The 55,014-nt window shown below is 67.0% G+C and carries 53 protein-coding genes and 1 tRNA gene (2 of these 54 running past the window's edge); 24 read left to right on the forward strand and 30 right to left on the reverse strand.

The genetic code is table 11. The features are described from left to right. Positions 1 to 191, reverse strand: the beginning of a protein-coding gene (locus AC3A4T_RS14610) for a hypothetical protein (RefSeq protein ID WP_487676043.1). 664 nt of this gene lie to the left of the window's left edge; 191 of the gene's 855 nt are visible here — the first part of the coding sequence; its start codon is at positions 189 to 191; the stop codon falls past the left edge of the window. A 172-nt stretch (positions 192 to 363) separates the two neighbouring features. Here AC3A4T_RS14610 and AC3A4T_RS14615 point away from each other — a divergent pair, with 172 nt between their 5' ends. Beyond that, positions 364 to 777: a hypothetical protein gene (locus tag AC3A4T_RS14615; RefSeq protein WP_487676044.1), complete on the forward strand. Its 414-nt coding sequence runs from the start codon at positions 364 to 366 to the stop codon at positions 775 to 777. Positions 778 to 919: 142 nt separating this feature from the next. Here AC3A4T_RS14615 and AC3A4T_RS14620 read toward each other — a convergent pair whose 3' ends face one another. From AC3A4T_RS14620 to AC3A4T_RS14635, 4 genes are all read right to left on the reverse strand, one after another. Continuing rightward, positions 920 to 1,111: a hypothetical protein gene (locus AC3A4T_RS14620; protein ID WP_487676045.1), complete on the reverse strand. Its 192-nt coding sequence runs from the start codon at positions 1,109 to 1,111 to the stop codon at positions 920 to 922. A 134-nt stretch (positions 1,112 to 1,245) separates the two neighbouring features. Then, positions 1,246 to 1,446, reverse strand: a complete 201-nt coding sequence (locus AC3A4T_RS14625) for a hypothetical protein (RefSeq protein ID WP_487676046.1) — start codon at positions 1,444 to 1,446, stop codon at positions 1,246 to 1,248. A 230-nt stretch (positions 1,447 to 1,676) separates the two neighbouring features. Then, positions 1,677 to 2,303, reverse strand: a complete 627-nt coding sequence (locus tag AC3A4T_RS14630; protein WP_036109716.1) for a TetR/AcrR family transcriptional regulator — start codon at positions 2,301 to 2,303, stop codon at positions 1,677 to 1,679. Positions 2,304 to 2,333: 30 nt separating this feature from the next. Beyond that, positions 2,334 to 2,591, reverse strand: coding sequence for an acyl-CoA-binding protein (locus tag AC3A4T_RS14635; protein ID WP_036109721.1), 258 nt, complete (start codon positions 2,589 to 2,591; stop codon positions 2,334 to 2,336). Positions 2,592 to 2,742: 151 nt separating this feature from the next. Here AC3A4T_RS14635 and AC3A4T_RS14640 point away from each other — a divergent pair, with 151 nt between their 5' ends. Then, on the forward strand, positions 2,743 to 4,731 hold the full coding sequence (locus tag AC3A4T_RS14640; protein WP_487676047.1) for an SDR family oxidoreductase: 1,989 nt from the start codon (positions 2,743 to 2,745) through the stop codon (positions 4,729 to 4,731). Between the two features lie 578 nt (positions 4,732 to 5,309). Here the strand turns inward: AC3A4T_RS14640 and AC3A4T_RS14645 are convergent. The 3 genes from AC3A4T_RS14645 to AC3A4T_RS14655 all read right to left on the reverse strand — a co-directional run bounded on the left by AC3A4T_RS14645 (position 5,310) and on the right by AC3A4T_RS14655 (position 9,114). Further along, complete coding sequence (locus AC3A4T_RS14645; protein ID WP_487676048.1) at positions 5,310 to 6,425, reverse strand: restriction endonuclease; 1,116 nt, start codon at positions 6,423 to 6,425, stop codon at positions 5,310 to 5,312. A gap of 466 nt (positions 6,426 to 6,891) precedes the next feature. After that, positions 6,892 to 7,494: a phasin family protein gene (locus AC3A4T_RS14650; protein WP_487676049.1), complete on the reverse strand. Its 603-nt coding sequence runs from the start codon at positions 7,492 to 7,494 to the stop codon at positions 6,892 to 6,894. 261 nt (positions 7,495 to 7,755) lie between these two features. After that, positions 7,756 to 9,114, reverse strand: coding sequence for a patatin-like phospholipase family protein (locus AC3A4T_RS14655; RefSeq protein ID WP_487676050.1), 1,359 nt, complete (start codon positions 9,112 to 9,114; stop codon positions 7,756 to 7,758). 207 nt (positions 9,115 to 9,321) lie between these two features. Between AC3A4T_RS14655 and AC3A4T_RS14660 the strand changes: the two genes are divergently transcribed. Continuing rightward, positions 9,322 to 10,044, forward strand: coding sequence for a DUF8198 family protein (locus AC3A4T_RS14660; protein ID WP_487676051.1), 723 nt, complete (start codon positions 9,322 to 9,324; stop codon positions 10,042 to 10,044). A 261-nt stretch (positions 10,045 to 10,305) separates the two neighbouring features. Here the strand turns inward: AC3A4T_RS14660 and AC3A4T_RS14665 are convergent, their stop codons facing one another. Further along, positions 10,306 to 10,581 carry a polyhydroxyalkanoic acid system family protein gene (locus AC3A4T_RS14665; RefSeq protein WP_036109733.1) on the reverse strand — a complete coding sequence of 92 codons (276 nt, stop codon included), beginning with the start codon at positions 10,579 to 10,581 and terminating at the stop codon, positions 10,306 to 10,308. Between the two features lie 238 nt (positions 10,582 to 10,819). Here AC3A4T_RS14665 and AC3A4T_RS14670 point away from each other — a divergent pair, with 238 nt between their 5' ends. Further along, complete coding sequence (locus tag AC3A4T_RS14670; protein WP_487676052.1) at positions 10,820 to 11,623, forward strand: FHA domain-containing protein; 804 nt, start codon at positions 10,820 to 10,822, stop codon at positions 11,621 to 11,623. Positions 11,624 to 11,990: 367 nt separating this feature from the next. On the opposite strand, the gene msrQ is transcribed toward AC3A4T_RS14670, so the two are convergent. Together msrQ and msrP are read right to left on the reverse strand one after the other, a co-directional pair. Continuing rightward, positions 11,991 to 12,626, reverse strand: a complete 636-nt coding sequence (msrQ, locus tag AC3A4T_RS14675; protein ID WP_487676269.1) for a protein-methionine-sulfoxide reductase heme-binding subunit MsrQ — start codon at positions 12,624 to 12,626, stop codon at positions 11,991 to 11,993. Between the two features lie 94 nt (positions 12,627 to 12,720). Beyond that, positions 12,721 to 13,692, reverse strand: a complete 972-nt coding sequence (gene msrP, locus AC3A4T_RS14680; RefSeq protein WP_487676053.1) for a protein-methionine-sulfoxide reductase catalytic subunit MsrP — start codon at positions 13,690 to 13,692, stop codon at positions 12,721 to 12,723. A 207-nt stretch (positions 13,693 to 13,899) separates the two neighbouring features. Between msrP and serC the strand changes: the two genes are divergently transcribed. From serC to aroA, 4 genes are read left to right on the forward strand one after another with little or no spacing between them, the layout of a single operon-like run. After that, positions 13,900 to 14,985, forward strand: a complete 1,086-nt coding sequence (serC, locus tag AC3A4T_RS14685) for a 3-phosphoserine/phosphohydroxythreonine transaminase (RefSeq protein WP_487676054.1) — start codon at positions 13,900 to 13,902, stop codon at positions 14,983 to 14,985. A gap of 1 nt (position 14,986) precedes the next feature. After that, complete coding sequence (gene pheA / locus AC3A4T_RS14690; protein WP_487676055.1) at positions 14,987 to 16,201, forward strand: prephenate dehydratase; 1,215 nt, start codon at positions 14,987 to 14,989, stop codon at positions 16,199 to 16,201. Beyond that, a complete protein-coding gene (gene hisC, locus AC3A4T_RS14695) occupies positions 16,198 to 17,373 on the forward strand; it encodes a histidinol-phosphate transaminase (RefSeq protein WP_487676056.1) in 1,176 nt (391 codons plus the stop codon). The genes pheA and hisC overlap by 4 nt, the downstream gene beginning before the upstream one ends. Next, positions 17,370 to 18,716, forward strand: a complete 1,347-nt coding sequence (gene aroA / locus AC3A4T_RS14700; protein ID WP_487676057.1) for a 3-phosphoshikimate 1-carboxyvinyltransferase — start codon at positions 17,370 to 17,372, stop codon at positions 18,714 to 18,716. Before hisC ends, aroA begins: the two co-directional genes overlap by 4 nt. Positions 18,717 to 18,988: 272 nt before the next feature. Here aroA and AC3A4T_RS14705 read toward each other — a convergent pair whose 3' ends face one another. The 3 genes from AC3A4T_RS14705 to AC3A4T_RS14715 all read right to left on the reverse strand — a co-directional run bounded on the left by AC3A4T_RS14705 (position 18,989) and on the right by AC3A4T_RS14715 (position 21,397). Continuing rightward, a complete protein-coding gene (locus AC3A4T_RS14705; protein WP_487676058.1) occupies positions 18,989 to 19,408 on the reverse strand; it encodes a hypothetical protein in 420 nt (139 codons plus the stop codon). A 469-nt stretch (positions 19,409 to 19,877) separates the two neighbouring features. Next, positions 19,878 to 20,486 carry an energy transducer TonB gene (locus AC3A4T_RS14710; RefSeq protein WP_487676059.1) on the reverse strand — a complete coding sequence of 203 codons (609 nt, stop codon included), beginning with the start codon at positions 20,484 to 20,486 and terminating at the stop codon, positions 19,878 to 19,880. A 236-nt stretch (positions 20,487 to 20,722) separates the two neighbouring features. Continuing rightward, a complete protein-coding gene (locus tag AC3A4T_RS14715) occupies positions 20,723 to 21,397 on the reverse strand; it encodes an energy transducer TonB (RefSeq protein ID WP_487676060.1) in 675 nt (224 codons plus the stop codon). 171 nt (positions 21,398 to 21,568) lie between these two features. Between AC3A4T_RS14715 and serS the strand changes: the two genes are divergently transcribed. Then, positions 21,569 to 22,861, forward strand: a complete 1,293-nt coding sequence (gene serS, locus AC3A4T_RS14720; protein ID WP_487676061.1) for a serine--tRNA ligase — start codon at positions 21,569 to 21,571, stop codon at positions 22,859 to 22,861. Between the two features lie 73 nt (positions 22,862 to 22,934). Here serS and AC3A4T_RS14725 read toward each other — a convergent pair whose 3' ends face one another. Both AC3A4T_RS14725 and AC3A4T_RS14730 read right to left on the reverse strand, forming a co-directional pair. Then, a complete protein-coding gene (locus AC3A4T_RS14725) occupies positions 22,935 to 23,594 on the reverse strand; it encodes a hypothetical protein (protein WP_487676062.1) in 660 nt (219 codons plus the stop codon). A 254-nt stretch (positions 23,595 to 23,848) separates the two neighbouring features. Next, positions 23,849 to 24,427 (reverse strand): FMN-dependent NADH-azoreductase, encoded by a 579-nt coding sequence (locus AC3A4T_RS14730; RefSeq protein WP_487676063.1) that lies wholly within the window; start codon positions 24,425 to 24,427, stop codon positions 23,849 to 23,851. A 109-nt stretch (positions 24,428 to 24,536) separates the two neighbouring features. Here AC3A4T_RS14730 and AC3A4T_RS14735 point away from each other — a divergent pair, with 109 nt between their 5' ends. Together AC3A4T_RS14735 and AC3A4T_RS14740 are read left to right on the forward strand one after the other, a co-directional pair. Beyond that, positions 24,537 to 25,562 (forward strand): LysR family transcriptional regulator, encoded by a 1,026-nt coding sequence (locus AC3A4T_RS14735; RefSeq protein WP_148650328.1) that lies wholly within the window; start codon positions 24,537 to 24,539, stop codon positions 25,560 to 25,562. Between the two features lie 153 nt (positions 25,563 to 25,715). Then, positions 25,716 to 25,805 (forward strand) — tRNA-Ser (locus tag AC3A4T_RS14740). A gap of 210 nt (positions 25,806 to 26,015) precedes the next feature. Here AC3A4T_RS14740 and AC3A4T_RS14745 read toward each other — a convergent pair. Both AC3A4T_RS14745 and AC3A4T_RS14750 read right to left on the reverse strand, forming a co-directional pair. Further along, on the reverse strand, positions 26,016 to 26,396 hold the full coding sequence (locus AC3A4T_RS14745; RefSeq protein ID WP_487676064.1) for a DUF6180 family protein: 381 nt from the start codon (positions 26,394 to 26,396) through the stop codon (positions 26,016 to 26,018). Between the two features lie 178 nt (positions 26,397 to 26,574). After that, positions 26,575 to 27,357 (reverse strand): hypothetical protein, encoded by a 783-nt coding sequence (locus AC3A4T_RS14750; protein WP_487676065.1) that lies wholly within the window; start codon positions 27,355 to 27,357, stop codon positions 26,575 to 26,577. Positions 27,358 to 27,610: 253 nt separating this feature from the next. Here AC3A4T_RS14750 and AC3A4T_RS14755 point away from each other — a divergent pair, with 253 nt between their 5' ends. Further along, positions 27,611 to 28,180 carry a hypothetical protein gene (locus tag AC3A4T_RS14755; protein ID WP_487676066.1) on the forward strand — a complete coding sequence of 190 codons (570 nt, stop codon included), beginning with the start codon at positions 27,611 to 27,613 and terminating at the stop codon, positions 28,178 to 28,180. Between the two features lie 247 nt (positions 28,181 to 28,427). After that, positions 28,428 to 28,808, forward strand: coding sequence for a VOC family protein (locus AC3A4T_RS14760; protein WP_487676067.1), 381 nt, complete (start codon positions 28,428 to 28,430; stop codon positions 28,806 to 28,808). A 144-nt stretch (positions 28,809 to 28,952) separates the two neighbouring features. Here AC3A4T_RS14760 and fabV read toward each other — a convergent pair whose 3' ends face one another. Both fabV and AC3A4T_RS14770 read right to left on the reverse strand, forming a co-directional pair. Continuing rightward, positions 28,953 to 30,161, reverse strand: coding sequence for an enoyl-ACP reductase FabV (gene fabV, locus AC3A4T_RS14765; protein WP_487676068.1), 1,209 nt, complete (start codon positions 30,159 to 30,161; stop codon positions 28,953 to 28,955). 104 nt (positions 30,162 to 30,265) lie between these two features. Beyond that, entirely contained in the window at positions 30,266 to 30,976 is a 711-nt protein-coding gene (locus tag AC3A4T_RS14770; RefSeq protein ID WP_487676069.1) for an rRNA pseudouridine synthase, read from the reverse strand. 96 nt (positions 30,977 to 31,072) lie between these two features. On the opposite strand from AC3A4T_RS14770, the gene AC3A4T_RS14775 reads away from it, so the two are divergent. Continuing rightward, positions 31,073 to 31,930: a PA4780 family RIO1-like protein kinase gene (locus AC3A4T_RS14775; RefSeq protein ID WP_036103231.1), complete on the forward strand. Its 858-nt coding sequence runs from the start codon at positions 31,073 to 31,075 to the stop codon at positions 31,928 to 31,930. Between the two features lie 136 nt (positions 31,931 to 32,066). Here the strand turns inward: AC3A4T_RS14775 and AC3A4T_RS14780 are convergent, their stop codons facing one another. Next, the gene (locus tag AC3A4T_RS14780; RefSeq protein ID WP_487676070.1) at positions 32,067 to 32,687 is read right to left on the reverse strand and encodes a LysE family translocator; all 621 of its coding nucleotides are present in this window, start codon (positions 32,685 to 32,687) and stop codon (positions 32,067 to 32,069) included. Positions 32,688 to 32,752: 65 nt separating this feature from the next. Between AC3A4T_RS14780 and AC3A4T_RS14785 the strand changes: the two genes are divergently transcribed. From AC3A4T_RS14785 to AC3A4T_RS14800, 4 genes are all read left to right on the forward strand, one after another. Continuing rightward, on the forward strand, positions 32,753 to 33,670 hold the full coding sequence (locus tag AC3A4T_RS14785; RefSeq protein ID WP_487676071.1) for a LysR family transcriptional regulator: 918 nt from the start codon (positions 32,753 to 32,755) through the stop codon (positions 33,668 to 33,670). 759 nt (positions 33,671 to 34,429) lie between these two features. Next, positions 34,430 to 34,585, forward strand: coding sequence for a hypothetical protein (locus AC3A4T_RS14790; protein ID WP_487676072.1), 156 nt, complete (start codon positions 34,430 to 34,432; stop codon positions 34,583 to 34,585). Positions 34,586 to 34,640: 55 nt separating this feature from the next. Beyond that, positions 34,641 to 34,775, forward strand: a complete 135-nt coding sequence (locus tag AC3A4T_RS14795) for a hypothetical protein (RefSeq protein ID WP_487676073.1) — start codon at positions 34,641 to 34,643, stop codon at positions 34,773 to 34,775. A gap of 12 nt (positions 34,776 to 34,787) precedes the next feature. After that, positions 34,788 to 36,080: a class III lanthionine synthetase LanKC N-terminal domain-containing protein gene (locus tag AC3A4T_RS14800; protein WP_487676270.1), complete on the forward strand. Its 1,293-nt coding sequence runs from the start codon at positions 34,788 to 34,790 to the stop codon at positions 36,078 to 36,080. 40 nt (positions 36,081 to 36,120) lie between these two features. On the opposite strand, the gene AC3A4T_RS14805 is transcribed toward AC3A4T_RS14800, so the two are convergent. Continuing rightward, on the reverse strand, positions 36,121 to 37,023 hold the full coding sequence (locus AC3A4T_RS14805) for an AraC family transcriptional regulator (RefSeq protein ID WP_487676074.1): 903 nt from the start codon (positions 37,021 to 37,023) through the stop codon (positions 36,121 to 36,123). A gap of 234 nt (positions 37,024 to 37,257) precedes the next feature. Here AC3A4T_RS14805 and AC3A4T_RS14810 point away from each other — a divergent pair, with 234 nt between their 5' ends. Then, positions 37,258 to 38,001 carry an SDR family oxidoreductase gene (locus tag AC3A4T_RS14810; RefSeq protein WP_487676075.1) on the forward strand — a complete coding sequence of 248 codons (744 nt, stop codon included), beginning with the start codon at positions 37,258 to 37,260 and terminating at the stop codon, positions 37,999 to 38,001. 236 nt (positions 38,002 to 38,237) lie between these two features. Here AC3A4T_RS14810 and AC3A4T_RS14815 read toward each other — a convergent pair whose 3' ends face one another. Both AC3A4T_RS14815 and AC3A4T_RS14820 read right to left on the reverse strand, forming a co-directional pair. Further along, entirely contained in the window at positions 38,238 to 39,701 is a 1,464-nt protein-coding gene (locus tag AC3A4T_RS14815; protein ID WP_487676076.1) for a TIGR04222 domain-containing membrane protein, read from the reverse strand. Positions 39,702 to 39,993: 292 nt separating this feature from the next. Beyond that, positions 39,994 to 40,809, reverse strand: a complete 816-nt coding sequence (locus AC3A4T_RS14820; protein WP_487676077.1) for an isocitrate lyase/PEP mutase family protein — start codon at positions 40,807 to 40,809, stop codon at positions 39,994 to 39,996. A 486-nt stretch (positions 40,810 to 41,295) separates the two neighbouring features. On the opposite strand from AC3A4T_RS14820, the gene AC3A4T_RS14825 reads away from it, so the two are divergent. Then, positions 41,296 to 41,943, forward strand: a complete 648-nt coding sequence (locus tag AC3A4T_RS14825) for a response regulator (RefSeq protein WP_056107951.1) — start codon at positions 41,296 to 41,298, stop codon at positions 41,941 to 41,943. A gap of 672 nt (positions 41,944 to 42,615) precedes the next feature. Here AC3A4T_RS14825 and AC3A4T_RS14830 read toward each other — a convergent pair. Further along, a complete protein-coding gene (locus AC3A4T_RS14830; RefSeq protein WP_487676271.1) occupies positions 42,616 to 46,167 on the reverse strand; it encodes an Rne/Rng family ribonuclease in 3,552 nt (1,183 codons plus the stop codon). Between the two features lie 506 nt (positions 46,168 to 46,673). Here AC3A4T_RS14830 and AC3A4T_RS14835 point away from each other — a divergent pair. Next, the gene (locus AC3A4T_RS14835) at positions 46,674 to 47,630 is read left to right on the forward strand and encodes an RluA family pseudouridine synthase (RefSeq protein ID WP_056107944.1); all 957 of its coding nucleotides are present in this window, start codon (positions 46,674 to 46,676) and stop codon (positions 47,628 to 47,630) included. 18 nt (positions 47,631 to 47,648) lie between these two features. Here the strand turns inward: AC3A4T_RS14835 and AC3A4T_RS14840 are convergent, their stop codons facing one another. From AC3A4T_RS14840 to AC3A4T_RS14850, 3 genes are read right to left on the reverse strand one after another with little or no spacing between them, the layout of a single operon-like run. Then, the gene (locus AC3A4T_RS14840) at positions 47,649 to 48,650 is read right to left on the reverse strand and encodes an energy transducer TonB (protein WP_487676078.1); all 1,002 of its coding nucleotides are present in this window, start codon (positions 48,648 to 48,650) and stop codon (positions 47,649 to 47,651) included. Beyond that, the gene (locus AC3A4T_RS14845) at positions 48,635 to 49,060 is read right to left on the reverse strand and encodes an energy transducer TonB (RefSeq protein ID WP_487676079.1); all 426 of its coding nucleotides are present in this window, start codon (positions 49,058 to 49,060) and stop codon (positions 48,635 to 48,637) included. Before AC3A4T_RS14845 ends, AC3A4T_RS14840 begins: the two co-directional genes overlap by 16 nt. 5 nt (positions 49,061 to 49,065) lie before the next feature. Continuing rightward, positions 49,066 to 49,407 carry a 4a-hydroxytetrahydrobiopterin dehydratase gene (locus tag AC3A4T_RS14850; RefSeq protein WP_487676080.1) on the reverse strand — a complete coding sequence of 114 codons (342 nt, stop codon included), beginning with the start codon at positions 49,405 to 49,407 and terminating at the stop codon, positions 49,066 to 49,068. 142 nt (positions 49,408 to 49,549) lie between these two features. Here AC3A4T_RS14850 and AC3A4T_RS14855 point away from each other — a divergent pair, with 142 nt between their 5' ends. Both AC3A4T_RS14855 and AC3A4T_RS14860 read left to right on the forward strand, forming a co-directional pair. Then, positions 49,550 to 50,146 carry an NfuA family Fe-S biogenesis protein gene (locus tag AC3A4T_RS14855; protein ID WP_056107935.1) on the forward strand — a complete coding sequence of 199 codons (597 nt, stop codon included), beginning with the start codon at positions 49,550 to 49,552 and terminating at the stop codon, positions 50,144 to 50,146. A 21-nt stretch (positions 50,147 to 50,167) separates the two neighbouring features. Continuing rightward, a complete protein-coding gene (locus tag AC3A4T_RS14860; RefSeq protein WP_487676081.1) occupies positions 50,168 to 51,901 on the forward strand; it encodes a hypothetical protein in 1,734 nt (577 codons plus the stop codon). A gap of 897 nt (positions 51,902 to 52,798) precedes the next feature. Here the strand turns inward: AC3A4T_RS14860 and AC3A4T_RS14865 are convergent. Together AC3A4T_RS14865 and AC3A4T_RS14870 are read right to left on the reverse strand one after the other, a co-directional pair. Next, the gene (locus AC3A4T_RS14865; RefSeq protein ID WP_487676082.1) at positions 52,799 to 53,254 is read right to left on the reverse strand and encodes a c-type cytochrome; all 456 of its coding nucleotides are present in this window, start codon (positions 53,252 to 53,254) and stop codon (positions 52,799 to 52,801) included. Between the two features lie 8 nt (positions 53,255 to 53,262). Beyond that, positions 53,263 to 53,670 carry a c-type cytochrome gene (locus tag AC3A4T_RS14870; RefSeq protein WP_046658989.1) on the reverse strand — a complete coding sequence of 136 codons (408 nt, stop codon included), beginning with the start codon at positions 53,668 to 53,670 and terminating at the stop codon, positions 53,263 to 53,265. A 365-nt stretch (positions 53,671 to 54,035) separates the two neighbouring features. Here AC3A4T_RS14870 and AC3A4T_RS14875 point away from each other — a divergent pair, with 365 nt between their 5' ends. Beyond that, positions 54,036 to 55,014, forward strand: partial view of an efflux RND transporter periplasmic adaptor subunit gene (locus AC3A4T_RS14875; protein WP_487676083.1) — the 5' portion only. It continues 173 nt past the right edge of the window; 979 of the gene's 1,152 nt are visible here — the first part of the coding sequence; the start codon lies at positions 54,036 to 54,038; the stop codon falls past the right edge of the window.

The following is a 55,014-nucleotide window of genomic DNA, read 5'->3' on the forward strand; positions in this document are numbered from 1 at the left end:
GCGTCGGCGTCCAGGCCCTTGGGCGCGGACTTGCCGGCGGCCTTGATCAAGGCGGCGGCGCGCTTGGCGTCGGGGTAGGGCTCGGCGTCGCCCGCGTGCAGCTTGGGCCAGGCTTTCTTGAGGGCGTCGCCGGCGTAGGCGTAGCCCTTGGCATCGTGGGGAAAGGCGGCCCAAGCGGTTTTGGCGGCCATCTGCGGTCCTTGTCGACAGGTCGGGAAGGCAGCATCCCGCCGTGGCCGCGCGATGGCAAGGGGCAGCGCGAAGCTGTTCGCTGGCTGAAGCGCTTAGTGTGATTGCTCGATGGGGCGCGGCCACAGTGGCCTGGTGAAACCGCCCAGTCCCGGGCGGTCAGCGGAGCAAACGATGGCAGCTGTGAAACGCAAGAAGCAGGCGGCGGCGAGCGAAACCACGCTGCGTCATTTTTGGCTGGCCGGTCTGGGCCTGGCCGTGATCGCGCGTCGCGAGGCGATCGCCTCGGCCGGTCGCGCCGCCGGCAGCGTGCAGTCGCTGCAGCAGCGCGTGCGCGATCTGGCCGTGGATGCGCGCAGCAATGTGCGCGGCGGGATCGAGACCGTGCGCGATCAGGTCGAGCCCAAGGTGGTGAAGTTCAGCGCCGACGTCGAAGCGCGCCTGGCGCCGGTGCTCGACAAGCTGGGTCTGAAGAAGGACGGCAAGGGCCGCGGCCAGCGCAAGTCGCGCAAGCCGGCGGCGAAGGCCAAGCCGCAGTCGCGCCGCACGGTGCGCAAGCCGGCCGCGCGTCGCGCGCGCAAGGCCTGATTGGTTCGGTCCTCGCGGCCGAGTTGCAGATCGAAACAAGGGGCGCCGATGGCGCCCCTTGTCGTTTACCTGCCTATGGCGATGAGGATCGCCGCCGGTCATTCGCGCCGATGGCGATCTCGACCCTGAGCGACCCGACCCGTCACGGGATCTCGCAGCCGTAGCCGTACAGGCACTCGTAGTACGCGAGCTCGCAATGGCTGCCGCCGCTGGCGCGGCACTCGTCGCGCAGGTTGATGCAATTATTGGGGCGACATTGCGCGTACACGACGCTGGAACAGGCCAGCAGGGCGAGCGCGATGAGCATGGCGGCACGGGTACGGGCGATTTTCATGCGGAACTCCTTTTCGTTGGATGTCGGGATGACGTTGCCGGCGATATCGACACCATGTCGCGGCCGGTTACCACGGTTCGCCCGCCACGATCGCCGCGGCGATCATCGCGCCGCCCATCGCAGCGGGCCATGGACTACTTGCTGAAGCCGCAGATGTCCTCGCAACGCTGCCGGCGTACCTCGCAGACCGGCACGTTGCCCAGCGTGCTGACGCAATAGTCGTAGGCCCGCTGGCATTGGTTGACGTCGCAGCCGGCCGCGTCGGCGATCGAGGCGTAGGACAGGCAGGCGGCGAGAACGGCGAACAACGGCAGTTTGTCGGCGATGGCGCGCATGGGTCGCTTCCTTGTGGCGGATGGCCCGCCGCGGCGCGGCGGGTGCGTCCAGGCTAGCGCGAGCGGGGGCTGTCGAAACGGCCGCGGGTCGGGGCGGTGATGGCCGTTCGTGATCCAGGTCGCGCAACCGCGCGAAGCCCGCGGGGTAGGGCGATGGCTTTCGATGGGACCGAAGTGGGCGTTGCGCGCACAGCCGGCGCGCGCGTCACGCGCGCGCCATGCCTCGGGCTTCAATCCAGATAAGCCCGGATCAGCGTATTGAGATGCATCCGTTCGGCGTCGCGCAGGAACGGCGCCAGCAGCATCATCACCTGGACGATGCCGTCGCGGATCGCGGCGTGCTCGTCCTTGTCGCCGCGCGCGGCGGCGTAGTTGAGCCAGAAGGTCGCGATCACCAGGACGTTGGTCGCGGTCGCGGCCAGTTCGTCGCCCGACGCGCGCATGACCCCGGCCTGCGACAACCCGCGCATGACCATGTGCGCCTGTTCATCGGCGCGCTTGAGGATGCGCGCGAAGCGCAGGCGCAGGCGGCGGTTGCGGCTGAGGATCTCGACCAGATCGCGGTACAGGAAGCGGTAGTCCCAGATGCACTCGAACACCAGGTGCAGCTGCAGCCAGATGTCCTCGAGCCCCGGCAGGCGGCCCTGCGGCGCGGCGAGCGCGATGTCCATGCGCTCTTCGTAGCGCGCGAACAGCTGCTCGATGATGTCGTCCTTGTTGCGGAAGTGGTAGTACAGATTGCCCGGGCTGATCTCCAGCTCGTCGGCGATATGGTTGGTGGTTACATTGGGCTCGCCTTGCGCGTTGAACATGGTCAACGCGGCATCGAGGATGCGCTGGCGGGTCTGTTTCGCCATTGAGCGGGCCGGGTCCGGAGCTGGCGCGGCTTAGCCGCGCAGCTTCTTGACCATGTCGACGTACTTCTTCTTCGCCTCGTCCTGGCCGGTGCCCTTGAGCTTTTCCCAGGCCTCGTACTTGGCGGTGCCGACGAAATCGAAGAACCCCGGCTTGGGGCCGCTGACGTCGCCGTCGGCGCCCTGCTTGTACAGCGCATACAGGCGCAGCAGGGTGTCGTTGTCCGGACGCTCGGGCAGGGCCTGGACGTCTTTCGCGGCTTGTTCGAATGCGGATTGAATATCGGACACGGGCTTCTCCTGGCGCCGGGCTGAGGCGGCATCACAGCATGCGCCCTGACGACCGGTCAATACGGAAAGGAATTGTTACTCGGCGTGGGCTCTGGCACCGTAGAGGCTCGCCGCCGCACGTGGCGGCCGATCGGCCATCCAGGAGAGGGGTATGAGCTATTTCGTCACCGGCGCGACAGGTTTCATCGGTCGCTTCCTTGTCAGTAATCTCCTGAAACGCAAGGGCACGATCCACGTGCTGGTGCGCAAGGATTCGCAAAAGAAGTTCGACGCCACGGCCAAGAAGATGGGCTGGGATCTCAAGCGCGTGATTCCGGTCGCGGGCGACATGACCCAGCCCAAGTGCGGGCTGACCGCCGCGCAGCTCCGCGCGCTGAGCGGAAAAATCAAGCATTTCTTCCATCTCGCCGCGATCTACGACCTCACCGCCAGCGCCGCCGCGCAGCGCGAGGTCAATATCGACGGCACCCAGCACGCGCTGGACCTGGCCGCCGCGCTCAACGCCGGGTGCTTCCATCACACCAGCTCGATCGCCGCCGCCGGCCTGTACTCGGGTGTGTTCCGCGAGGACATGTTCGACGAGGCCGAGGGCCTGGACGATCCCTACCTGCGCACCAAGCACGACTCCGAGGGCCTGGTCCGCAACGAGAAGCGGATCAAGTGGCGGATCTACCGTCCGGGCATGGTGGTCGGCCACTCGCAGACCGGCGAGATGGACAAGATCGACGGCCCGTACTACTTCTTCACCTTCCTCAAGAAGCTGCGCGAGATGCTGCCGCCGTGGATGCCGATGCTCGGCCTGGAAGGCGGCCGCATCAACATCATCCCGGTCGACTACGTGGTCGACGCGATGGATCACATCGCGCACAAGCCCAAGCTCGACGGCCACTGCTTCCATCTGACCGATCCGGAACCGCAGCGCGTCGGCGAGGTGCTCAACACCTTCGCCCGCGCCGGCCACACGCCGGAGATGACCATGCGCATCGATGCGCGCATGTTCGCCTTCGTGCCGGCCGGCATCCGCGGCGCGGTGACCAACCTGCCGCCGGTCAAGCGTTTCATCGGCATGCTGTTGCGCGACTTCAAGATCCCCAAGGAGGTCATGAAGTTCATCACCTATCCCACGCGCTTCGACAACCGCGAAACCGAACGCGCGCTGCGCGGCAGCGGGATCAAGGTGCCGAACCTGGACAGCTACGCCTGGCGTTTGTGGGATTACTGGGAACGCCATCTGGATCCGGACCTGTTCATCGACCGCACCCTCAAGGGCAAGGTCCGCAACAAGGTCGTGGTGATCACCGGCGGCTCCTCGGGCATCGGCCTGGCGACCGCGGAGAAGGTCGCCGCGGCCGGCGCGGTCACCATCATCGTCGCGCGTGGCGAGGACGAGTTGTTCAAGGCGCGCGACGCGATGAAGGCGCAGGGCGGCAAGGTCTTCGCCTACACCGCCGACCTGGCCGACATGGCCGACTGCGACCGTCTGGTCAAGCAGATCCTGGCCGAACACGGCCACGTCGACATCCTGGTCAACAACGCCGGCCGCTCGATCCGCCGTTCGATCGAGCTGAGCTACGACCGCTTCCACGATTTCGAACGCACCATGCAGCTGAATTATTTCGGCAGCCTGCGTCTGATCATGGGCTTCATGCCGAAGATGACCGAGCGCCGCAAGGGCCACATCATCAACATCAGCTCGATCGGCGTGCTGGCCAATTCGCCGCGGTTCTCGGCGTACGTGGCGTCGAAGGCGGCGCTGGACGCGTTCAGCCGCTGCGCCCAGGGCGAGCTGTCGGGCAAGGGCATCAGCTTCACCACGATCAACATGCCGTTGGTGAAGACCCCGATGATCGCGCCGACCAAGATGTACGACAGCATCCCGACCCTGAGCCCGGACGAAGCCGCCGACCTGGTGGTCAAGGGCATCATCGAAAAGCCCAGCCGCATCGCCACCCGCCTGGGCATCTTCGCCTCGGTGGTGAACGCGTTGGCGCCGAAGGCCTACGAGGTGGTGATGAGCACCGCGTTCGAACTGTTCCCCGACTCGGCCGCCGCCAAGGGCGATCGCAAGGGGCTCAAGGACGAGCACGCGAGCAACGAGCAGATCGCGTTCGCGGCGTTGATGCGCGGTGTGCATTGGTGAGTTCGCCGGGCTGGTGAGCGCGGTGGTGTGAGGCTGCGTTCGGCTTCCGTTGTTGGAAGCCGAACGTTGGATGACCCGAGATTGCCGGATGTCCTGAGGATTCGGCCGCGAAGTTCACGCGGCCGAAGCCACTTGGCTTTGAACTGCCAAAGCCGCGCAGCGACCCGGTTCATACGAATCCCCAAGACATTCCCCCCTTTGAAAAAGGGGGGCTAGGGGGGATTTGCTTTTGCCTTTGCTTTCGCTCGACTTCCAGCCAAGAGCAAATCCCCCCAAGCCCCCCTTTTTCAAAGGGGGAAGACTTCGAGGGAGCGTAGTAATTGGTTTGCGAATGCAACCGCGTTCGTGCGGATGAGTCGGTGCATGCGTGCCGTCTTGGCGCGCACACGATCGCCGCAGCTTAAGCCGCGCATCTCATCGAAGTTTGCATCGCAAGCGGGTTTCGCGGTCGCGGCTCGCGCCGCTCCTACATCAAGCGTTACGGGCGCTCCGAGCGTCCGACGAATATCGCGGTAGACGGTTGCAGCGATTATGGATCGCCAGGCGAATGCCGCATCAATGCACGCAGTTGGTCGAACCTAGTACGCCCGGCACTGGAAGAACCGCACCCGCGTCGCGCTGCCCGGCGGCGGCTGCAGTTGCACGCGCGAGGAGCGCAATTCCGGATAGCCGTCGAGCACCTGGCAGATGCGGTCGACGTCCTGCTTGCTGGCATCGGTCAAGCGGTAGATCAGCAGATTCGACGGCGTCGACCACAGCGCGCGTTCGACGCCGTCCAAGGTCGCGATGGCGCGGATGACCTGGGCGCGATCGGCGGAAGGATTACCCGATGCGGCGTTCGCCGGCGTCGCTGTGTTTGGCGTTGTCGGAGTCGTGGCAGGAACGGTTTCGTCGACGCGGGCCGGCGTGGCGGGTTCGCCCGATGCAGGTGAGCTGGTGGCAGGTGCGGCAGTCGGTGTGGCCGTATCGGGCGCAGATGCAGCGGGCACGGCTGCAGCAGGCGCGGGGGCCACGGCGGCCGGGTTTGCCGGCGCCGTCGTGGTGGCCGGAGCCGTCGCGGTGTGGGGCGCGGCCGGCGCCGGTCCAGCGGGAGCGCGCGAGCTCAGCAGCGGCACCACGAATCCGACGATCAGGCCCAGCGCGATCGCCCCCGCCCAGGCCGCGACGATGGTCTGGATGCTGCGCTTCTGCGCGGCGGCGATGACTTCGTGCCGGGTCGAGGCCGGCAGCAGCGGTTCGACCAGCTCCCACAGCGTCTCGCCGCTGTACAGGTCCAGGCCGTCGGCGACGCGTTCGGAGTGGCCGTCGAAACGGCCGGTGGTGACCAGCAGGCCGCCGGCGGCGCCGTTGAAGCGCACCGCGTCGGCCAGTTCGGCCACGGTCGCGGCGGAGACCTTGTAATCCGCGTCGCCGAGCTTGCAGGCCAGCAGCCAGGGCTTGCCGGCGCGCAGCAGGCGCAGCTCGGCCTGGGTCCCGCGGGCGAGCGATTCCTCCACCGATTCGGCCTCGAAACCGCGTTCGCGCAAGGCCTCGACGATCAGGCGCGCGAATTCGCGCCAGCGCATCTTGGACAGACCGGCGATGCCGGTGCTGACCTCAGTGCGATGACGGCGATACGACCAAAGGTAGGCGGTGGACGCCAAGCCGATCGTCAGTGCGACGGCGGCGGCGGACCACAGGGAGAAACTCGACATGCAGCACGAAGCCCATAAAAGACGCTGAGGATATACGGCTTCAGACACATGAAATTCAAGAAAATTGAGACGTATTTCGCGAATTCGATGTGCCCGTCATCAGCCGTTGTTGATTCAACGTCCCAGATGCGGGTCTGTGAAGCTGCGTTCGCAAGCGCCGGGAAGTCACGGTCGGAACGCTGGAAGTCAGCCTGCAACGGCGTTGCGAAGCGGTCGCGTGTCCGTGCGCGGCGGTTGGAATAAGAAAGCCCGCCAGTCCGAAACCGTAAGGGGAGGGGAGCATACGGAAGCGCGGACTGGCGGGCTTAAACGGCGCGTCGCCGATGCGCGGCGACGCGGTGAAACCGGTTCGCGGCCGATGGATGGCTGCGAGGAACTGCGAGCGGGCGGTACGGCTACTGCCGAGTTGCTGCAACGGTTGAGCGTCGCTGCTGCTTAGCGTGTACCAATACCCGTTGTGAATCGCTTACGGTGCGACCGGCGGCTTCGGACGCGCGATCGACTTGCGCGCGGTCTTGGCCGGCTTGGCCGCCGACTTGGCTGCAGCCTTGCGCGGCGCGGCGGCCTTCTTGGCCGGCGCCTTCGCCGCCTTGGTGGCCTTGCGCGCAGCCGGGGCGCCGCCCTGACGACGCAGCTCGGCGGTCAGCGCATCGACGCGGTCGCTCAGGCCGGCCAGATCGTCGCGGCCCGGCACGCCGAGCTTGACCAGCGCGCGCTGCACGCGTTCTTCGAACACCTTTTCCAGACGGTCCCAGGTGTCGGTGGCGCGCTCGCGCGCTTGGCCGACCTTGGACTCGACCGCATCGCGCAGCACGCTGGCCTGGCCGCCGGTGAACTTGCGCGCGGTCTGCTCTAGGTTCAGACCTTCCTTGACCAGACCTTCGAACAGCTTGGTGCCCTCGGCCTGGGCGCGACCGAACGCGCCGACGCCGGCCAGCCAGATCTGCTGCGCGGACTCGCTCAGCGTCTTGGACAGGCGCTCGGCCTGTTCCTGCGCGCTGCCCTTGCCGGCGGTGTTGCTGGTCTTGCCGGAAGTCTTCTTCGCGGTCTTCTTGAACTTGGCGGCCATGGACATCCTGTAGTTGGGGTTAGTGCTGTGCCCCCACCATGGCGTTGCTGTCTAGAGTATTCACACCACAGGGCGATCGATGAGTTCAGAGGAGTGAGAAACGAGTAAAGCGGTCGTCTCGACTCGTTTCTCACTCCTGTGAACTCGTTCCTGCTCCGAGTGCCTGCGCGGGCGGCGGGGCGAGGAACGAGTGGAGAGAAGTGAGAAGTGAGTGGGGAAGACCCTCTACTCGTTTCTCACTCTTCTGAACTCGTGCCTGCTCTAGGCCCTGCGCGGGGCGCCGGCATTGCCGGCTACCAGCAGATCCACATCGTCCAACGCCCTCCGCAGCCGCGCCGTGGTCTCGGTATCGCGCTGCGGCGGTTCGATCCCGTCGAGGATCGAACGCTCGGTGTCGGCCAGCACGTCCGCGCGCAGGCGCAGGCCGTGCGCGGCCAGCATCGGCGCCAGCGTGTCCGCGCGCAGACGCAGGTCGGCCAGGGTGTTGCGGTAGGCGATTTCGCAGATGCGCTTGCGCGCCGAGAAGCTGAAGGCGTTGGTGAAGAACAGCTCGCGGTCCTCGGCGTTGGGTTCGAACACCAACTGGTCGACGTCCGGGTACTGCTGGGCATAACGCGCCAGCCCGACCTGCATGCGCGATTGCAGCAGGGTGCGGAAGGTCTGCGACAGCACCGCCGGCAGGCCGCCCGCGGCGAGGCTGTTGTCCTCGCCGACCGGCATGCCCTGCGGATGATTGAACGGCACCAGCGGATTGATCCCGATCAGCAGGTCGATGCCGCGCTCGAGCACCACCGAGGCGTGCATGGTCCGGCGCAGCGCGCCGTCGACGAAATGGCGGCCGCGGATCCGCACCGGCGGGTACAGCCCGGGCAGCGCGGCGCTGGCCTGGACCGCCTGCGAGATCGGCACGTCCTTCCAGTTGTCGCCGCCGAAGCGCACCGCGTCGCCGCTGTCGATGTCGACCGCGACCACGTACAAGTCGGCGTCGAGTTCGCGGAAGTCGTTGCTGCGGCCGCGGCGGGTGAACACTTCGCGCAGGAACAGCTCGACCTGGGCGTTGTCGAACAGGCCGTTGGGGATCAGCCCGCCGAAGCGGGTGATCAGGTCCGACCAGCGCGCTTCCAGCGGCGAGAACAGCAGCTCGCGCCACCATTCGGTCGCCAGGCGCGGAAAGCTCGCCGCGCGCTTGATGTATTCGAGGAAGGCCGGACGCATGAAGGTCTCGGGACGGAACTCGACGTCGGCGCTGTCGCCGGTGACGAAGATCCGGCACATCTCGGCGGTGTCCATGCGATTGGCCAGGCCGGCGGCGAGAAACGCGCCGCTGCTGACGCCGACGTAGCAATCCAGCCGGGTCAGGTCGAGGCCTTCGATGGCTTCGTCGAGAGCGCGCAAGGCGCCGAGTTCGTACATGCCGCCGATCGGGCCGCCGCCGGCGATGGCCAGGCCGATGCGCGGCTTGGCGTTGGGCGGTGCCGCCTTCGAAGTGCCAGCTTTGGCGGCGCGGGGTTTGGTCGCGCCGGCCTTGTATTTGCCGGTTTCGGACGCTGCCGGGTGGGTGGAGCCGTTGGCCGTGCGTTTGCGGTTCGCCCGATGCTGGGCGGCATGAAGTGACAGCATGTGATCGGCAGCACGTCCTGGACGGAATCGGCCGAGTGTAGCCCAGCTGGGGCAAGCGTCCAGCGGGCTAGGACCAAGGTCGCAGGCGCGGGACGGTGAGGGGATACGGTGCGATCAGGCACCTTTGATGCGTCTTCAGGTGCTGGCGTCGCACGCCAGAAGGGCAGCGCTTGCGGTACGGCGCGGACGTCGCGATCATCCGGGACGATGTCCAGAACGACCGACCTCAGCCAACGACTGGGCTGCCTGCTGGCCCGCCACCAGGCCCTGCACGACCCGCGCCGCGAGCCGCGCAACCAGTTGCGCTGGCTGCCGGAACTGCGCAGTTGGCAGGCGCGGCGGCTGGAGGCCAGCTTCGATCGCTTCCTGCACGACCCGCGCCGGCGCCCGGCGGCGCAGTTTTTCCTAAGCGACGTCTATAACGACCGCGATTTCAGCCGCCGCGACGCCGACATCGCCAAGGTCCTGCCGATGATGCAGCGGCTGCTGCCGGGCGCGCTGCTGAACACCGTCGCCGACGCGATCGAGCTGGGCCTGCTGACCCATGCCTTCGACCTGCGCATCAGCCAGTGCCTGCACGAGATCGCGCCGCGCCGGCGCAAGCTCGATGGCCAGTTGTACGCGCAGGCCTATCGCGCCTGCGGCCTGCCGCGGCTGCGCGACCATCAGATCGACCTGATCGCCCGGGTCGGCCTGGGCCTGGGCAAGGCGCTGCGGATGCCGGGGATCATGACCTTGCTGAAACTCTCGCGCGGCCCGGCCAAGGCCGCGGGACTGTCGGAACTGCAGGGCTTCCTGGAGCGCGGCTTCGCCGCGTTCTCGCAACTGGGCGACGTGCGCGAATTCATCGCCGAGATCGAACAGGACGAGCGCGAAGTGGCGCGGCGCTTGTTCGAGGAGGATGGCGATCCGTTTCCGCATTTGGAGTGATGCGGGTGGGGCGGGGAGTGGCCGGTGGGCCTTTGCGGGGACACGTCTGGCGCTCATGCCTTTCCTACCGCCGGGCCCAGCCGTCAGCCCGTTACGTTCTTTCAGTCCGTCATTCCCGCGTTCGCGGGAATGACGTTCTGGAGAGTACGTCGGCAATTTGCATGCCTAGGCTTCGATTCCCGATTCCCGATTCCCGATTCCCCAATCCCCAATCCCCAATCCCCAATCCCCAATCCCCAATTCCGATTCCGATTCCCGGCCTTACTTGAACCGCTCCTCCAACACCCGCCGGATCTCCGACTCGATCGGCCCCTTCAGCGCGCCGAGCAGGAAGCCCAACTGGGCCGACACGTGCAGCTGATTGGGCTGCAGCGCGATCTTGCCGTCGACGCCGCTGCGACTGAAATTCAGGGTATCGCCGACCCAGCCGTATTCGACGTCGAAACGCTCGGCGAGCTTCTTGGCGACTTCTTCGACGGCCTTGCGGGCCTTGGCCGGGGCGAGCGTGTGCGGATGTTGGATATCGATACTGGACATGGTCGGGCTCGTCGAAGTCTGGGTTTCCCTGGAACCGACTATTGTGCGGGCAGGGACGGGCGCATCCAAGCCCAGGGGGCTTGGCAGAAACGAGTGCAGAGGAGTGAGAAGTGAGTCGAAGTCCCTGCCTTACTCACTCCTCACTCCTCTGCACTCGTTTCTGCTCTCCGCCACTGTTCATGTAAGCCCTCCGCACCCCGGATGTGCCTATCCCCACAACCTGCTAGATTCCTGCCGGGTGAGCGCACTCAAACTTCGATACCCCAACCGCGAACATGCCGACCTGCCGCTGAAACCCGGCGTGCATGCGATCGGCCGCGATCTCGCCGGCCGCACCGTGCTGGTCGAGGACGCCGGCGCGGCGATCGCGCAATTCAGCGTCGACCGCCGCGGCGTGTGGCTGCAGGTCCGCGAGGGCCTGCGCGGGCTGCACGTCAACGGCCGGCCGGTGAAGCGCATGGCGATGCTGCGGCCGGGCGACGCGATTTTCCTGGATGGGGTCGAGCTGCTGCTGGTGTCGGACAAGCCCGATGCGGCGCCGCCGTTCGGGGTCGAGATTCCGGCCGATTCGCGCATGGTCGTGCGCGGCGTCGGCGGCATCCATCATGGCCGCTGCTACACCTTGGAGCAGCCGCGGGTGATCGGCCGCGCCGGCGACTGCGATATCCGCATCAACGAGCCGGCCTTCGCCGACCGCCACGCCCGTCTGGAGGCGCATGCCGACGGCGTGGTGCTGCGCGACGTGGGCTCGGTCGACGGCAGCGTGGTCAACGGCCAGCCGGTGCGGCACGCCTTGCTCAAGCCGGGCGATCAGTTGCTGCTCGACGGACAGCATCGGTTCGTGATCGAAGCGCCGACCCGCCAGTTCAGCGCGGCCGAGGCCCTGCAGGCGCAACTGGCCCAGGAAGCGGCCGCGAACGAAGACCGCCCGCCGCCGCCGTCGGCCTTGCCGGCGTCGGTGCGGCGCATGCCGTGGCTGCTGCTGGCGGCCGTGGTGATGGCGGGGTTGCTGGGTTTGCTGCTGCTCTACGGCGTGCGTTGAGCGTTGGTGGCTTCTTGTAGGAGCGGCGTAAGCCGCGACCGCGGGACCACGCCTGCGTCGTAACGGCGGTATCTGGCTTGCCTTACAACCGCGCTTTCATGCTTGCGTCGTAACCGAGGTGGCGCGGTCGCGGCTCGCGCCGCTCCTACAGGGGCTTCGGCGACCGCGTTGCGGCTTCGCGTGTCGGCCATTCGCTTGTACAGCCGCCAGGCCAGCAGAGCCGCCATGATCGCCCCCTGTAGGAGCGGCGTAAGCCGCGACCGCGACACCTCGCCTGCGTCGTAACTGCGGTACCTGGCTTGCCTTACGACCGCGCCTTCATGCCTGCGTCGTAACCGCGATGGCGCTGTCGCGGCTCGCGCCGCTCCTACAGGGGCTTCGGCTGGCGAGCAGCGGCGGATTGGGCCCGGCTTCGTGCGTCGGCCACTCGCTTGTACAGCCGCCATCCCAACAGCACCGCCAAGATCGCCGCATACAGCAGCGGCTCGCGGATGTCGGATTTCACCAGCCACCAGAAGTGCAGCACCGCCAGCACCGCGATCGCGTAGATCAGCCGATGCAGCTTGCCCCACAGCCGGCCGAGCCGACGCATCATGCCCTGGGTCGAGGTCACCGCCAGCGGGATCAGCAGCAGCCAAGCCAGGAAGCCGACGGTGATGTACGGCCGCTTGGCGATCTCCTCGAAGATCTGGGTCCAATAACCCTTCAGATCGAGCAGCAGATACGCGGCCAGATGCGCGCTGGCATAGAAGAACGCGTACAGCCCGAGCATGCGGCGGAACCGCAGCAGCACGGCCTGGCCGCTCAACTGGCGCAGCGGGGTGATCGCCAGGGTGATCAGCAGCAGGCGCAGCGCCCACAGCCCCAGGCGATGCTCGATCGCGGCGATCGGGTCGGCGCCCAGACCGCCGCTGCCGGTGAGGAATTCCTCGCGGATCTGCCAGGCCAGGATCGCCGCCGGCGTCAGCGCGAGCGCATGCACCAGGACCTTGGCGGCGATCACGCCCTTGGGCGTCTTGCGCTTGGGGATCGGCCGCGCCGCGCGCGCGGCGGCCGTGGCGGTTGCGCCGCCGGGAGTGCTGGTCGAATCGCTCATCTCAGAACCAGGTCTTGAGGTTCATGCCGGTATACAGCCCGGCGACCTGATCGGCGTAGCCGTTGTACAGCCGGGTCGCGATGCGGTCGGCGAACAGCTTGCTGCCGGTGCCGGCGATACGGCGCTCGGTCTTCTGGCTCCAGCGCGGGTGGTCGACGTTGGGGTTCACGTTGGAGAAGAAGCCGTATTCGCTGGGCTGCAGCTGGTTCCAGCTGGTTACCGGCATCGACTCGACGAAGGTGATCGCGATGATCGACTTGATGCTCTTGAAGCCGTATTTCCACGGCACCACCAGCCGCAGCGGCGCGCCGTTCTGCTGCGGCAGCGATTTGCCGTACAGGCCGGTGGCGAGCAGGGTCAGCGGGTGCATGGCCTCGTCGATGCGCAGGCCCTCGCGGTAGGGCCAGTTGATCGAGTCGTAGGCGATGCCGGGCATCTGCTTGCGGTCGGCGAGGGTGGTGAAGGCGACGTACTTGGCCTTGGAGGTCGGTTCGAAACGCTTGAGCACGTCGGCCAGCGGCACGCCGAGCCACGGGATCACCATCGACCAGCCCTCCACGCAGCGCAGCCGGTAGATGCGTTCCTGCGGGGTCAGGCCCTTGATCAGGTCCTCCAGCGAGAGTTTGCCGGGCTTGGCGCAGGCGCCGCCGACCGCGACCGTCCACGGACTGGTGCGCAGGGTCTTGGCCGCGGCCGAGGGGTCGCCCTTGTTGGTGCCGAACTCGTAGAAGTTGTTGTAACTGGTGACGTCCTCGAAGCGGGTGAGCACTTCGTCGGTGCGGAACCCGGCCTTGGCCTGCTCGGGGCTGACCGGCTTGCCGGCCGGCGGCGGCGGGGCCTCGGCCTCGGCGCAGCCGGACAGGCCGAGCGCCGGGGCCAGGGCCAGCGCGGTAAGCAGGCGCCGGCGGTCGCGGTAGACCGCCTCGTCGGTGATTTCGGAAGCGGGAAGGTTGAGCACTTGGCGCAGCGACATGGGACGGCTCCGGGGCGGGGGACGAGCGGGTTCGCGGACGGATTGGGCACAGCGGGACTTCTGGAGCGGGCAATGCCTTCAGCAATACGAGACCGCATGCCCATATAGAGGCAGCTGCCGGGGTAAAAGTTGCGCGAGTAACGACAGATACACACGGTGTTGCACTGCGGCATACTTGGGGTCCACCCCACACCCCGGAGCCTCCCGATGTCCCGCGCCTTCAACTTTAGTGCCGGTCCCGCGACCCTGCCCGAATCGGTCTTGCTGCAGGCGCAGTCGGAACTGTTGGAGTGGAACAACGCCGGGGCCTCGATCGTCGAACTCAGCCACCGCGGCCCGGAGTTCATCCAGGTCGCCGCCGAGGCCGAGCGCGACCTGCGCACGCTGATGTCGATCCCGGACGATTACGCGGTGCTGTTCCTGCAGGGCGGCGCGACCGCGCAGCAGGCGCTGATCGCGCTGAACTTCGCCGACCCGGGCCAGACCGTCGACTACATCGTCAGCGGCCACTGGGGCAAGACCGCATTGAAGCAGGTCAAGCCTTACGTCAACGCGAACGTGGCCGCCAACGGCGAGCCCGGCGGCTTCCGCGACATTCCCGCGCGCGACACCTGGAATCTGTCCAAGGACGCGGCTTATGTCCACTACACCGCCAACGAAACCATCCACGGCGTCGAGTTCCGCGATATTCCCGATGTCGGCGATGTTCCGCTGGTCGCCGACTTCAGCTCCTCGATCGTGTCCGAGCCGCTGGACGTGTCCAAGTTCGGCGTGATCTATGCCGGCGCGCAGAAGAACCTCGGCCCGGTCGGCGTCAGCGTGGTCATCGTCAAGCGCGAATTGCTCGAACGCGCCGGCCAGCCGCGCGCGGAAATCTTCGACTACCGCGCCCACGTCAAGGGCGAATCGATGCTCAACACGCCGCCGACCTACAACTGGTATCTGGCCGGACTGGTGTTCAAGTGGATGCTGGCCGAGGGCGGCGTCGAGGAATTCGCCAAGCGCAACGCGCGCAAGTCGGCGCTGCTGTACGGCGTGATCGACAACTCCGGCGGCTTCTATCGCAATGAAGTCGTGGTGGCCGCGCGTTCGCGCATGAACGTGCCGTTCTTCCTCAAGGACGAAGCGCTCGACAAGCCCTTCCTCAAGGAAGCCGAAGCGGCCGGGCTGATCTCGCTCAAGGGCCATCGCGCACTCGGCGGCATGCGCGCTTCGATCTACAACGCGATGCCGGAAGCCGGCGTGCAGGCGTTGGCGTCCTTCATGCAAGACTTCCAACAACGGCACGGTTGAGATGGCCAGCAAAGATACGAAGAAGCCGGCCAAGCCCGGCAAGCAGAAACCCGCCGCCGCTTCCAAGAGCGCGACCGACAAGAAAGCCGCCGGCAAATCCAAGGCCGCGAAGGTCGAGGACGCCGCGCCTGTCGTGGCGGGCCCTGACCTGGCCACCTTGCGCGAACGCATCGACGGCATCGATCTGCATATCCAGCAGTTGATCGGTGAACGCGCGCAGTTCGCCAATCAAGTCGGCAAGGCCAAGGGCAAGCTCGCCGCGGCGGTGGATTACTACCGTCCCGAACGCGAAGCCCAGGTGCTGCGCCGCGTGGTCGACCGCAACGACGGCCCGCTGCACGACGAAGTGCTGGTGCGGCTGTTCCGCGAAATCATGTCGGCCTGCCTGGCCCAGCAGGAGCCGCTGAAGATCGGCTTCCTCGGCCCGGAAGGCACGCATTCGCAGCAGGCGGTGTTCAAACACTTCGGCCATTCGATCCACGGCCTGCCGCTGGCGAGCATCGAGGAAGTGTTTCAGGAAGTCGAAGCCGGCAACGCTGATTTCGGCGTGGTGCCGGTCGAGAATTCGACCCAGGGTACGATCCAGTCCACGCTCGACATGTTCCTGACCTCCAAGCTCAAGATCAGCGGTGAAGTCGAACTGCGCGTGCATCAGCACCTGCTGTCGCGCAGCGGCCGGATCGAGGACATCGAGCGGGTCTATTCGCATCCGCAGTCGTTCGCCCAGTGCAAGGCGTGGCTGCGCGAATACCTGCCGAAGGCCGAGAAGATCGCGGTGTCGAGCAACGCCGAAGCGGCGCGGCGCGCGCGCAATGCCGACGATGCGGCGGCGATTGCCGGGGCGAGCGCGGGCAATGTGTATGGGCTGCGCACTGTCGCGGGTCCAATCGAGGATCGTCCGGACAATACGACGCGATTCTTGGTGATCGGCCGCGAACTGTTCACGCCCTCGGGCAACGACCGCACCTCGCTGTTGATCTTCATCAAGGACGAGCCGGGCGCGCTGTACAACGTGCTGTCGCCGTTTGCCAAGCGCGGCCTGAGCATGAACCGGATCGAGTCGCGTCCGGGTCATACCGGCCGCTGGCAGTACGCGTTCTTCGTCGATATCGGCGGCCATGTGCAGGAACCGGCGATGCGCGAAGCGCTCGATGAACTGCAGGACCTCGCCCATGAAGTGAAGGTGCTCGGCTCCTACCCGGTGGCGATCGCATGAGCCAGGCGGCCGCGCAATCGCAGCAACTGGAGTCGGCGTCGACTCCAGCTTTCGACGAAGCCTGGTTCGCCGCGCGCGCGCAGCCCGGCGTGCAACGCCTGAAAGCCTACGACCCGGGTCACGATCTGGTCGCGTTGCGGCGCCGTTTCGGCGAGGCGAATCTCGCCGAGCTGGGTTCCAACGAAAACCCGTACGGCCCGTCGCCGGCCGCGCGCCAGGCGATCCTCGAATCGCTGCATGCGCTGCACCGTTATCCCGATCCGCTCGGCGCCGACCTCAAGCGCGCGCTGGCGGCGCGGCACGGCGTGGACGTTGCGCAACTGCAGCTCGGCAACGGTTCGCACGAACTGCTGATGCAACTGGCGCAGGTGTTCGCCGGTCCCGGCGACGAGGTGGTGTTCTCGCGCTACGGCTTCGCCGTGTTCGCCCTGGCGACGCAATGCGCCGGCGCGACCATGCGCATCGTCGAGGCGCTGCCGCGCGATGCGACGATGCCCTGCGGCCACGACCTCGATGCGATCGCCGCGGCGATCGGCCCGCAGACGCGATTGGTGTATCTGGCCAATCCGAACAACCCCACCGGCACTTGGTTCGGCCGCGAAGCGATGATCGCGTTCCTTGAGCGCGTGCCGCCGCAGGTGATCGTGGTGATGGACGAAGCCTATGCGGAAATGGCCGACGCGCCCGATTACGCGAGCGCGGTGTCCTTGCTCGATCGTTATCGCAATCTCGCCGTCACCCGCACGTTCAGCAAGGCTTACGGGCTGGCCGGCTTGCGGGTCGGTTATCTGATCGCGCAGCCGGGCCTGATCGCGGTGATGGATCGCGCGCGCGAAAGTTTCAACGTCAACGGCCCGGCGCTGGCCGCGTGCGAGGCCGCGCTCGGCGACGTCGCGCATCTCGACTGGGCCTGCGCGCGCAACGCCGAGCAGCGGTCGGCCCTGGCCGATGCGCTGACCCTGCGCGGGCTGCGGGTGTTTCCGTCGCAGACCAATTTCGTGCTGGTCGAGTTCGGCGCGCGCACGCCGCAGATCGAAGCGGCGCTGGTCGAACTCGGGGTGATCCTGCGACCGATGGGCGGCTACGGTCTGCCCGATTGCCTGCGCATCAGCGTCGGTTCGCCGGATGAGATTCGTCGACTGTTGAGCGCATTGGATCGGGTGTTGGCATGAGTGCTTCGGCGGATCCACAGCACACCCAATCGCAAGAGCAACAAGCCTGGGCCGCCGGCACTGGCACGCCGCTGCGCGGCTCGCTGCGCGTGCCCGGCGACAAGTCGGTCTCGCATCGCGCGGTCATGCTCGGCGCCTTGGCCGAGGGCGTCACCCGCGTCACCGGTTTTCTCGAAGGCGAGGACACCCGCGCCACCGCGCGCGTGTTCGAACGCCTGGGCGTGCGCATCGAAACGCCGAGCGCGAGCGAACGCATCGTCCACGGCGTTGGCCTGCACGGTCTGCGCGGCATCGCCGAACCGCTGGATTGCGGCAACGCCGGCACCGGCATGCGTCTGCTCGCCGGCGCGCTGGCGGGGCAGGGCTTCGACAGCGTGTTGATCGGCGATGCGTCTTTGTCCAAGCGGCCGATGCGCCGCGTCACCGAGCCGCTCGCGGCGATGGGCGCGCATATCGATACCGACGAAGGCGGCTTGCCGCCGTTACGCATCCGCGGCGGTCGCGCGTTGACCGGAATCGAGTACACCTTGCCGGTCGCCAGTGCGCAGGTGAAGTCGGCGCTGCTGCTGGCCGGCCTGTATGCGCAGGGCGACACCGTCGTCTTTGAGCCGCATCCGACCCGCGACTACACCGAGCGCATGCTCGCCGCGTTCGCCTGGCCGATCGAATTCTCGCCGGGGTACGCCAGGCTCAGCGGCGGTCACGTGCTGCGCGCGGCCGATGTCGCGGTGCCGGCGGATTTCTCCTCGGCCGCGTTCTTCCTGGTCGCGGCGAGCGTGGTGCCGGGTTCGGAGCTGCTGCTCGAAGCGGTCGGCATGAACCCGCGCCGCACCGGGTTGTTGTCGGCGCTGCGGCTGATGGGCGCGGATATCGTCGAGGAAAATCCGCGCGCCGAGGGCGGCGAACCGGTCGCCGATCTGCGCGTGCGTTACGCGCCCTTGCAAGGCGTCGAAGTGCCTGAGGCCCTGGTGCCGGACATGATCGACGAATTCCCGGCGTTGTTCGTCGCCGCCGCGGTGGCGCGGGGACGCACCGTCATTCGCGGCGCGGCCGAGCTGCGGGTCAAGGAGTCCGATCGCATCGCGAGCATGGCCACGGGCCTGCGCGCGCTCGGCGCGACGATCGAGGAAACCCCCGACGGCGCGATCATCGACGGCGGCGCCCTGCATGGCGGCGAGATCGACAGCCATGGCGACCATCGCATCGCGATGAGCTTCGCGATCGCCGCGCAACTGGCGAGCGGCGAGGTCCGTATCGGCGACGTGGCGAATGTCGCGACTTCGTTCCCGGGCTTCGAGGCCTTGGCGGCGAAAGCAGGGATGCGGGTCGACGCGGCGCGGTAAGCCGTGCTGCCGGATGCAGCGATACGACGGCGGCCTTGAGCCGCCGTCTTAGTTTTGCGCTCCGTGAGTTTTCGAGCCTTCAAGCCGCCTGGAAGCCGCGATGGCTTCGTGATGTGGCTTGAGTTTCGACGCGTTTGTTGCGGATCACGGCGCAGCCGAAGCATTGTGTCCATGACAAGGCAGGGATTTCGCGAGCCGGACGCAATGCATCGACCCTCAAACTGCGTACAAGAGCTCGCGTTTTCGCCGTCGTCAATCTGCGCGGCCGCGGCTCAGCCCATGTCCGAAACGGTCAGCGTGTACGCCAACGCCCGATTGCCGTAGCGAAACTCCTCGATCAGCGCGAACACGTTCTCGACCTGGCCATAGTGATCTTCATGCCCCGGCTCCTTGCGCCAGTCGAGTTTGAAACGCAGGCTTCGATGCTTCGCCGCCAGTGCCTCAAGGTCCGGCGGCCCGACCAGTTCCAGGTACTCCGCTTCGCTGATGTGCCTGGACCAGTCCAGCAGCGCATGAGGCGGGGACACCTGCGGCAAGCGGTAGCGATCGATGAGTCCCAAGGCGCCACCGGGCAAGGTGAATCCGCAGAACGACAAGTCGAGCGACATCGTGCGCGGATAGTCGGGCGATCTGTGCTTGCGAATCGCGATGGGATCGGCGAACTCGATGACGAGGTAGGCGCTGATCGACAAAGGCGTGCTTCCGTGCGTGTGTTCGAAAAACGATTGCACGCTATGGAACTTGAGACAAGTCATCGTGGTTGTCGCCGAGCCGTCGCCGTGGTCGCGCGACGGCCGTCGTGTCGCAACCGCACGACAGCGATTAACCGATCCGTTCGGCCGCAGCCGTCGTGCTCATGGTTTCGAATTGTTCCGAACCGGCGGCGTGTTGCCGATGGTTTGCCAATGCCACGGTGCCACGAAGCTGCGATATCTCATGGAAGGAGTCTCAACCAGATGCCACTCGCCGCGGGTTGTCGAAGACGACGCGCCTGGTGGTCCCAACGAATAACGGCGACCCTCGCAGGCCGCCGTTATTCATTCAGATGCTTGGCATCGAGTCGCTACCGACCCCGAGCCGGGTGGAGCGTTTCGCCACGCCGTGGGCGTCGATGTTCGTTTCGCCCTCATCGCCGCTTATCCCGGCTTGCTGTCACGATGCTTATTGAAGCGGACGAAACTCCACCGGCTGCTCCACCACCGAGGCCACTTCGCGGCCGTTGCGCGTGGCCGGCTTGAAGCGCCAATCGCGCACCGCGGTCATAGCGGCGCGGTCGAGATCGCGCGAACCGCTGCGGCGGCTCACCGCGATATCGTCGGGCACGCCGTCGGCGCCGACGTTCACCCGCAGCACCACCGTGCCGCCCTCGCCGCGACGCAGCGCCGCGGCCGGATAACGCGGTTCCGGGCTGCGATTGGCGATCGGGCGGGCCTGGGTCGCGCGCGGCTTGGCCGCGACCGGCTTGGCGCTCGGCGCGGGCTTGGCGGCGCTGGGCTTGTTCGAAGTATTCGCGGCATTGGCGATCGCGCCCGCATCGTTCGCGCCGCGATCGAGCGGCGGCAGCGCCACGATCGGCGGCAACGGCGCGGGCGGCGCGACCGGCGCGCGCTTGCCGTACAGATACCAGCCCAGGAAGGTCGCGCCGAGCAGGATCATCAACAGCCACAGGCCGGTGCGGCTGGGCGCGGCCTGGATCGCGGCGGCTTCAGGGGCCGGTGGAGTGTCGCGATCGGGCGCGTGGGGATCGATGGAATGTGATGCGGTACTCATGTCGGCCTCCTTCTGACCGTCCCCGGGGGATGGGATCGGAGGCCGAGCTTCTTAGCGGCATCGTTAGCGGGTGGTGAACAAGGACCGCATGCGGTTCAGTCGCGCGACAGGCTCGGGCGCAGTTACACGCGTTACGCGACGCATCGATTCACTGTCGAAAAAAATCGTAGCGGCCGGCATCGAGACAAGGACGGACTGCTTCTCCGATTCCCAATTCCCGATTCCCGTCCCCAGCCTCACTGATTCGGATTGAACGTAATCGGCACGATCACCGCGCCCGCCACCGGCTGGCCGCCGCGCATCGCCGGCTTGAAGCGCCACGAACGCACAGCGCTCAGCGCCGCGCGATCGAGCGCGCGCGAACCGCTGCCTTCGACCACGTCCACGCCGTCGACGTCGCCTTGCTCGCTGACCTCGACGCGAACGCGCACCGTGCCGCCTTCGCCGCGGCGCAGCGAGGCCGCCGGATACTGCGGCGGCCGATTGCCCGGCAGTGGCGACGCGGCGGTCTGCGCGCCCGCGGCTGCGGGCGGCGCGGTCGGCGACTGCGGAGCGCTCGGCATGCTCTGCGGCGGCGCCGGCGGGTTCGGGTTTTCGACCAGTTGCGGGGTTTCCTGCGGCTCGCCGCCGGCCGCGGCGGGCGAGGGCTGCGGCGACGGAGCCGGCGCCACGCCCTCGCCATCGGCCGATGCCGGCGCGGGCAGCGGCGCATAGAACGGTTGCGCGCTGGTCGGCGGGGTGTCGCCGCTGCGATAGAAGCCATCGCCGCGATTGCGGTTGCTCGACCAGACCCAGGCGAACAGGGCCAGGCCGATGGCGAATGCGCCCACGACCCACAGCCACGCCTTGCCCGACGGCAGCCAGGCGGCGAAATTGAAGGAACGGCGAGGTGCGGGTGACGGTGTCGACATGGGGCCGGCTGCTCGTGGATCGAATTCGTGATGCTCCGCATTCTGCATCGAAATGCCGCGCCGCGCCGAGCGCGCTTGATGCGGGTCCGCGCCGCGGCACCATGAAGTTCGCTAAAAACCCCGCCAGCCGCGATAATCTGCGGTTCTCCCGCCACGTCCTCCGGCACCGCCATGCTCGATCCGACCCTGCTGCGCCAACAGCCCGCCGAACTCGCCGCCCGCCTGCACGCCACCCGCGGCTATCTGCTCGATCCGGCGGCGCTGGCCTCGCTGGAAAGCGAGCGCAAGATGGTCCAGGTGCGGACCCAGGAACTGCAGGCCTCGCGCAACAAGCTGTCGGGCGAGATCGGCAAGCGCAAGAGCAAGGGCGAGGACGTGTCCGATCTGATGGCGCAGGTGTCGAGCTTCGGCGACGAGCAGAAGCGCGGCGAAACGCGTCTGGACGAAATCAAGGCCGAAATCGAGGCGATCGCGCTGGGCATCCCGAACCTGCCGAACGACTCGGTGCCGCTCGGCCCGGACGAAACCGGCAATGTCGAACAGCACCGCTGGGGCAGCCCGCGCGAGTTCGATTTCGAGGTCAAGGACCACGTCGAACTCGGCGCGCGCAACGGCTGGCTCGACGGCGAGACGGCGGCCAAGCTGTCGGGCGCGCGTTTCACCGTGCTGCGCGGCGGCCTGGCGCGGCTGCATCGCGCGCTGGCCCAGTTCATGCTCGACCTGCACACCGAGCAGCACGAGTACCAGGAAACCAACGTGCCGCTGCTGGTCAACGCCGATGCGATGCGCGGCACCGGCCAGTTGCCGAAGTTCGAGGACGATCTGTTCGCGACCCACGTCGGCGAAGGCGAGTCGGCGAGCAAGCGTTATCTGATCCCGACCTCGGAAGTGCCGCTGACCAATATCGTCCGCGACGAAATCCTCGAGGAGTCCGCGCTGCCGCTGCGCATGACCGCGCACTCGATGTGTTTCCGCGCCGAGGCCGGCAGCGCCGGCCGCGACACCCGTGGCATGATCCGCCAGCATCAGTTCGAGAAGGTCGAACTGGTGACCATCGCGCGGCCCGATCAGAGCTACGAAGAGCACGAGCGCATGACCCGCTGCGCCGAGGTCGTGCTCGAAAGCCTCGGCCTGCCGTACCGGCGCATGCTGTTGTGCACCGGCGACATGGGTTTCTCCGCGACCAAGACCTACGACCTGGAAGTGTGGCTGCCGAGCCAGGGCAGCTACCGCGAGATTTCCTCGTGCTCCAACTGCGAAGCCTTCCAGGCCCGGCGCATGCAGGCGCGCTGGCGCAACCCGGCGACCGGCAAGCCCGAGCCCGTGCACACCCTTAACGGCTCCGGCGTCGCCATCGGCCGCGCGATGATCGCGGTGATGGAGAACTATCAGAACGCCGATGGCTCGATCACGGTGCCTGAGGTGTTGCGGCGGTATATGGGTGGCGTCGAAACGTTGGCTTGATGGCTGTAGGTGCGGAAGATCCTGTCCGGATCACCAACGCCGACCCTTCGGCACAAACGGTGGCCGGCGATTTTCACTCGCCCGGAAATACCTCCGCGATTCCGGTCCGTCGGTTCACTATGACCAGGAACCTGCAGCCGGGCGGAGGTATAGGTCTGCAAAGGAAGCCGAACATCCATTCGCCGCCATCTTCAGATAGCTCGTCACCAAACGTATCGAGCGAGTAGCGCTCGAGATCGTAGCCGTGGGCCGTGGCGGCCTTGCGCGCGATCGGCAATGCCTGCTCGCGAGTCATCAAGCCTTCTGCCGGGCTGCTTCCTTCCTGTGCCGCGCCCGGGGTTTGTGCGATTGACGACGCTTCTCGGCATTGGTCCATCGCCGTGGGGCGATCTTTCGGCTGAAACCGCAGATTGTCGCCGAAGCAGACGTGATCGCATCCGCCGCCCACGCTGTGTCCGTGCGGACTCGCCAGGCAGGTGAGGACGCAATCCGCGGCCGGCGTGCATTGGGTTGTCAGTCTGCCGACCAGGCATTCTTCGTAAGCAGACAGCTCGCGCCGGGGAAGCGTCGTGCAGCCGTGGAAATGCGCGATGGCCCCCGTATCGGGAGGCGGGGGTGGCTGCGCCTCGTGAGACACCGCAGGCCCGGTTCCGGACGGCAGGTTTCCCGTGCCGCAGCCGCAAGCAGCCAGAATCAATCCGATGAGCGGTAGCGTTCCCACGATTCGGTGCATGTTCGATCCGGCCCCGCGCGATCGGATCGACACGTTATCAGCCTCGCGGACATTCGCTCCAGGCTGACAGACGTCCAAGCGCACCCGCGGCAACCCGGGCGGAACACAGCAAGCCCGGATCGGCCCGGACAGGATCGATGCTCACAAAAAAGCCGGGCCCGTCAGGACCCGGCCAATGCCGGCATGGGGGAGGGAACGCCGGCCTTGCACTTACACGGTGGGACACGGTACTCGCGGGACAAACGCGGAGAGCCTCACGCCGCGCGTCGTTGCGGCAGCGGAATGGAAGCGTGCGCCGCAGCGAGCGCGTCGGCACGATGCTGTGGCGAGTAAGCCACACCTTCGGCACGCACGAACTCGACATCGGTCACGCCAATGAAGCCCAGGACGTGACGAAGGTAGGTCTCCTGGAAATCGCTGGGCTGGCCGCTGTGCAGGCCGCCGCGGCCGCTGACGATGATCGCGCGCTTGCCCTTGGCCAGACCTTCGGGGCCATCGGCGGTGTAGCGGAAGGTCTTGCCCGCGACCGCGACCCGGTCGATCCACGCCTTGAGCGTCGAAGGGATGCCGAAGTTGTACATCGGCACGCCCAAAACAATCACATCGGCGTCGAGGAATTGTTGCACGATGCGCTCGGAAGCCTCGGTTTCGGCCGGATCCGCCCCAGCCAGGGAACGACCGGTAAGATGCGGGATCGGGTCGGCGTCGAGGTCGCGGTACTCGATGCTCAGACCGGGCAGGGCGTCCAGCCAACGCGTCGCCACCGCGGCGGACAGCTCGCGAGTCACGGAATTTGCGCCCAGGGCGCTTGAATCGATGTGCAGGAGCTTCATGTCTATGACCTCGATGGGTCGTCTGATGCGGGCATCGCCGCGTTGGAGCAAAGTCTGCGTCGTTGCGTCAGTGGGATAAAGCTGCTTCAATATCACTAATTGTTCTATTATTGGAACTTTCGTCATGCACGATCTGAATGACCTGTACTACTTCGCCATGGTCGTCGACCACGCCGGGTTCGCCGCCGCGGAACGCGCGTTGGGCATTCCCAAGTCGCGCCTGAGTCGCCGGATCAGCCAGTTGGAAACCGACCTGGGCGTGCGCCTGCTGCAGCGCTCGACCCGTCGTTTCGCCGTCACCGAAGTCGGCAACAGCGTCTACCGCCACGCCCAGTCGATGTTGGCCGAGGCCCAGGCCGCGCGCGAAGTGGTCGACCGCCTCAGCGCCGAGCCGCGCGGGGTGATCCGGGTCAGCGTGCCGGTCGGCCTGGCCCAGCAGCAGATTCCCAAGCTGCTGCCCGAATTCCTGGCCAAATACCCGCAGGTGCGCGTGCAGTTGCACGTCAGCAACCGCCGGGTCGACATCATCAACGAAGGCATCGACGTTGCCTTGCGCGTGCGCTCCAAGCTTGACGACGACGGCAGCCTGGTGATGCGCAGCTTCGGCCAGATCCAGGAACTGCTGGTCGCCAGCCCGAAGTACCTGACCCGCATGGGCCGCCCGACTAATCCCGACGAACTGTCCGATCACGTCACCCTGAGCATCAGCGAAGACGACGCTCGCCAGCGCTGGGAACTGCACGGCCCGGACGGCGAAGTGCGCAAGGTCGAACTCAAGCCGCGGGTGATGGGTTTCGATTTCCCGATGCTGATGGCGCTGGCCGAGCAGGGCGTGGGCATCACCCTGCTGCCCGAGACCGTCTGCGCCGAAGCCGTGCGCCGCGGCGAACTGGAAGTGGTGCTGCCGAACTGGCGCCTGCCGCAGGGCATCTTCCACGCCGTATTCGCCTCGCGCCGCGGCCTGTTGCCGGCAGTGCGGGTGTTCATCGACTTCCTGGCCGAGAAGGCCCCGTCCCTGGTCGAGTCCGCGCGCCTGCAATGCAGCGACATCAAGGGCGTGCCGTGCCCCGACAGCATCGCCGGCCGCGACGGCAAGAAGCACGACAAGCCGGTGAAGATTTCCGCTCCGGCGTGAGAGAATGCTCCGCGCCCGGTCGAGGCCGGGCGCCTTGGGGCGGCACCGCAACGGGCCGTCCCTGATCGATCCGGCGTTTGGGCTTAACCGCCGAACGCGCGATGATCGATCGCCGGATATCGCCTTCGTGCGTACCCGGGTAGCTGTAGTTACGGAGAGATGGCCGAGTGGTTTAAGGCAGCGGTCTTGAAAACCGCCGAAGGGTCAAACCTTCCGTGGGTTCGAATCCCACTCTCTCCGCCATCGTCTCTGGCTCGATGGCGTCGTCGTCTCTGGTGATGAGTCCTTTTGGGGGTCGGTGACTGAATGGCCTTGGTGGCTGATTCATACTCACCGCCCGACTCATTACAAACGCGTGCCACTGGGCAGACATGTCGTCGCAGCCGCATGCGCACGAATACCACGTGTCGCTAACGACGATGGGATGTTGCCCGACATGATCGCGGTCGGCAGCTATTTCACAGCGGCCTTCAGCGCGGCGAACGCCTGATCGGCAAATCTGCCGAGTGCGCCTTTATGCGGTTGATAGTCGATGCCTTGCACCACGCTGACGGTCTTGTCATCGACCGCAATGCAATGAACGACAAACGTTCCGCTGGATTCGGACCCGCCCACGACCGTCACGAGTTTGCCCGGAGTGCTCTGCGAACTGGCGCGCAACCCGGCGCGCTGCGCGGCCTTGGTCACGACGCCGCTGCAGGTGTCGAGGCTCAGTCGAGCGGCGGGCGTGCGCTCGACGTGATAAGTGACATTGAAATTATTTTCTTGCGCCAGTGCGGTAGTGGATGATCCGAGCAGCAAGGCAGCGCCTAATAGCGGAAGTGCGAGGTTCATGGCGAATTCCCGGTTGAGGTCCGGCAACAAGCTATCTCATTTCCTGACGGGGCTGGTGTAGGTTCCGTGTACCGGGCCAGGGCGCAACGAGTGAGGGATGGCGCATTGCCGCGCCACTCGATGCGCTGCGAGTGGCTGTGAGCTTTCGGTCGTTATGTTTCGCGCGATGCGATCTGGCTTACCAGTCTTTGCGGGCAGGAAACGCCAGGATCGCCATCGCCTCGAGAATGACGCGGTTGTTTCCTTTCTTGTCCGTGATCGACAAAGGCTGATCGTAGCGCGCCGATCGAACGATAAAGCAGGTGCCATCTACGCCCGTGTGGCGGTTGTGCGACAAGCCCGGTTCGGCCCAGAATTTCTTGCCCAGCAAGGTGTTGAGTTTTTTGTCGCGCACGATGATGTCCCGATCCCCGATGATCAACGCCATTTCCGCATTGCGGTAGTCGCGCGAAGCGCCTTCCCAATGGTTGCGGTCCTGTTCCTGGTCGCGATCGGTCAGCTGGTTCAGATCCTTGCTGAAGAAATCCGCCGGGATCGCGCTTTTGGATACGAAAAGCGCGGTGGTCTTCAGTTCGATCCGTTTTCCATCGCGGTCGAAGATCACGTCCGGGATCGAGTCGGAGGTGACCGGGAAATCACCGGCCGCCGTGATGTTGTTGCTTAGTTGAAAAAAACAGGCGCCGCTTTTGTCCTTGGTGAATATGCCGAAGCCGCTGTCGATCAGATGGCGCCTTATCGCGCTGTTTACCGCGCCTTCTTGCTGGAGAAGCAAGCGATCCTTCGCGACGGCGGCCAGGCTGGAGTCGAGTATCGCTTCGCCCACTTGCTCGATTTCAGCGACCGAGTCGTTGTGAATACAGGCGCGCGCCGATTTGTGCTCGGCCGCGATGTGCTCGCTGATGAGGCTGTATTCCAGGTAATCGAACTCTGCCATGGCCGCCCCGATGATCAACACGAACAAGCAATACGCTTGCAGGCGAGAGATAGTCGGTCGAACCGGCGCGCGATTGCAAGCCGATCCGGATCGATGCCGTAACCTCGGTCAGCGGCGACATTGCGTGACCGGTGAGATATCTGCTTGCGCCCGTCTGAGCCTGGCCGTGTGACCGCTTCCGGCTTGCCGTCACGTTTTCGCAAGGAGAGATCGCAGATGAGCCGACGGCGCGTCGCTGTTGCACGAACCGATCCGGCCATCACCCGTCCAAGGATGCGACATGTCGACGATCAAAGCCTTTCTGGAAGCAGGCAAATCCCTCATCACCCTCGGCGCCGGCGCCAATGCCGCGGCGCGGCAGCAGATTCGCGACGTGACCGGGCAGTTGGCCGACGAGCTCGATCGGGCGTTGTCGCTGGCCGATTCGTATCTGGTCGGGGTGCGCTTTTCCAGCGGCGATCGCGAACTCGCTGCCTATCTGTACGACGCGCGATCCAAGTTGATGGGCAGCTACCACGAGCACCATATCTGCGCGGGGTTGTATCAGCTGGCCGACAAGTTCGGGCAGTTGTTCGATCCGACTCGGTTTTCGGTGTCGCTGGGTTCCTACAGCGAAATTCCGCAATTGATCGAGCATCTCAAGAACGGCGAGCGCGCGGTCATCGACGATCTCGACGAGTTGATCGGCCAGTTTCACGAACTGGCCACGCGGCTGGACGCGGCGTCGGCGGAACAGAAAGAGCAGGCGCGGGCCGCGATTCTGGCTTCGGCCGATTATTTTCGCGACAAGCTCGCGCAGCAGCGCAAGCAAGTTAGAAACAGCCGGCGGCGGATCGTCGATACCTTGTAGCGGCGCGGATGCTGCATCGCAGCGTGCTCCCGTGATGGCGGCGGCTGCGACGGGACGGGGGGAGGCCGTAAAACCGCATGGCCATTTGTTTGTCTACCACGACCCGCAGCGACCGCGGGCGGCGGTTCCGGCCGCGGTGCCCGCGCGAAGTTTTTTCCCGGCCGTGTCGATCCGGCCGTTCCTTGATCGTCGTCTTGATGGAAGCCATGCGGTTTTCCACGATTCCCACCCGTTAAGGAGCGATGCCATGCAAGTCAAGCCGGTAGGCTGGTTCGAGATCTACGTCAACGACATCGAGCGTGCCCGCGCGTTCTACGAGGGCGTGTTCGCGCTCAAGCTGGAAAAACTCGAAGGCCCCGATGCCGATTGGCAGATGTGGGCATTTCCCGGTGCGATGGATCAGAGCAACGGCGCGTCGGGCGCGCTGGTGCATATGCCGGGCGCGCCGGTGGGCGGCAGCGGCACGATCGTGTACTTCATGTCGGCCGATTGCGCGATCGAAGCCGGGCGCGCGGTTGCCCATGGCGGCAAGGTCGACAAGGACAAGTTCTCGCTCGGCGAGTACGGCTTCGCGGCGCTGCTGACCGATACCGAAGGCAACACGATCGGCGTGCATTCGATGGAATGACGGCGGGCGCTCGGCCGTCGCGCGAGTCGCCGCGGTCGCCGCGGCGACTCGCGATTGCGGCGCAAGGCGAGTGCGCAAGGCGCCGCGAGAGCGGTTCCGGCCCCTGCATCGCAAGGGCCGGACGCTATGTGCTGGTTCCGCGGCTTACAGCTCGATGCAGTCGAAGCTGACCTCGGGATCGACCTCGGCGCCGTAATCGACATCGTCGCGCTCGAAGCCGAACAGCTTGAGGAACTCGTGCTTGTAGCTGGCGTAGTCGGTGAGCTGGAACAAGGTCTCGGTGGTCACCTGCGGCCACAGCGCCTTGCATTCGCTCTGCACGTCCTCGCGCAGTTCCCAGTCGTCCAGGCGCAGACGGTTTTCGCCGTCGGTTTCCGGCGCCTGACCGTCCTGGCGATACATGCGTTCGCGAAACAGGCGGTCGAGTTGATCGATCGGGCCTTCGTGCAGGCCTTTTTCCTTCATCACCTTGAACACCAGCGAGATGTACAGCGGCATCACCGGAATCGCCGAGCTGGCCTGGGTGACCACCGACTTGAGCACCGCGACGTTGGCGCCGCCGCCGAGCTTCTGGCTCAGGCGCGCATCGAGCCGCTGCGCGGTCTGGTCGAGGTCGACCTTGGCCTTGCCGAGCGCGCCGTGCCAGTAGATCGGCCAAGTGATCTCGGTACCGATGTAGCTGAAGGCGACCGTGCGCGCGCCCGGCGCGAGCGCGTCGGCGCGTTCGAGCGCGTCGATCCACAGCTCCCAGTCCTGGCCGCCCATCACCGTGACGGTGTCTTCGATTTCCTGCTCGGTCGCCGGTTCGACCGTGGCCTGGATGATGGTGTCCTTGTTGGTGTCGATCGCGGTCGAGGTATAGGGCTCGCCGATGGTCTTGAGCGCCGAGCGCTTGAGTTCGCCGCCGCCCGGCAGCTTGCGCACCGGCGAGGCCAGCGAGTAGACGATCAGGTCGACCTGGCCGCCCATTTCGTTCTTGATCAGCTCGACCACCTGGGCGCGCGCTTCATCGGAAAACGCGTCGCCGTTGATCGATTTGCTGTACAGCCCCTTGGCCTTGGCGAACTTGTCGAACGCGGCCGAGTTGTACCAGCCGGCGGTGCCGGGCTTCTTGTCGGTACCGGGTTTTTCGAAGAACACGCCGAGGGTATCGGCGCCGAAACCGAACGCGGCGCTGATGCGCGCGGCCAGGCCGTAGCCGCTGGACGCGCCGATCACCAACACTTTCTTCGGACCGTCGGCGCGCACGCCGCGGGCGACCGTGGCGTTGATCTGATCGCGGACATTGAGTTCGCAGCCGAGCGGATGCGTGGTGGTGCAAATGAAGCCGCGAACCTTGGGCTGAATGATCAACTCGATTACCTCGTCACTGGGCGATGGCCGGCAGTTTAGTGCCTGTCATCGACGAATGCGCGGGCGCGCGCGGGGCAGGGCGCGGCGGCGCGTGCGGATCGGCCTCAGAAGCGTTCGCCCACCGGCAGATAGCGCCATTCGCCGACCGGCATCTTGCTCAGTGGAATGCGGCCGATACGCAGGCGTCTGGTCGACACCACCTCCAGGCCGACCTCGCCGCAGACGTGCCGCAACTGGCCCGACTGCACGTTCTTGACCGCGAACCGCAGCCGCGTCTCGTTCTGCCAGCTGACCTTGCACGGCGGCAGCGGGCGGCCAAGGTAATTCAGGCCGTGGGCGAGCTTCTTCAGCCCGTACGGCGCGAGCTGGCCGCTGACCTCGACCAGGAACTCCTGTTCGAGCTGCGGGTAATCCTCGTTCAGCCTGCGCCGCACGCGCGGGTCCTGAGTCAATACCACCAGCCCGCTGGCGTCGGCATCGAGCGGCATCAGCGGCGCCAGGTGCTGGAAATGGCGCTTGAGCCGGCGCACCCCCGACATGTCGCCCTCGGCGTGGTTGACCGGCACGACCAGGCGGGCGCTCTCGTTGAACGGCAGCCCGGCCGGCTTGTGCAGCAGCATGGTGGCCGGTTCGGCGGGCTCGGCCCGCGCATCCGGGTCCAATTCGACCCGCTGGGCCACGATCGGCGCCTGCGGCTCCTCGATCACCTTGCCATCGACCCGGACCCAGCCGCCCTCGATGTATTGCTGGGCCTGCGCGCGTGAACAACCGATCAATTCGGCCAGGCATTTATCGAGTCGGACGGGTTCGGACATGAGGAAAGTCGATGTGGGAAGCGGCAAGTGTAAAGATATACGCCTGTCGCGCCGGAAATCCCCCGCAACCGGCGACGGCTTCACTCACAGGACGCTATGAAGACTCCACCCGGTTTGCAGGCGCTGATCGACGACGGCGTGATCGACGAAGTGATGCGCCCGCTCAAGAGCGGCAAGGAAGCCGCGGTGTATGTCGTGCGCTGCGGCGACGAGATCCGCTGCGCCAAGGTCTACAAGGACATGGCCCAGCGCAGCTTCCAGCAGCGCGTGCAGTATCAGGAAGGGCGCAAGGTGCGCGGCAGCCGCGAGGCGCGCGCGATCGGCAAGGCCAGCAAATACGGACGCAAGCAGCAGGAGACCGCCTGGAAGAACACCGAGGTCGACGCGCTGTACCAGTTGCGCGAGGCCGGCGTGCGCGTGCCCGAGCCGCACGGCTATTTCCACGGCGTGCTGGTGATGGAACTGGTGACCGACGCCGACGGCCATTCGGCGCCGCGCCTGGGCGAGGTCGAATTGGCGCCGGACCAGGCGCGCGGCTTCCATCGCTTCCTGGTGCGCCAGGTGGTCAAGATGCTGTGCGTGGGCCTGATCCACGGCGATCTGTCCGAATACAACGTGCTGGTCGCGCCGGACGGCCCGGTCATCATCGATTTTCCGCAGGTGGTCAGCGCGGCCGGCAACAACGCTGCGCGCACCATGTTGCTGCGCGACGTCAACAACCTCACCGCCAGCCTCGGCGCGTGGGCGCCGGAACTGCTCGACACCTGGTACGGCGAGGAAATGTGGGCGCTGTTCGTGGCCGGCGATCTGCATCCCGACAGCGAACTGACCGGCGTGTTCGTGCACGACGAATCGGCGGTGGACGTCGACAGCGTGCGTCATGCGATCAACGATGCGCGCGAGGAAGCGCTGATCCGGCAGCAGGGGCGCGAGGCGGCGGCCGAGGCGGATTGAGCGGAGCGGGGCGATGTCGCGTCATCGCGAGTAGAGGCGCGCCGCGCGAAGAGGGGCGGGAAATGCACGGCGTTGTGATTCGCCACATCGTGCGATCGCGATGCAAGCATCACCGATCATCTTCGCGGCATCGGCCTCAACGCCTCAGCGCGGACGCCGCCAACAACCCACCGAACCCGATCAGCACCGTGCCGAACACGCGGTCGATCCAGCCGCGCGCGCCCAGCAGCCGCGTCTTCAGCGCTCCGCCCGAGAACAGCAAGGCCACCAGGCCGAACCACAGCACGTGGGTGGCGGATACGAACGCGCCGTAGCCGATTCGCGTCGCCAGCGGTGTGCTCGGCTGCACCACCTGCAGGAACAGGCTGACAATGAACACCGTGCATTTCGGGTTCAAGGCGTTGGTCAGGAAGCCAACGCGCAGGGCGGCGAAGTCCGACAGCCCGGCGCTGTCGGAGTCGACCGCCGATGCGTCGGCCGCGGGCGCGCGCAGCATTTTCCAACCCAGGTAGATCAGGTACAGCGCGCCGGCGATCTTGAGCGCCGCGTACAAGCGCAGCGATTGCTGGATCACCAGCCCGACCCCGAGCAGGGTATAGGCCACATGCACCCACACGCCCAGGCCGATGCCGAGCGCGGTCAGCAGGCCGGCGCGGCGCGAGCGCAGCAGGCTGTTGCGCGACACCATCGCGAAGTCCGGACCGGGGCTGATCACGGCCAGTACGGTGATGGTGAGTACGGCTAACAGTTCCTGCATGGGCGATTGGTCGCGTATCGGAGAATAGGCGCTAAATTAGTCGGGTGCGGCCAGGGCGACAAACGATGAATAGTCACGACGGTGGTGAGAAAAATTCACGATCGGGCAGGGCGCCGCTGCCGCCGCTGGGCGGCTTGCGCTGTTTCGAGGCGGCCGCGCGGCTGGGCAGTTTCTCGCGCGCCGCCGAGGAACTGCACCTGACCCACGGCGCGATCAGCCGCGCGGTGCGTTCGCTCGAAGACGCGCTCGGCGTGGCCTTGTTCGAGCGCCGCAACCAGCGCGTGCATCTGACCGCGGCCGGGGCGACCTTGCGCGATGCGGCGGCGGCGGCCTTCGACGGGCTCGCCGCGGCCGTGCATGCGCTGCGCCGCACGCCGCGTTCGCCGGTGCTGGTGCTGTCGTGCGAACCGACCTTGCTGATGCGGTGGCTGATCCCGCGGTTGCCGTCGTTGCATGCCCTGCATCCGCGGATCGCGCTGCAGCTGGTCGCCGGCGGCGGGCCGGTCGGATTCGGCGAGGTCGATCTGGCGATCCGCCGCGACGATTTCGAACGCGATGCGCGGGTGCATGCGCAGTTCCTGTTCGAGGAACGGATCGGCCCGGTGTGCAGCCCGCGCCTGACTGCTCAGGTCGTCAGCGGCACCGGCGCGCGCCTGCGCCTGCGCGCGCGGGCCACGCGATTGCACAGCGCGACCCGTCCGGGCGCGTGGAGCGATTGGGCGCGCGCCAGCGGCCGCGACCTGGTCGACGCGCCTTCGCAGCGGTTCGAGCATTTCTATTTCAGCCTGCAGGCGGCCTCGGCCGGGGTCGGTGTGGCGATCGGGCCGTGGCAGTTGGTGCGCGACGAGATCGACGCCGGTCTGCTCGAAGCACCGTTCGGTTTCGTCGCCGACGGCAGCGCGTATCACCTGCTGTCGCCGGCACCGATCGCGCCGGACTCCGATGCCGCGCACTTGCTCGACTGGCTGCGTTCGCAGGCCTGAACGCACAGTCGTGGCGAGGGTATGCGGGCCATTACCGCGGCGGGCCGGCTTGGCGCGGAATGACCGATCCCGTCGCGGCCGGTGCTGCGTGCACGTAACCCGGCCGGGTGCGGTCAGGCGCACTCGCTGAAATTCTCGATTCGTTGCCGAATTTGTTGTGCATGTCGCAGATACATGTGTTTGCGCGTGCTTGGATGCTTCACAGCGAGGTGATTCGCTCGCACATGAAAGCAGGCCGATGGCCCGGTTTTTTTGTGCGATGCAGCGGATCAGAGCGACTCGCTACAGGGGCGGTGTCGTGTTGCGGCGCCGATAAGGATGGCGAGTAGGGATCACTCGTTCTATGGACACGCTCGTTTCTTCTGTTATTGCGCTCGATGCGCCCGAACCGGCGATTCCGCCGAGCCCGCAGCGTGCGCGCGTCAGCGCCGCATGCGCGATCGCGCGCTCACCGTCTCGTCTCCTGTGTCCCAACCAACGCGGCCTCGGTCGGTAATCGAGGCGTTTTTGCGCGGTTTCGCCGTTGCGTCCGCATAAGGCGGCGGAGCGAAGGAACGCGCGTGGATGCACGTGCATGAACCGTCGGCCATGGACAGCCGATGGTGAAGTCGAGCGCTTCGGCGCTCGATGCAACGCACGCCGGGACTGAGCGCGCGCCGGAGCCGGCACGCCTGCACGCTTCCAGGACGGAGGCGGACGGGATCGCGCCGGGACGCAATCGCTGCGTCCTTTAATCGATATCTCAAGGAGGATAGACCCATGAACCGCATCTTGAACCTGCAGAAGCTCGCCATCAGCGCCGATCCGAGCGACGGCGCCGCCGGCGACAGCACCAGCAGCTTTGCCGGCTGCAACTGTTCGACCAGCAGCAACAGCGGCTGCCTGTGCAGCGGCGAAGTGACCATCGCGGTCTGAGTCGTGGTCGGAGCCCCGGGAAAGCGATGCCTTCCCGGGCAAACAGCGGTTCTCGATGGCGAGCAAGGAGTTCTACGAACTCATGTCGCGCTATCAACCCTTGCTCGGCGATTACCACGCGCAGGTGCGGCGTCTGCTTCCGCCCGATTGGCGCATCGACCAGCACAACGTCTGGTGGGGCTGCGCGTAAGAGGGCGCGCAGATTCCCGCGCAAGGCTGGAAGATCCATCTGTCGGCCACGCCCGCGCATTCGCCGGCGATCCTGATGACCGTGGCGCGGATGATGATCGGGCGCCGGGTCACCTTCAAGTTCCTGGTCGACCGCACCTTGCTGCATCTGTCCAACGGCAAGCGCTGGTCGCGCGGCGCGGCCGGAAAGTTCATCACCGTCTATCCCACCAGCACCGAGCATTGCGCCGAGTTGCTGGAGGATCTGCATCGGGCGACGGTCGATTATTGGGGCCCGTACATCCTGTCCGACCGCCGCTACAAGGACAGCCGGATCGTGCATTACCGCTACGTGCTCGATCGCTTGCGCGCGTTGCCGGGCGTGCAGCGGGTCGCGGTGACCGGCAACCTGCCGCTGGGCTCGCAGCTCAATCTGCCGGCGACCCTGGCCGACGGGCGCTCGATCCAGCCGCAGTACCGCCCGGTCGACGGCGACTACTTCGCGCTGTTCGCCATCGCCAGCCGCGCTGGACGCGTGTTCGACGCGCGCGACAGCCACGGCGCCGAACCGGTGTGCGTGGTCAGTGCCGCGTTCGCCAGCGCCTATCTCAAAGGCGATCCGTTGGGGCAGACGTTGCGCATGGGCCGCGGCGACGGCAACGCGATGCCGACGATGCGGGTGGTCGGCGATGTGCGCCAGTTCGGCCCGGCCGAACCGGCGCCGCCGATCGTGTACGTGCCGCTGGCGCAGATGCCGCCCAAGCTGTGGAACACGATGCGCGAATTCGGCCCCTTGAACTACGCGGTGCGCACCCGCGGGCAGATCGCGAACCTGGAGCCGGCGCTGCGCAAGGCCGTGGCCGAGGCGGCGCCGCGGCAACCGATCGGCGATATCCGTTCGATGCGGTCGGTGGTCGATGAAGCGATGGGCGAAAGCCGGCTGCAGTTGCTTCTGGTCGGATTGTTCTCGCTGCTGGCGCTGTCGCTGGCCTGCATCGGGCTGTATGCGGTGCTGTCGGTCAACGTGGCCGCGCGCCGTCACGAGTACGGCGTGCGCGCCGCGCTCGGCGCGAGCGCGCGGCGCCTGCTGGCGCTGGTGTTCCGCGACAGCGCGGTGCAGGTCGCGATCGGCCTGGGCGCGGGCTTGCTCGCGGCGTTGCTGGCGGCGCGGGTGATCCGGCGCTTCCTGTTCGGGGTCGGCGCGGCCGATCCGCTGGCGATGCTGGCGGTGGCGCTGGTGTTGGCGCTCGCCGCGGCCGTGGCCACCGCGCTGCCGGCGTTGCGGGTGGCGCGCTCGGACCCGATGCAGGCGCTGCGCGTGGACTGAGTCGGCCGGCGTACTCGGCCGGCGTACTCGGCCGGCCGGTTCAACTGCCCTGAAAGCCCGAGGGAAGTTCGCGCAGCCGCGCCACGTCGCGCAGCGGCGGCGCGCCGAACAATCGCGCGTATTCGCGGCTGAACTGCGAGGGGCTTTCGTAGCCGACCGCGTGGCCGGCGCTGGCCGCGTCCATGGCCTGGCCCAGCATCAGCCCGCGCGCCTGCTGCAGGCGCAGTTGCTTCTGGTACTGCAGCGGGCTCATTCGGGTGACGGTCTTGAAGTGTGCGTGCAGGGCCGAGGCACTCATGCGCGCGTGCGCGGCGAGTTCGGCCATGTCGAAGGGTTCGCGGAAATTGCGCTTGATCCAGTCGATCGCGCGATGCACCTGGCGGCTGCGGCTCTCGCCGTGGGCGATGTCGTACAGGCGCGAGGCCTGCTCGCCCTTGATCAGGCGGTACAGGATTTCGCGTTCGATCAGCGGCGCCAGCATCGCAATGTCGTCGGGCGTGTCGAGCAGGTTCAACAGACGCACCGCGGCGTCGAGCAGATCAGTGGTGGCGTCGCTGAGCATCAGGCTGGGGCCGGGCGCGGTCTCGACCGCCGGCGGCAGGCCCGATTCGATCCACAGCGCGCTCAGCAGCGCCGGGTCGAGGTCGAGACGCAGGCACAGATAGGGTTCGTCGTCGCTGGCGTGAACGATCTCGCCGATGATCGGCACGTCGACCGACACCACCAGATAGCGCTGGCGATCGTATTCGTAGATGCGGTCGCCGAGGATCACCCGCTTGCGGCCCTGAGCGACGATGCAGACCGCGGGCCGATGCAGTTCATGCAGCGCATCGACCGGGCGGCTGCAACGGATCAGCTGCACCCGCGGCAGCGCGGTCGGATGCAGGCCGTCGCCGTCGGAGTATCGGTCAATCGCGCGAGCGAGCAGGTGTGCGGCAGTCATGACGGGAACATCGCCTCGGTGGGGTGCGGGCCGTGGTTTTCGGCGGATTTCGCCGATCGGCCCGATGTGGCGATGATCCGCGCGCGGCGATGGCCGGACAAGCCTTCGCGGGCGGGTCTGGAGGATCGTGCAAGAGTGCGCGGCGATCGTGCTATCGCCGCGGGGCCACGGGTCCTCAAAGTTCGCCGCAGGCCGGACGACCCGCGTCCGCCGTCCGAACACGAGGAAACCGACATGAGCAACGACACTTCTCTGCACGGCAAGACCGTATTGATCACCGGCGCCAGCAGCGGCATCGGCGAGGCCACCGCGAAGCTGCTGGCGCAGCGCGGCGCCAACGTGGTGATCGGCGCGCGCCGCGGCGAGCGGCTGCAGGCGCTGGAGCAAGCCATCACCGCAACCGGCGGTTCGATCCGCCAGCGCCTGCTCGACGTCACCGACGCGGCCGATGTCGCCGCGTTCGTCGCCTACGCCCAGCAGCAATTCGGCCGCGTCGACGTGCTGGTCAACAACGCCGGAATCATGCCGCTGTCGCCGCTGAGCGCGCTCAAGCTCGACGAATGGAACCGCATGATCGACGTGAACATCCGCGGCGTGCTGCACGGGATCGCGGCGATCGTGCCGGTGATGCAGGCGCAGGGATCGGGCCAGGTGATCAACGTCGCGTCGCTGGGCGCGCATTACGTGGTGCCGACCGCGGCGGTGTACTGCGCGACCAAGTTCGCGGTGTGGGCGATCTCCGACGGCCTGCGCCAGGAGAGCGACACGATCCGGGTGACCACGATTTCGCCGGGGGTGGTCGAGTCGGAACTGGCCGACACCATCACCGATCCGGCCACTGCGCAGGGCATGAAGGAATTCCGCCGCATCGCGATCCAGCCCGATGCGATCGCGCGCGCGATCGCGTTCGCGATCGAACAGCCGGCCGATGTCGATGTCAGCGAAGTGATCGTGCGGCCGACGGCGGGGACGTTCTGATCCGGCGGTTTATGGGGTGAATCCGCGCGCACTCGAACGGGTGCGCGTTTGTCCCGATGCGAGGCGATCGCAAACGGTCCCGATCAATCCGGCCGTGCGATCGAGGACCTCAAAAAGCAGCCTGTCCCCGCGATACCGTGGGGACAGGCTGTCTACATTGGCGCTACAGAGGTTTCGATGGTTTGAGTCGGGTTGGGCCGGATTGAACTGAGCCGCGGCGAGCCGCAACACCGACGTCAACTGCCGCCGCATCCACCGCAACCGCCGCCGCAACCACCGCCTCCGCCGCCATCGCCACCTCCACCGCCGCCACCTCCATCGCCGCCGCCGCCCACGCCGCCGTGGCCACTCGGTTCGCGCACCAGGTTGTAGCTGTCCAGCGGCGTGCCCATCAGCGCGGCAGGGCCGATCAGGGCGACGTAGGTCAGCGCATCGCCTGGGGCCTCGTTGGCTTGGCGGCGCGCGCGGTACAACTCCCATTCGCCGGCGCGGCTGATCGCGTCGGCCGGGATCGCCATCCGCGCCAGGGTGATCAGCGTCATCAGCACGGTCAGCACTATCAGGAATGCGACCGGATGATCGCCCTGCAGGCCGATCACGATCTTGCTCGCGCCCAATACGATCACCGCCACCGGCGGGACCAGCGACCACAGCTTGGCCCTGAAGCGTTGCTCGGTGGTATTGGCCAGGCCCACGCGCTGCAGTTCCTCGTCCATGCCTTCATAGCGCTGGCGCAGCAGGCCGAGGATGTGCGAGAGGTTCTTGCGCGAGGCGATGATGGTATCCATCGCTTCGCGCAGGATCGGCGGCAGCGCCTCCATCTGCGCCGGAATCAGCGGTTGCGGACGCAGCCACACCTGATCGTTGTGGCGCGCGGCGTTGAGGTCCTTGCGGTCGAATTCGAGCACGACCAGATCGCGCGCCAGCAATTCGGCCACGACCGCGTCGGCGACGCGACTGGCGCCGCCGGCCAGGTAGGCCAGTTCCCAGGGTTCGGCCTTGCGCGTGGCGCGGTCGCCATGATCGCCGGCGCGTCGCAGCAGCCATCCGCTCAGGCGCAGCGAGGCGAACATCAAGGTCAGGTACCACAGCAGAAACGCGCCGCCAGTCCAGTGCAGGGGATTGAGGCGTTCGCAGTACGAGGCCAGCAGGATGTAGGCGATGGCGGTGATCGAACTCAGGCGCACCAGCCAGCGCAGGCTGTTGGACGGTTCGCGTTCCGAGCTCCGGCTGAGCGCGCGGACTTTCTGGGCGATGCGCGCATCCGGCCAGATGCGTTCGGGCAACGGGCCGAAGTAGCGCCGGTAACTGTCCAGGGTGTCGGCGTATTGCGCTTCATGGCGCCGGTCTTCGGCGACCCCGCCGCGCGAAGGCACGTGGTGCAGCGGCTGCTTGAGCACCTGCTGGCAGAACGCGCGATAGCCACGGGTGTCGGTGATGTGGGTATGCCAGACCTGATCGACCCGCTGGCTCGGCGTGACCGGATGGCCGGCGGCCACCGCGAGAAAGCAAAAGCGCCGGTATTCCTCGATCGCGGCGTGGGCATCGTCGAGCTGCAGTCGCGCGTCCTTGGCCACGCGCAGCGCGAATTCGTCGGAACCGGGCTCGTCGAAACGATGCTCGCGCAAGCGTTTCCACAGGGCTTTTTGTTGGCTCGTCCATTGCGCGGCGTCCGTCGCCGCAGTGTTCGGATCGCTCATGACAATCCTCCGCTAGTCCATCCATTGAACCATGGTGTCTTCACTGTACGACGTTGGGTGCGATCCGTCGCCGTGCCAGCTTGGGCGGCACGGTACGTGGGCGGCGATCGCGGCGAAATAGCCGGATGTAGCTAGACACGCCGCTGCACGCACGGCGAAAAATTAACGAATGCATCGCCTCATCGCGATGCGATGCATTCGGTGTCGGCGCTTTAGTCAGCGGCGCGTTCGTTGCGCTGCGTGGCGAGCAAGCGCGAATACGGCCGGAGTCGCGGGCAATCGTTTCGCTTCTTCAACGGCCTTCGAACAAGGCATTGAGTTGCGAGTACGGCGTCGCCTCGGCCGCGAGCGGCCGCGAATCGCCGTCGCGCAGGAAGCCGCTGGCCAGCGTGGACATGCGCGCGTACATCGACTGGGCGATATCCGAACCGGCGCTGAGGCGGCGCACGCCCCAGGTTTGCAGCACTTCCGCCGACGGCAGCGCCGGACGCGCGAGCAGGTTCAGCGGCAGGCCGGCCTCGCTGGCGATCGCGCGGGTCTGTGCTTCGTCGGTCAGGCCGGGCACGAACAGGCCGTCGGCGCCGGCGGCGCGATAGCGCGCGGCGCGGGCGAGGGTGGCTTCCACGCGCTGTTCCGGCGGCGCCAGGCCGCGCAGGTAAACGTCGGTGCGCGCGTTGAGGTACAGCACGATGCCCAGGCGCGCGCTCGCGCGCTTGATGTGCTCGATCTTGGCGCACAGCAGGTCGGGGTCCTGGCCGCCGTCTTCCAGGTTGATGCCGACCGCGCCGACGTCGATCAGGCCCGACACGGTTTCGGCGACCGCGGCCGGATCGTCCGAATAGCCGCCCTCGGCGTCGACGGTGAGCGGGATCTGGATCGCGCGCACGATGTCGGCGACGGTCGCCACCAGCCGCCGCACCGGCAACAGGTCGCCGTCGGGATAGCCGTGCGACCAAGCCACGCCGGCGCTGGTGGTCGCCATCGCCTTGGCGCCCAGACTTTCGATCATGCGCGCGCTGCCGGCGTCCCAGGCGTTGGCGAGCAGCAGCAGGCCGTCGTGGTGCAGGGCATGGAACTGGGTGGCGAGTTCGGTTTGCGGACGGCTCATGGATGGGGTTTCCGGATGCGGGAGAAGGGCGTGCGGCCAGCATGGCATGCGCGTATCTAAGGTGCCGGCCGTTTTCGGTCGTGAACTTACCTGAGAAATCGCGTCTCGCGTCTCGTTAAAAAGCGAACTGCATCGCATCTTCGCGTGATGCTGTTTTGGTTTTCCAGCGCGGGCGGATTATCGCGTAACCGACACGAAGCGCCGGTTTCCCGCCATTCTCGGGCGCCGCCGGGTTTGCCCGGCACGACTCGGATACCATTACCGGGTGCCAGCGCTGGCAACTGCGGCGAGTCAATGCCGGGTTGTGACGCAGATCATTCAAGGCGATCGACTTGGCGCGGCATGGATGCTTTTTCGCGTATGCGAAGCCGGAGTTTGTGCGGCATCGCGGCGGCGTCGTTGAGTCATGGATATCGATGCCTTGCGCGGTTTCACACTGCCGCGTAGCCTCGCTGACGTTGGCTGAACGTGTTTTCTGGGGATCGTATGACCATCCGTGTATTCATCGTGGACGACCATGCTCTGGTGCGAACCGGCATGCGCATGATCCTGTCGGCGGAGACGGATATCGAAGTACTCGGCGATGTCGAGAGCGGCGAAGAAGCCTTGCCGCAGATCCGCAAACTCAAGCCCGACGTGGTGCTGTGCGATCTGCACCTGCCCGGCGTCAGCGGTCTGGAAGTCACCGAGCGCATCGTCAAGGGCGATCACGGCACCCGGGTGATCATCGTCTCGGTGCTCGAAGACGGGCCGATGCCCAAGCGCCTGCTCGAAGCCGGCGCATCGGGTTATGTCGGCAAGGGCGGCGACGCCAGCGAATTGCTGCGCGCGATCCGCGACGTGGCCCGCGGCAAGCGCTATCTGGCCAGCAACATCGCCCAGAACCTGGCCTTGTCGAATCTCGACGGCGGCGCTTCGCCGTTCGACGAATTGTCGCCGCGCGAACTGGAAATCGCCTTGCTGCTGGTGCAGGGCTTCCGTCAGGAAGAGATCGCCAAGCGCCTGAGCCTGAGCGCGAAGACCGTCAACACGCACAAGACGCGCTTGTTCGAGAAACTCGCGATCAACGACAGCATCGCGCTGGCGCGTCTGGCGGCGCAGTACGGTCTGGCGGATCCCGCGCATTCGCTTTGAGGGTTTGCGTGGGGATGCCTCGGACTGGAATTGCGTCGCGGCCGCGAGTTGCGCGGTCGCGGCTCACGCCGCTCCTACAGTTTGACCCGACCAGGCGTCGCCACCCGTAGCCCCCTGTAGGAGCTGCGCAAGCTGCGACCGCGAAATCGCATGAGCCGGCGTGCGCATGCGGCAGTCGAATCTTCACGAGATGCACGGGCGGTTTCGATATGCGCTATCGATCGAGCCAACGCCGGCTGCGTCGTGGTCGTGGGTTGCGTCGTTGCCGTAGTTGCGCGGTCGCGGCTCACGCCGCTCCTACAGTCTGACCCGACCAAGCGTCGCCACCCGTAGCCCCCTGTAGGAGCTGCACAAGCTGCGACCGCGAAACCACATGAGCCGACGCGCGCATGCAGCAGTCGAATCTTCAGGAGATGCGCGGGCGGTTTCGATATGCACTGGCGATCGCGCCGGCGTCGGCTGCGCGTGGTTGCGTCGTTGCCGTAGGTGTGCGGTTGCGTGCGGTTGCGTCGCCGCCGTGAGTAGCGTCGCCCGCGTGCAGTTGCGTCGCCTCCGTGAGTTGCGCGGTCGCGGCTTACGTCGCTGCTACCGTCTGGCGCGGTGCGCAAAAGAAAACCGGCCGCTCGCGCGGCCGGTTTTCGGTTTACTGCGTTCGATCCGAGAGCGGCGCGATCAGGCGCGACGCTCGTGGTGGTCGTTCGGACCGGCTCCGTTCGTATCGTCCTCGGCGCTTTGCTCGCCTTCGACCGCGGCCGGCGCCGCGTCGAGCTGCGCCGGTTCGGCCGGGTGGGGCAGGGTGTCGAACAGACCGCCGGTGCGCGGGGTCAGCGGCGAGGCCGGTTCGGTCGACTCCACGCTAGCGGCCGTGGTGTCGATCGGGCTGACCGGTTCGGCCGGCGCGACGATCGGCTCGACCGCCGCGGGAGCCGCGGCGACGACTTCGTTCGCGACGATCGGCTGCGGTGTCGACACGACGGGCTCGGCGACATGAGTCGCCGATGCGTCGACGGCGCTGGTCGCCGACGGCTCGACCGCGATCGCCGCCGGGCGGGCCGGTTCGGCCGGCACGGGTTCGACTGCGACCGGGGCAACCGCCACAGGAGCGACCGCCACAGGTTCGACCACGACCGGCTCGACCACCGTCGGCTCGATCGCCGCGGGCGGCGCGATACGGGTCGGTTCGATCACTTCGGGCTCGACCACCACCGATGCCGGCGCTTCGCTTTCGACGGGCTGCGCCGGCGCCGCGGTTTGCAGCGCGGCTGCCTGCCCGGTCACCACGACTACGTCGGGCTTGGCCTGTTCGATCGATTCGACCGCGGCCTGAGCGGGCGTGGTCTGCGCGACCGGCTCGGACGCCGGGGTGGCGTACGAGGTCGCCGGCTTCGCGAACGCGGACTGCGGCGCGACGAACGAGGTCGACGGCGCGGTGAACACGCTGGCCGGCTTGGTGTCGGCCTGTTCGGCGTCGGCAGGCCCGACTTCGGCGTCAGCCTTCGCCGGTGCCGGCTTGGCGTGGTCGAAGTTCTCGAACGAGGGCTTGGGCTCGCTGCGGGTTTCGCTGTGGTTCGACGGCGCGAACACGCTGCTCGCGGGGGTGCTCACCGTGGCGGCGACTACCGCGGCCGCGGCGGCCGGGGTGGCCGGGGTGGCGGCCGGTGCGGGCTGCGCGCCGGACTCGTCGTCGAAATCGAACTCGGGTTGCGAACGGTTCGCGGCCGCGGGGGCCGAACCCGGCTCGCCGGAGGTCTCGTCTTCGTCGTCGAACCCGTTCTCGTCCTGGCTCTGGCCTTCGCCTTCGCCCGCGGCGCCGGCTTCGCCATTGCCACGACGACGGCGGCGACCGCCGCGACGGCCGCGACGGCGGCGTCCGCTGCCTTCGCCGGTATCGCCGGCGGCCGTGCCGGCGTCGCCGTCATGGGTTTCGGCTTGCGCGTTCTCGGCCACGACGGCTTCGGCGGCGACGGTATCGGGCTTGATCGCGTTGTCCTCGCTCACCACCGGCGGCGCGACCGGCGCGCCGGTGCTGGCCGAGGCGGCGGCGATCGCGGCCGGCACCACCGCGGCGGCGACGGCGTCGCTCGCGGCGACGTCCTGACGCGGCGGACGCGGCTCGCGCGGCGGACGCGGGGTCTGGCCGTTGTTGCCATTGGCCTGCTGCGCGGCGCGTTCTTCGCGATCGGGCTTGTTCTGCGGCTGCGGCTTGGGCTGCTGGGCCTGCTTGGGCTGCTGCGGTTGCGGCTGCTTCTGCTTGGGCTGCTGCGCCTGCGCGGCCGCGGGGACCTGCACCTGCGGGTTGCCCTGCTGCGGCTTGTCGCGACGCGAGTCCTGACGGGCCTCGTCACGACGCGGCTCGTCGCGGCGCGCGCCATCGCGGCCGCCCTTGCCGTTGCGGTTCTCGCCGCGGCGCTGACCGTTGCGGTCGCCGCGCTCGTTGCGTGGGCCACGGCCTTCGCTGCCGCGCGCGGCCGGTTCGGGCTGGGCCACGGCCGGCTGCGGGGTGCCGCGGAAGATGCGCAGGATGCGCTCGACCAGGCCGACCGAATGGGTCGGCGCGGCGACGGGCGCGGGGGCGGGTGCTGCAACCGGAGCCGCCGCCACGGACGGCTCGCGGGGTTCGCGAAGCGGCGCGGGCTGGAGGGGCTTGACGTTGGTGACCGCCGGCGCGTCCGGAATGTTCAGATGAGCCTTGGTCAGCGCATGCACCGGCAGCTTGCGCGGAGTGCCGCGCTGATAGCTGGGCTTGGTGGTCTCTTCACCGATCTCGTTCTCGCGCACCCGGGTGACTTCGTAGTGCGGGGTTTCTAGCTGGTCGTCGGCGACGATCACGATCGGCGAATCGTGGCGCAGCTCGATCTCGGTCAGCGCGCGGCGCTTTTCGTTGAGCAGGTAGTTGGCGATCTCGACCGGGGCCTGCACCAGCACCTGTCCGGTGTTCTCCTTCATCGCGTGCTCTTCGGCCACGCGCAGGATCGACAACGACAGCGATTCGACGCTGCGCATGCGGCCGTGGCCGTCGCAACGCGGGCATACCAGCTGGCTGGATTCGCCCAGCGACGGGCGCAGGCGCTGGCGGCTGAGTTCGAGCAGGCCGAAGCGCGAGATGCGGCCGATCTGCACGCGCGCGCGATCTTGCTTGAGCGCGTTCTGCAGCTTGTTCTCGACTTCGCGCTGGTGGCGGTTGGACGACATGTCGATGAAGTCGATCACCACCAGGCCGCCGAGGTCGCGCAGGCGCATCTGGCGGGCGACTTCCTCGGCCGCTTCCAGGTTGGTGTTGAACGCGGTTTCCTCGATGTCGCCGCCCTTGGTGGCGCGCGCCGAGTTGACGTCGATCGCGGTCAGCGCTTCGGTCTGGTCGATGACCAGGGCGCCGCCGGAGGGCAGGCGCACGGTGCGCTCGTACGCGTTCTCGATCTGCGATTCGATCTGGAAGCGGTTGAACAGCGGAGTTTCGTCGGCGTATTTCTTGAGCTTGCGCAGGTTGTGCGGCATCACCTGTTCGACGAACTCGCGCGCTTCGGCGTACATCTCGTCGGTGTCGACCAGGATCTCGCCGATGTCCGGGCGCATGTAGTCGCGCAGGGCGCGGATGATCAGGCGCGACTCCTGGTACAGCAGGAACGGCGCGGGCTTCTTCAGCGCCTCGTCGGTGACCGCCTTCCAGATGCTCAGCAGGTAGTCGAGATCCCACTGCAGTTCTTCCGCGTCGCGGCCGACGCCGGCGGTGCGGATGATCACGCCCATGTCGTCGGGGATGGTCAGCTTGTCCATCGCCTCCTTGAGGGCGGCGCGGTCGTCGCCTTCGATCCGGCGCGAGACGCCGCCGGCGGTCGGCGAGTTGGGCATCAGCACCATGTAGCGGCCGGCCAGCGAGATGAAGCTGGTCAGGGCGGCGCCCTTGTTGCCGCGTTCTTCCTTGTCGACCTGGACCACGATCTCCTGGCCTTCGCGCAGGACCTCGCGCAGGCCGGCCTTGTTATGGTCGACGCCGGGCTGGAAATAGTCGCGGGAGATTTCCTTCAGCGGCAGGAAGCCGTGACGGTCGGCGCCGTAATCGACGAAGGCCGCTTCCAGGGAAGGCTCGAGCCGGGTGATGCGGCCCTTGTAGATGTTGGACTTCTTTTGTTCCTTGGAGGGCTGTTCGATGTCGATGTCGTACAGGTTCTGCCCGTCGACGATGGCGACGCGCAGTTCTTCTGCCTGCGTCGCGTTGATCAGCATGCGCTTCATTGTTGCGTTCCTCGCGCGCTCTACCGCGCGGAACGCCATGGCGTTTCGCTATCTGGGAACTGAGGCCACGCCGTCGCGATCGTCGGCCGCATCGGATGCGGGCCGCCCGCGCGCCGGCGAGCCTCCACTACCAGCGCTACATCACCACGGCACGCCGCGGGAGCGCTTCTTACCTATGCAAAAACTATCGGGGCCGGCGACGCGAACGTCGCTCGGGGCGGGCGGCGGCAGCTTCGAGCCAACTCTTGTTTGAGGGGCCTTGGCGCCGCACGGTTGTTCATCGCGATGGTTTGACCCATCGGGCGAAGGCCGGTTCCGCCGGTCCGTCGCTGCTAACATGGCTACCCCGTGGGCAGTGGTTAGACGCGGACCGGAATCGCGGGAGGGGCTTTCGGCCCCGTACCGGGCCGCACGCTGTTGAGGCGGACGACTGGCACAACTCCCAGCGAAATCAAAACCTTATCTCGCGTCGCGAGTGTAACAGATAACGCTTCGGGATGACCCAGTCAGCAAACTCCACTAATGCCGGTGCCCGCACCGTGCGCGTGCCCGAAGACCGCGATGGCCAGCGGCTCGACAACTTCCTGTTGGGCCAACTCAAAGGTGCGCCCAGATCCTTGATCTACAAGCTGGTGCGCTCCGGTCAGGTGCGCGTGAACGGGGGCCGGGCCAAGGCCGAGCGCAAGCTCGAGGCCGGTGACGAGGTGCGGATCCCGCCGGTTCGTCTCAATGAGGCCGGAGAAAAGCCGGCCCCGCCCAAGGGGTTCATGGACGCACTGGATGCGGCGATCGTGTTCGAGGACGCGCGTCTGCTCGCCCTGAACAAGCCGTCCGGGGTCGCCAGCCATGGCGGCAGCGGGATCAGTTTCGGCGCGATCGAGACCCTGCGCGCCTCGCGTCCGGGCCACACCCTGGAACTGGTCCATCGGCTCGACCGCGACACCTCCGGGCTGCTGATCGTGGCCAAGAAGCGCTCGGCTCTGACCGAAATGCAGGCGCTGATGCGCGAGGACGGCGGCATCGCCAAGCGTTATCTGGCGCTGGTCACCGGCCGCATGCCCGAAGGGGTGATGAGCGTCGACGCGCCGCTGCATATCGGCCTGCGCCAGGGCGGCGAGCGCCACGTCCAGGTCCATCGTGAGGGCAAGCCGTCGCTGAGCCATTTCAAGACCCTGGAACGGCGCGGCGGGCAATCCTATTGCGAGGTGCGGATCGAAACCGGTCGCACCCACCAGATCCGCGTGCATGCCCAGCACATCGGCCATCCGGTCGCCGGCGACGACAAGTACGGCGAGGCCGAGGTCAACAAGAAGCTGCGCGACCAGTTCGGTCTGCGCCGCTTGTTCCTGCACGCATCGACCCTGGAGTTCGCGCTCGACGGCGGACGCGAGCCGTATTCGCTCAATGCGCCGCTGGCGCCGGAGCTGGTCGAGGTGCTGGACCGCTTGGGGTAAGCCGCAATCGGGCGACCGCTATCTGATCGAGAAGCGGTTGCGCGAACGGCTTTGGCCATCGACGAAAATCTCCAGCAGATACTCGCCCTGGGCCAGGGGCGGCGCCTGTTGCAGAACGAATTCGCTGCTCTGGCGCGACCCGGAGGCCGAAAGGTCGCGCGTCTGCTCCTGCACGGTGCTGATCGCGACGCCGTCGCGGACACGTTTCCAGCTCGCCTGCAAGCGGGTGGGAGCGAAGGCGTATTGGGAGACGATCGCTTCGATGCGATCGCCGGCAGCGAAGACGCGCGGCGCGGCGTCTTCGCCGGCCTGCGGCATCGCCGCCTGGCCGGCCTCGATCGGCTTGCGCAAATCGACGCTGAGCGCGCAGTACGCGGGCGGCTGCGCCGGCTCGATGAAATCGAACGGCAGGCGGACCATCGAGGCAATCGCGACGCCGTTGTAGACCTCTGGATTGAACAAGGTCAGTTCGCCCGCTTCGACCGCGGCGCGATCGAGCTCGCGATGGCGGCTACTTTTTTCGACCAGGGCCTTGGTCACGCGGCCGTTTTCGTCGACCTTGAGCACCAGGGTCGTGCTGCCGTTTTTACCGGCGCAGGCGGCATCGCGCGGAAACTGCGGGGTGAACTTCTGGCGCAGGGTCGGATCGCGCTGCGGCTTGCTCGGGTCCCGCGGCGGCCGGGGCGTGGGCGCGACCCAGTTCGGTTCGTCCGGCGGAGGCGGCGGAGGCGGTATGACCGAAGGGTCGCTGGCGACCGCGTTGGTGGCCAAAGTTAAGTACAGGGCGAGCAAGCCGGCAACCGCGCCTTTCGATCGTCGCGCCTTAGCCGGCAGCATTGATGCGGACCCGGCCGTGGTCACGGCTTCTGACATCGCCTGTTCCGCTTGCAGATTCCCTTGCACGGTAGTCCGTCCCTGATGGTTTGGATGGGGCGTGAGCACACGCGCGCAAGACCGCCGCGTGGCTGATGTCATCGTGACTGAGTGTCGCGCTTGTAGCCCTCTCAGAGCCGCCCGCAATGCGCCGGCCGGTCGGCCGGTGGGTGGAAGGTCACCGGCACCTGGATGTCGGTGGCGACCGGCTTGCCGTTGCGGGTGGCCGCTTCGAAGCGCCAGCGCTGCACGCCCTTGACCGCGGCATCGTCCAGCGCTTGGGTCTTGCTGCTGGTCAGCACGGTGGCCTTGGTCGGCTTGCCCTCCGGGCCGACGGTGAGTTGCAGCACGACCTTGCCGCCGATCTGATCGCAGCCGATCTCGGTCGGGTAGTCCGGCGGCGGGGTGTCGACCGCGCGCAGCGGGGTCGACGGCACGATCGGCTGGTCGGCGTCGCGCGGGCCGCAGCCGGCGGCGAGCGCCGCGAGCAGTGCGCTGGCGAGCAGCGCGCCCAGGCGTGGGGAAGCGATGAAAACACGGCGAGCAAGCATGGTCATGGCGATCAACCGGTCAGAGCGTCGGCCTTCGCCGCGCAGATGAAGTCGTTTTCGCTCAATCCGCCGACGTCGTGGGTCGAGTAACGCACCACGCAGCGGTCGTAATGGACGCCCAGATCGGGATGGTGATCTTCGCGGTTGGCCATGAAGGCCAGCGCGTTCACGAACGCCATGGTCCGATAGTAATCGTCGAAGCGGAAGGTCCGGGTGAGGGCGTGGCCATCCTCGGCCAGCTCCCAGCCGGGGACCTGCGGCAGCAGCTCGCGCACGCGCGCTTCGCTCAGCCGGTGTTCGCTGCCGCGGCGGGCGATGCAGTGGGCCTGCGAAAGGGGGATCAGATCGTTCATGCGATGACTCCTGGCGGCCTGCAGCGGGCGCGGCGGCGTTGCGTTTGCGCCGGCGCGGCTCCATATGAACGGAATCGTATCGCCGACGGTCGTAGGATGCAGGCACGGCTACGCGCCGCACTGACCCCGCTAGAATAGCCCGATGATCAATATTTCCGAATCCGCGCAAACGCACTTCCGCAAACTGATCGAGCGCGAGGCCCTGCCGGGCCTGGGCGTGCGGCTGTCGGCGGTGCATGCGGGCACTCCGCGCGCCGACGTGCGCCTGGAGTTCGCCGAACCGGCCGATCTGGTCGGCGACGAATGGGCGATCGATTGCGAAGGCTTCACCCTGTGGCTGCACGCCGACAGCGTGAAGTATCTCGACGGCGCCGAGATTGATTACGAAAACAAGGCCACCGGCGGCCAGTTGCAGATCCGCGCGCCCAAGATCAAGGGCGAAGCGCCGGCCGATTCGGCCTCGCTGGTCGAACGCGTGCGCTGGGTGGTCGAACACGAGGTCAATCCGCAACTCGCCCAGCACCGCGGCAACGTGTCGGTGCAGGAAGTCACCGCCGACGGCGTGGTCGTGCTGCGCTTCGGTGGCGGCTGCCAGGGCTGCGGCATGGCGGATGTGACCCTCAAGCAGGGCATCGAGACCACCTTGATGACCAAGGTGCCGGGTGTGACCGCGGTGCGCGACGCGACCGACCACGACACCGGCGACGCGCCGTACATTCCCCGCGATACCGCGGCCTGACGCCCGCGCGGCGCAGCGCCCATGCCCACCGCCGCATCACTCATCGAGGCCCTGCAACGCCGGTTGCGGCTGTCGTTGCGCCGCGAGTCGCCCGCGCCCGGTGAATTTCCGCCGGGCTGGCAGCATTGGTTCGACTCGCTGAGCGAACGCAGCGGCGCGGTGGTCGGCGCGACCGCTGAAGCGATGATCGCCACCCTCACGCAGCGGCCACTGGCGTCGCCGCCGCGGCGCGCGGCCGACCTCAATCGCTGGCAGGCCTTCGCCACCTTGTGGCGTCAGCAATGGCATCCGCCGGAACGCGAAGACCGTCGCCTTCGCTGGGTGGCCGCCACGTTCTCGGTGCTGTGGCATATCTTCGTCGCCGGCGCGCTGATCTGGCTGATGTACCTGCAGTTCTTCGCCACCCGCCCGCCGCCGCAGGGCGAAGACGTCACCATGATCGAATTCATCGGCGACGGCACGCCCAAGGACCCCGGCGGCGGCGCGCAGCAGCCGTCCGATCAGCCGCGTACCGAACCGACGCCGCCGCAGCCGCCGTCCACGCCGGCGCCGCCGCAAGCCGCGCAACCGCCGCCGCAGGTCGCGATCAGCGCGCCGCCCACGCCGGAACTGCAGGCGAGCGTGCCCGAAGTACCGCAACGCGACGTGCCCGAGCCGCAACTGCCGCCGCCGACCGTCGAACAACCGGTGATGGTCAGCAAGGACGTCCCCGATTCGCCGCAGATCTTCGTGCTGCCGCCGACGCGCAAGCGTCTGGACGATACGCCGCGTGTGCCGCAGCTCGAGATCGCGACCCGGCCGGTGCCGACCCAGGACGTGCCGACGCCGGTGCAGCCGCTGTCGCGCGAATTGCCGCAACCGCAGATCGCCGCGCCGACGGTGAACGCGCAGCCGCGCGAAGTCGCGGTGCGCGAGGTGCCGGCGCCGTTGCCGCAATTGCAGATGCGCGAACTGCCGGCGCAACCGCTCCCGGTGCCGCAGGTACGCAGCACCACTCCGCAAGTGCGGATCGCCGAGATTCCCGCGCCGTCGGTATCGGCCACGCCGGCACCGGCGAGTTCACCTTCGCCGACGCCCGCGACGACGACGCCTTCGACGGCGAGTTCGACGGCGCCGTCGCCCAACGCGGCCGCCGCGAGCTCCAGTACCGCGGCGGCAAAACCCAGCGCCAATCCCAGTGCCAGTTCCAGCGCCACGCCTTCGCGCACGCCGGCCGCGACCGCCGGCGCCGGACCGAAACCCACGCCCGCGCCGGGCACCTGGTCGAACCTCAAGACCGACGACGATTGGGGCGGCTCCAACCGCAACCGTCCCGGCGCGCAACGCGGCGACACGCCAGGTCTGTACAACAGTGACGGCAGCCCGCGTATCGCCGACGCGCCGGGTTCGGCTTCGCCGGGCCGGCCGCCGGGCACGATCACCGCCGAGATCAAGGACCTCGACCGCGCCGGCACCTGGCTGCGGCGCAAACCCACCGACTACGAAGCGACCGCGCTCGACAAATACTGGCGGCCGAACGAAACCCTGCTGGCCGAGTGGGTACGGCGCAGCGTGCAGACGGTGATGATTCCGATCCCCGGCACCAGCAAGCGCATCCAGTGTTCGGTGGTACTGCTGATGGCCGGCGGCGGTTGCGGCATCGACGATCCGAACCTCAACGATCAACCGGCCGAGACGCGCCCGCCGCCGGATATCCCGTTCAAGCCGCATCTGCAGGAAAACAATGGCAGTGTCAGGCCGCCGCCGGGTGGGTGAGCGGTTGAGCTTGAGGGGCGGTTAGGAGTGCGCCGCCGAAATCGGAGCCTTGAATTCCGGGCGTGTCGCTACTTCTGCGTAGTTGCTGTCAGTCGAGCGAACCGCGTTTGCTCGTCATTCCCGCGTCTGGGTGCTTGCTTGTTGGGCGACCGAGCCGCTTTGGATCGTCATTCCCGCGAAGGCGGGCTTTGCTTTATTTCGGCGAAGCCGAACATCCAGCGGCTTTAGCGCGGATCTTGCGAGCGAAGTCATTTCCGTTACTCCGTCAAAGTCACTGGATTCCCGCCTTCGCGGGCATGACGGTAGGAGAGGGCGCGGCAAGTGAAAGAATGCGGTGACGATGCGGCCGCAGACTGCAATCCACCTGTCGATCGAACCGCTTTTGCTCGTCATTCCCGCGAAGGCGGGAATCCAGTGGCTTTAGCGCGGGGTCTTGCGAGCGACGTCGTCTCCGTGGCTTCGTCAAAGTCACTGGATTCCCGCCTTCGCGGGAATGACGATAGGAGAGGACGCAGCAAGTGAAAAATGCCGTGGTGATGCGCAGTCACAGGCACTCAGTCCATCTGTCGATCGAACCGCCTTTGCTCGTCATTCCCGCCAACGCGGGAATCCAGTGGCTTTAGCGCGGGTCTTGCGATCGGCGTCGTTTCCGTTGCTCTGTCAAAGTTGCGGGATGTTCGGCTTCGCCGAAATACAGCGGCGCCCGCGTTCACCGGAATGACGGTAGGAGAGAACACCGCGTATTGAAAATGCCAGGGCGACTGGGCCAAGCAGTGTTTGCCGCCTCTCCATTGAGCCATTCGACCAACCCGCAAACAAAAAACGGCCTGCAATGCGGGCCGTCCTTGTAACGCGATCAAAACGCGCGAGCCAGCCGCGCCCCGATCCGCCGATCGATCAATGCACGCCGTGCAGATCGCGCAGCTTGTCGTTCTGCAGCGAGCCGAAATAGGCGCTCACGTCGGCGATCTGCTGATCGGTCAGATCCTTGGCCTGCAACGACATCAGCGCGTGCGCGCGGTCGCCGTCGCGGTACATCTGCAGCGAGTGCGCCAGATAATCGTGATACTGGCCGGCCAGGCGCGGCGTCACCGGATCGATCGGGAGCTTGCTGTCGCTGTTGGTGCCGTGGCATTCCACGCAGGCCTGATTGGTGGGCAGGCGCTTGGTGTTGGCGAATTTCTCGCCCGCGGCGATGTTGCCGGCCGGCAGGCCCGAGGACGACTTGGTGTGGCCTTCGTTGCGGTCGGCCGAGGAATGGCCGGCGGGCACTTCGCCGCTGGAGCACGCGGCCAGGGCCAGGGCGAGCGAGGCGATGGCGAGGCCGCGCTTGAAGAAGCTGGGATTCGTCATGAGGCGGCTCACTTGGCGCTGGAAAGGAAGGCGGCGATGTCGGCGATGTCCTGGTCAGAGAAGCTCTGCGCCTGGGCCTGCATCGTGGGGTGCTTGCGCGTGCCCTTCTTGTATTCGGTCAGCGCGCTGACCAGGTACTCGGGCGACTGGCCGACGATCTTGGGAACGTGATAGTTCGGATAGGCGTTCTTGTAACCGGTCACGCCGTGGCAGCCCTGACAGGTGTAGGTGAGCTGACGGCCGGTTTCGGCGTTGCCCTTGGGAGACGGCGCGGCGGCCGGGGCGGCGGCCGGAGCCGTCGGAGTGGGGGCAGTCGGGGTAGAAGCCGGCGCCTTGGCGGGTTCCTGGGGCTGAGCATGTGCGCTCAGGGCGGCCAGGGTCAGGGCAAAGCAGGCGGCGATCGTCAGCGGTCGCATCATGTCGTAGTCCGCAATCTCGAATGGCTAGCGAAAGGTGGTGGCTGGCTCTGCGGGGCCGGAGCCGCGCACAAGCCGCCGAGTATAGCTGGCGACGCGACTGCAACGAAGCCGTCCTTGAGCGCATCCATACTTGGCGCCGATTCCGGAACGCTCCGGGCCCGGCGTGGATTTGCGCTGCACGGCACGGCGGCGCGCGCGACGGACGTCGCCCGCGCGCACCGTGCCTCAGAATAAATCCATGGCTCCAGTCATCATGACCTTCGGCGGATGTTGGCTTCGGGGGCTGGTGATATACCTATATACAACACCGGCATACGACCGGAAACCGACGAAAAAACTTTAGTAGCTTGGGGTCGTCTCGAATGCGTCAACTCACCAATAACCGCAAGGGCGGTCCGGCAGTGCGCGGCACGGTGGCTATCGCCGCCCTGGCCCTGGCCTGCCTCATGGGACTGTCGGCCTGCAAGGGCGGAGCGGGCGCCGCCGAGGCGCAGGCCAAGGAGGCCAAGGACAAGGCGTCGGAAGCGGTGCCGGTCGAGGTCGCCGCGGCCAGCCGCCGCGCGATCGCCGCCAGCTATACCGGTACCGCGCCGCTGGAAGCGCGCGCCGAATCGCAGGTGGTCGCCAAGACCTCCGGCGTCGCCCTCGACGTGATGGTCGAGGAAGGCCAGTTGGTCAAGGCCGGGCAGGTGCTGGTGAGGCTCGACTCGGCCCGCGCCGAGCAGCAGGCCGCGCAGACCAACGCGACCATGCGCAAGCTCGAGGCCAACTACGCGCGCGCCCGGCAGATGGCCGAGCAGCGCCTGCTCAGCGCCAACGACGCCGACCAGTTGCGCTACGACCTGGAAAGCGCGCGCGCGGCCAACCGCATGGCCAGCCTGGAACTGTCCTACGCCAAGGTCGAGGCGCCGATTTCCGGCGTGGTCGCCTCGCGTTCGATCAAGACCGGCAACTTCGTGCAGATCAATTCGCCGATCATCCGCATCGTCGACACCTCGCTGCTCGAGGCCACCCTCAACGTTCCCGAGCGCGAGCTGGCGACCTTGAAGGCCGGCCTGCCGGTGCAGATGCTGGTCGACGCGATGCCCGGCAAGACATTCACCGGCAAGGTCGACCGGGTCGCCCCGGTGGTCGATTCGGGCAGCGGCACCTTCCGGGTGATCTGCAGCTTCGAAGGCGGCGGGGTGCTGCAGCCGGGCATGTTCGGCCGCCTGCGCATCGATTACGACAACCGCGCCGACGCGCTGGTGGTGCCGCGCGCGGCGCTGCTCGACGACGAAGGCGATCCGGCGGTGTTCGTGGTGCGCGGCAAGAAGGTCGCGCGCGTGCCGGTCAAGCTGG

The organism is Lysobacter sp. Soil_N_51 (assembly GCF_057655755.1).

Excerpts from the sequence above, each read along its gene's own strand:
- AC3A4T_RS14615 (WP_487676044.1), top strand. The coding sequence starts at position 364 with ATGGCAGCTGTGAAACGCAAGAAGCAGGCGGCGGCGAGCGAAACCACG.
- AC3A4T_RS14620 (WP_487676045.1), bottom strand. The coding sequence starts at position 1,111 with ATGAAAATCGCCCGTACCCGTGCCGCCATGCTCATCGCGCTCGCCCTG.
- AC3A4T_RS14625 (WP_487676046.1), bottom strand. The coding sequence starts at position 1,446 with ATGCGCGCCATCGCCGACAAACTGCCGTTGTTCGCCGTTCTCGCCGCC.
- AC3A4T_RS14630 (WP_036109716.1), bottom strand. The coding sequence starts at position 2,303 with ATGGCGAAACAGACCCGCCAGCGCATCCTCGATGCCGCGTTGACCATG.
- AC3A4T_RS14640 (WP_487676047.1), top strand. The coding sequence starts at position 2,743 with ATGAGCTATTTCGTCACCGGCGCGACAGGTTTCATCGGTCGCTTCCTT.
- AC3A4T_RS14645 (WP_487676048.1), bottom strand. The coding sequence starts at position 6,425 with ATGTCGAGTTTCTCCCTGTGGTCCGCCGCCGCCGTCGCACTGACGATC.
- AC3A4T_RS14650 (WP_487676049.1), bottom strand. The coding sequence starts at position 7,494 with ATGGCCGCCAAGTTCAAGAAGACCGCGAAGAAGACTTCCGGCAAGACC.
- AC3A4T_RS14655 (WP_487676050.1), bottom strand. The coding sequence starts at position 9,114 with ATGCTGTCACTTCATGCCGCCCAGCATCGGGCGAACCGCAAACGCACG.
- AC3A4T_RS14660 (WP_487676051.1), top strand. The coding sequence starts at position 9,322 with ATGTCCAGAACGACCGACCTCAGCCAACGACTGGGCTGCCTGCTGGCC.
- AC3A4T_RS14665 (WP_036109733.1), bottom strand. The coding sequence starts at position 10,581 with ATGTCCAGTATCGATATCCAACATCCGCACACGCTCGCCCCGGCCAAG.
- msrP (WP_487676053.1), bottom strand. The coding sequence starts at position 13,692 with ATGTCGCTGCGCCAAGTGCTCAACCTTCCCGCTTCCGAAATCACCGAC.
- serC (WP_487676054.1), top strand. The coding sequence starts at position 13,900 with ATGTCCCGCGCCTTCAACTTTAGTGCCGGTCCCGCGACCCTGCCCGAA.
- pheA (WP_487676055.1), top strand. The coding sequence starts at position 14,987 with ATGGCCAGCAAAGATACGAAGAAGCCGGCCAAGCCCGGCAAGCAGAAA.
- hisC (WP_487676056.1), top strand. The coding sequence starts at position 16,198 with ATGAGCCAGGCGGCCGCGCAATCGCAGCAACTGGAGTCGGCGTCGACT.
- aroA (WP_487676057.1), top strand. The coding sequence starts at position 17,370 with ATGAGTGCTTCGGCGGATCCACAGCACACCCAATCGCAAGAGCAACAA.
- AC3A4T_RS14710 (WP_487676059.1), bottom strand. The coding sequence starts at position 20,486 with ATGAGTACCGCATCACATTCCATCGATCCCCACGCGCCCGATCGCGAC.
- AC3A4T_RS14715 (WP_487676060.1), bottom strand. The coding sequence starts at position 21,397 with ATGTCGACACCGTCACCCGCACCTCGCCGTTCCTTCAATTTCGCCGCC.
- serS (WP_487676061.1), top strand. The coding sequence starts at position 21,569 with ATGCTCGATCCGACCCTGCTGCGCCAACAGCCCGCCGAACTCGCCGCC.
- AC3A4T_RS14725 (WP_487676062.1), bottom strand. The coding sequence starts at position 23,594 with ATGCACCGAATCGTGGGAACGCTACCGCTCATCGGATTGATTCTGGCT.
- AC3A4T_RS14730 (WP_487676063.1), bottom strand. The coding sequence starts at position 24,427 with ATGAAGCTCCTGCACATCGATTCAAGCGCCCTGGGCGCAAATTCCGTG.
- AC3A4T_RS14745 (WP_487676064.1), bottom strand. The coding sequence starts at position 26,396 with ATGAACCTCGCACTTCCGCTATTAGGCGCTGCCTTGCTGCTCGGATCA.
- AC3A4T_RS14755 (WP_487676066.1), top strand. The coding sequence starts at position 27,611 with ATGTCGACGATCAAAGCCTTTCTGGAAGCAGGCAAATCCCTCATCACC.
- AC3A4T_RS14760 (WP_487676067.1), top strand. The coding sequence starts at position 28,428 with ATGCAAGTCAAGCCGGTAGGCTGGTTCGAGATCTACGTCAACGACATC.
- AC3A4T_RS14770 (WP_487676069.1), bottom strand. The coding sequence starts at position 30,976 with ATGTCCGAACCCGTCCGACTCGATAAATGCCTGGCCGAATTGATCGGT.
- AC3A4T_RS14775 (WP_036103231.1), top strand. The coding sequence starts at position 31,073 with ATGAAGACTCCACCCGGTTTGCAGGCGCTGATCGACGACGGCGTGATC.
- AC3A4T_RS14780 (WP_487676070.1), bottom strand. The coding sequence starts at position 32,687 with ATGCAGGAACTGTTAGCCGTACTCACCATCACCGTACTGGCCGTGATC.
- AC3A4T_RS14785 (WP_487676071.1), top strand. The coding sequence starts at position 32,753 with ATGAATAGTCACGACGGTGGTGAGAAAAATTCACGATCGGGCAGGGCG.
- AC3A4T_RS14790 (WP_487676072.1), top strand. The coding sequence starts at position 34,430 with ATGAACCGCATCTTGAACCTGCAGAAGCTCGCCATCAGCGCCGATCCG.
- AC3A4T_RS14795 (WP_487676073.1), top strand. The coding sequence starts at position 34,641 with ATGGCGAGCAAGGAGTTCTACGAACTCATGTCGCGCTATCAACCCTTG.
- AC3A4T_RS14805 (WP_487676074.1), bottom strand. The coding sequence starts at position 37,023 with ATGACTGCCGCACACCTGCTCGCTCGCGCGATTGACCGATACTCCGAC.
- AC3A4T_RS14810 (WP_487676075.1), top strand. The coding sequence starts at position 37,258 with ATGAGCAACGACACTTCTCTGCACGGCAAGACCGTATTGATCACCGGC.
- AC3A4T_RS14815 (WP_487676076.1), bottom strand. The coding sequence starts at position 39,701 with ATGAGCGATCCGAACACTGCGGCGACGGACGCCGCGCAATGGACGAGC.
- AC3A4T_RS14820 (WP_487676077.1), bottom strand. The coding sequence starts at position 40,809 with ATGAGCCGTCCGCAAACCGAACTCGCCACCCAGTTCCATGCCCTGCAC.
- AC3A4T_RS14825 (WP_056107951.1), top strand. The coding sequence starts at position 41,296 with ATGACCATCCGTGTATTCATCGTGGACGACCATGCTCTGGTGCGAACC.
- AC3A4T_RS14830 (WP_487676271.1), bottom strand. The coding sequence starts at position 46,167 with ATGCTGATCAACGCGACGCAGGCAGAAGAACTGCGCGTCGCCATCGTC.
- AC3A4T_RS14835 (WP_056107944.1), top strand. The coding sequence starts at position 46,674 with ATGACCCAGTCAGCAAACTCCACTAATGCCGGTGCCCGCACCGTGCGC.
- AC3A4T_RS14845 (WP_487676079.1), bottom strand. The coding sequence starts at position 49,060 with ATGACCATGCTTGCTCGCCGTGTTTTCATCGCTTCCCCACGCCTGGGC.
- AC3A4T_RS14850 (WP_487676080.1), bottom strand. The coding sequence starts at position 49,407 with ATGAACGATCTGATCCCCCTTTCGCAGGCCCACTGCATCGCCCGCCGC.
- AC3A4T_RS14855 (WP_056107935.1), top strand. The coding sequence starts at position 49,550 with ATGATCAATATTTCCGAATCCGCGCAAACGCACTTCCGCAAACTGATC.
- AC3A4T_RS14860 (WP_487676081.1), top strand. The coding sequence starts at position 50,168 with ATGCCCACCGCCGCATCACTCATCGAGGCCCTGCAACGCCGGTTGCGG.
- AC3A4T_RS14865 (WP_487676082.1), bottom strand. The coding sequence starts at position 53,254 with ATGACGAATCCCAGCTTCTTCAAGCGCGGCCTCGCCATCGCCTCGCTC.
- AC3A4T_RS14870 (WP_046658989.1), bottom strand. The coding sequence starts at position 53,670 with ATGCGACCGCTGACGATCGCCGCCTGCTTTGCCCTGACCCTGGCCGCC.